At 59.9% G+C, this 44,162-nt stretch carries 45 protein-coding genes and 1 pseudogene (1 of these 46 only partly in view); 26 read left to right on the forward strand and 20 right to left on the reverse strand.

From position 1 onward, the window contains the following. The 3 genes from Q7W83_RS04195 to tldD form a co-directional block, all read left to right on the forward strand. On the forward strand, positions 1-1,392 hold the end of the coding sequence (locus tag Q7W83_RS04195) for a YhdP family protein (protein ID WP_473655711.1). Its footprint begins 2,412 nt before the window's first position; only the last 1,392 of its 3,804 coding nucleotides appear in the window; the start codon falls outside the window, past its left edge; its stop codon occupies positions 1,390-1,392. Positions 1,393-1,462: 70 nt separating this feature from the next. After that, positions 1,463-2,311, forward strand: a complete 849-nt coding sequence (locus Q7W83_RS04200; protein WP_150633244.1) for a carbon-nitrogen hydrolase family protein — start codon at positions 1,463-1,465, stop codon at positions 2,309-2,311. A gap of 18 nt (positions 2,312-2,329) precedes the next feature. Continuing rightward, positions 2,330-3,772 (forward strand): metalloprotease TldD, encoded by a 1,443-nt coding sequence (gene tldD, locus Q7W83_RS04205; RefSeq protein ID WP_150633245.1) that lies wholly within the window; start codon positions 2,330-2,332, stop codon positions 3,770-3,772. 48 nt (positions 3,773-3,820) lie between these two features. On the opposite strand, the gene yjgA is transcribed toward tldD, so the two are convergent. After that, positions 3,821-4,345, reverse strand: coding sequence for a ribosome biogenesis factor YjgA (gene yjgA / locus Q7W83_RS04210; protein ID WP_007901505.1), 525 nt, complete (start codon positions 4,343-4,345; stop codon positions 3,821-3,823). 108 nt (positions 4,346-4,453) lie between these two features. On the opposite strand from yjgA, the pseudogene pmbA reads away from it, so the two are divergent. The 6 genes and pseudogenes from pmbA to Q7W83_RS04240 all read left to right on the forward strand — a co-directional run bounded on the left by pmbA (position 4,454) and on the right by Q7W83_RS04240 (position 9,971). Beyond that, a pseudogene (gene pmbA, locus Q7W83_RS04215) lies at positions 4,454-5,801 on the forward strand (metalloprotease PmbA). 243 nt (positions 5,802-6,044) lie between these two features. Further along, the gene (locus Q7W83_RS04220) at positions 6,045-6,440 is read left to right on the forward strand and encodes a FagA protein (RefSeq protein ID WP_150633247.1); all 396 of its coding nucleotides are present in this window, start codon (positions 6,045-6,047) and stop codon (positions 6,438-6,440) included. A gap of 152 nt (positions 6,441-6,592) precedes the next feature. Continuing rightward, positions 6,593-7,975 carry a class II fumarate hydratase gene (locus Q7W83_RS04225; protein ID WP_150633248.1) on the forward strand — a complete coding sequence of 461 codons (1,383 nt, stop codon included), beginning with the start codon at positions 6,593-6,595 and terminating at the stop codon, positions 7,973-7,975. 27 nt (positions 7,976-8,002) lie between these two features. Further along, positions 8,003-8,434, forward strand: a complete 432-nt coding sequence (locus Q7W83_RS04230; protein ID WP_150633249.1) for a hypothetical protein — start codon at positions 8,003-8,005, stop codon at positions 8,432-8,434. A 1-nt stretch (position 8,435) separates the two neighbouring features. Next, positions 8,436-9,047, forward strand: a complete 612-nt coding sequence (locus Q7W83_RS04235) for a superoxide dismutase (RefSeq protein ID WP_150633250.1) — start codon at positions 8,436-8,438, stop codon at positions 9,045-9,047. 30 nt (positions 9,048-9,077) lie between these two features. Next, a complete protein-coding gene (locus tag Q7W83_RS04240) occupies positions 9,078-9,971 on the forward strand; it encodes a ZIP family metal transporter (protein WP_150633251.1) in 894 nt (297 codons plus the stop codon). Between the two features lie 7 nt (positions 9,972-9,978). Here Q7W83_RS04240 and Q7W83_RS04245 read toward each other — a convergent pair whose 3' ends face one another. From Q7W83_RS04245 to Q7W83_RS04290, 10 genes are all read right to left on the reverse strand, one after another. Continuing rightward, entirely contained in the window at positions 9,979-10,254 is a 276-nt protein-coding gene (locus tag Q7W83_RS04245; RefSeq protein ID WP_150633252.1) for an HPr family phosphocarrier protein, read from the reverse strand. Positions 10,255-10,269: 15 nt separating this feature from the next. Continuing rightward, positions 10,270-11,127: an RNase adapter RapZ gene (rapZ, locus tag Q7W83_RS04250; protein WP_150633253.1), complete on the reverse strand. Its 858-nt coding sequence runs from the start codon at positions 11,125-11,127 to the stop codon at positions 10,270-10,272. 2 nt (positions 11,128-11,129) lie between these two features. Then, positions 11,130-11,594 carry a PTS IIA-like nitrogen regulatory protein PtsN gene (gene ptsN, locus Q7W83_RS04255; protein ID WP_473655712.1) on the reverse strand — a complete coding sequence of 155 codons (465 nt, stop codon included), beginning with the start codon at positions 11,592-11,594 and terminating at the stop codon, positions 11,130-11,132. A 12-nt stretch (positions 11,595-11,606) separates the two neighbouring features. After that, positions 11,607-11,915 (reverse strand): ribosome hibernation-promoting factor, HPF/YfiA family, encoded by a 309-nt coding sequence (hpf, locus tag Q7W83_RS04260; protein ID WP_007941242.1) that lies wholly within the window; start codon positions 11,913-11,915, stop codon positions 11,607-11,609. A gap of 74 nt (positions 11,916-11,989) precedes the next feature. Further along, complete coding sequence (locus Q7W83_RS04265) at positions 11,990-13,483, reverse strand: RNA polymerase factor sigma-54 (RefSeq protein WP_150639286.1); 1,494 nt, start codon at positions 13,481-13,483, stop codon at positions 11,990-11,992. 184 nt (positions 13,484-13,667) lie between these two features. Then, positions 13,668-14,393 (reverse strand): LPS export ABC transporter ATP-binding protein, encoded by a 726-nt coding sequence (lptB, locus tag Q7W83_RS04270; RefSeq protein WP_017336541.1) that lies wholly within the window; start codon positions 14,391-14,393, stop codon positions 13,668-13,670. Next, a complete protein-coding gene (lptA, locus tag Q7W83_RS04275) occupies positions 14,393-14,941 on the reverse strand; it encodes a lipopolysaccharide transport periplasmic protein LptA (RefSeq protein ID WP_150633256.1) in 549 nt (182 codons plus the stop codon). Before lptA ends, lptB begins: the two co-directional genes overlap by 1 nt. Continuing rightward, entirely contained in the window at positions 14,928-15,500 is a 573-nt protein-coding gene (gene lptC, locus Q7W83_RS04280) for an LPS export ABC transporter periplasmic protein LptC (protein WP_150633257.1), read from the reverse strand. Before lptC ends, lptA begins: the two co-directional genes overlap by 14 nt. Before the next feature lie 7 nt (positions 15,501-15,507). Beyond that, positions 15,508-16,032 carry a KdsC family phosphatase gene (locus tag Q7W83_RS04285; protein WP_150633258.1) on the reverse strand — a complete coding sequence of 175 codons (525 nt, stop codon included), beginning with the start codon at positions 16,030-16,032 and terminating at the stop codon, positions 15,508-15,510. After that, on the reverse strand, positions 16,032-17,006 hold the full coding sequence (locus Q7W83_RS04290) for a KpsF/GutQ family sugar-phosphate isomerase (protein WP_150633259.1): 975 nt from the start codon (positions 17,004-17,006) through the stop codon (positions 16,032-16,034). Before Q7W83_RS04290 ends, Q7W83_RS04285 begins: the two co-directional genes overlap by 1 nt. 275 nt (positions 17,007-17,281) lie before the next feature. Between Q7W83_RS04290 and Q7W83_RS04295 the strand changes: the two genes are divergently transcribed. The 10 genes from Q7W83_RS04295 (at position 17,282) to hisC (ending at position 25,232) form a co-directional block, all read left to right on the forward strand. After that, positions 17,282-18,091: an ATP-binding cassette domain-containing protein gene (locus tag Q7W83_RS04295; protein ID WP_150633260.1), complete on the forward strand. Its 810-nt coding sequence runs from the start codon at positions 17,282-17,284 to the stop codon at positions 18,089-18,091. Further along, a complete protein-coding gene (gene mlaE / locus Q7W83_RS04300) occupies positions 18,091-18,888 on the forward strand; it encodes a lipid asymmetry maintenance ABC transporter permease subunit MlaE (protein ID WP_150639285.1) in 798 nt (265 codons plus the stop codon). Before Q7W83_RS04295 ends, mlaE begins: the two co-directional genes overlap by 1 nt. Continuing rightward, entirely contained in the window at positions 18,888-19,355 is a 468-nt protein-coding gene (gene mlaD / locus Q7W83_RS04305) for an outer membrane lipid asymmetry maintenance protein MlaD (protein ID WP_010463308.1), read from the forward strand. The genes mlaE and mlaD overlap by 1 nt, the downstream gene beginning before the upstream one ends. Before the next feature lie 11 nt (positions 19,356-19,366). Continuing rightward, positions 19,367-20,008, forward strand: coding sequence for an MlaC/ttg2D family ABC transporter substrate-binding protein (locus Q7W83_RS04310; RefSeq protein WP_150633262.1), 642 nt, complete (start codon positions 19,367-19,369; stop codon positions 20,006-20,008). Further along, entirely contained in the window at positions 20,005-20,310 is a 306-nt protein-coding gene (locus tag Q7W83_RS04315) for an STAS domain-containing protein (RefSeq protein WP_150633263.1), read from the forward strand. Before Q7W83_RS04310 ends, Q7W83_RS04315 begins: the two co-directional genes overlap by 4 nt. Positions 20,311-20,423: 113 nt before the next feature. Next, a complete protein-coding gene (locus tag Q7W83_RS04320) occupies positions 20,424-20,663 on the forward strand; it encodes a BolA family protein (protein ID WP_008070578.1) in 240 nt (79 codons plus the stop codon). A gap of 22 nt (positions 20,664-20,685) precedes the next feature. Further along, positions 20,686-21,951 carry a UDP-N-acetylglucosamine 1-carboxyvinyltransferase gene (gene murA / locus Q7W83_RS04325; protein ID WP_150633264.1) on the forward strand — a complete coding sequence of 422 codons (1,266 nt, stop codon included), beginning with the start codon at positions 20,686-20,688 and terminating at the stop codon, positions 21,949-21,951. A gap of 128 nt (positions 21,952-22,079) precedes the next feature. After that, positions 22,080-22,715, forward strand: coding sequence for an ATP phosphoribosyltransferase (gene hisG, locus Q7W83_RS04330; protein ID WP_007901570.1), 636 nt, complete (start codon positions 22,080-22,082; stop codon positions 22,713-22,715). Positions 22,716-22,839: 124 nt separating this feature from the next. Then, positions 22,840-24,177, forward strand: coding sequence for a histidinol dehydrogenase (gene hisD / locus Q7W83_RS04335; protein WP_150633265.1), 1,338 nt, complete (start codon positions 22,840-22,842; stop codon positions 24,175-24,177). 2 nt (positions 24,178-24,179) lie between these two features. Further along, positions 24,180-25,232, forward strand: coding sequence for a histidinol-phosphate transaminase (hisC, locus tag Q7W83_RS04340; protein ID WP_473655713.1), 1,053 nt, complete (start codon positions 24,180-24,182; stop codon positions 25,230-25,232). Between the two features lie 122 nt (positions 25,233-25,354). On the opposite strand, the gene Q7W83_RS04345 is transcribed toward hisC, so the two are convergent. From Q7W83_RS04345 to algW, 3 genes are all read right to left on the reverse strand, one after another. Next, entirely contained in the window at positions 25,355-26,074 is a 720-nt protein-coding gene (locus tag Q7W83_RS04345) for a DUF4198 domain-containing protein (RefSeq protein ID WP_150633267.1), read from the reverse strand. 12 nt (positions 26,075-26,086) lie between these two features. After that, on the reverse strand, positions 26,087-28,192 hold the full coding sequence (locus tag Q7W83_RS04350) for a TonB-dependent siderophore receptor (protein ID WP_473655714.1): 2,106 nt from the start codon (positions 28,190-28,192) through the stop codon (positions 26,087-26,089). 89 nt (positions 28,193-28,281) lie between these two features. After that, a complete protein-coding gene (gene algW, locus Q7W83_RS04355; protein WP_150633269.1) occupies positions 28,282-29,442 on the reverse strand; it encodes a Do family serine endopeptidase AlgW in 1,161 nt (386 codons plus the stop codon). 102 nt (positions 29,443-29,544) lie between these two features. Between algW and Q7W83_RS04360 the strand changes: the two genes are divergently transcribed. From Q7W83_RS04360 to cysN, 3 genes are all read left to right on the forward strand, one after another. Further along, positions 29,545-30,303: a Nif3-like dinuclear metal center hexameric protein gene (locus tag Q7W83_RS04360; protein ID WP_458377913.1), complete on the forward strand. Its 759-nt coding sequence runs from the start codon at positions 29,545-29,547 to the stop codon at positions 30,301-30,303. Positions 30,304-30,554: 251 nt separating this feature from the next. Next, positions 30,555-31,472, forward strand: a complete 918-nt coding sequence (cysD, locus tag Q7W83_RS04365) for a sulfate adenylyltransferase subunit CysD (protein WP_010463281.1) — start codon at positions 30,555-30,557, stop codon at positions 31,470-31,472. Positions 31,473-31,481: 9 nt separating this feature from the next. Next, positions 31,482-33,380 carry a sulfate adenylyltransferase subunit CysN gene (cysN, locus tag Q7W83_RS04370; protein WP_458377912.1) on the forward strand — a complete coding sequence of 633 codons (1,899 nt, stop codon included), beginning with the start codon at positions 31,482-31,484 and terminating at the stop codon, positions 33,378-33,380. A gap of 171 nt (positions 33,381-33,551) precedes the next feature. On the opposite strand, the gene Q7W83_RS04375 is transcribed toward cysN, so the two are convergent. The 3 genes from Q7W83_RS04375 to Q7W83_RS04385 are packed head-to-tail and all read right to left on the reverse strand — an operon-like array spanning position 33,552 to position 36,956. After that, complete coding sequence (locus Q7W83_RS04375; RefSeq protein ID WP_150639280.1) at positions 33,552-34,457, reverse strand: acyltransferase; 906 nt, start codon at positions 34,455-34,457, stop codon at positions 33,552-33,554. Then, the gene (gene pta / locus Q7W83_RS04380; RefSeq protein WP_150633273.1) at positions 34,458-36,557 is read right to left on the reverse strand and encodes a phosphate acetyltransferase; all 2,100 of its coding nucleotides are present in this window, start codon (positions 36,555-36,557) and stop codon (positions 34,458-34,460) included. 60 nt (positions 36,558-36,617) lie between these two features. Then, positions 36,618-36,956, reverse strand: a complete 339-nt coding sequence (locus tag Q7W83_RS04385) for a DUF3565 domain-containing protein (protein WP_473655715.1) — start codon at positions 36,954-36,956, stop codon at positions 36,618-36,620. Between Q7W83_RS04385 and Q7W83_RS04390 the strand changes: the two genes are divergently transcribed. The 3 genes from Q7W83_RS04390 (at position 36,925) to Q7W83_RS04400 (ending at position 39,262) form a co-directional block, all read left to right on the forward strand. Continuing rightward, on the forward strand, positions 36,925-37,410 hold the full coding sequence (locus Q7W83_RS04390) for an FKBP-type peptidyl-prolyl cis-trans isomerase (protein ID WP_007901600.1): 486 nt from the start codon (positions 36,925-36,927) through the stop codon (positions 37,408-37,410). The two genes, Q7W83_RS04385 and Q7W83_RS04390, sit on opposite strands and share 32 nt — an antisense overlap. A 122-nt stretch (positions 37,411-37,532) precedes the next feature. Beyond that, positions 37,533-38,015, forward strand: a complete 483-nt coding sequence (locus Q7W83_RS04395) for a glutathione peroxidase (protein WP_150633275.1) — start codon at positions 37,533-37,535, stop codon at positions 38,013-38,015. A gap of 143 nt (positions 38,016-38,158) precedes the next feature. Then, on the forward strand, positions 38,159-39,262 hold the full coding sequence (locus tag Q7W83_RS04400; protein ID WP_150639277.1) for an NADH:flavin oxidoreductase: 1,104 nt from the start codon (positions 38,159-38,161) through the stop codon (positions 39,260-39,262). 117 nt (positions 39,263-39,379) lie between these two features. Here the strand turns inward: Q7W83_RS04400 and Q7W83_RS04405 are convergent, their stop codons facing one another. Together Q7W83_RS04405 and cysZ are read right to left on the reverse strand one after the other, a co-directional pair. After that, entirely contained in the window at positions 39,380-40,579 is a 1,200-nt protein-coding gene (locus Q7W83_RS04405) for a glycosyltransferase family 4 protein (protein WP_473655716.1), read from the reverse strand. Positions 40,580-40,619: 40 nt separating this feature from the next. Beyond that, on the reverse strand, positions 40,620-41,372 hold the full coding sequence (cysZ, locus tag Q7W83_RS04410) for a sulfate transporter CysZ (protein ID WP_150633278.1): 753 nt from the start codon (positions 41,370-41,372) through the stop codon (positions 40,620-40,622). Between the two features lie 315 nt (positions 41,373-41,687). Between cysZ and trxB the strand changes: the two genes are divergently transcribed. Then, on the forward strand, positions 41,688-42,650 hold the full coding sequence (gene trxB, locus Q7W83_RS04415; RefSeq protein ID WP_150639274.1) for a thioredoxin-disulfide reductase: 963 nt from the start codon (positions 41,688-41,690) through the stop codon (positions 42,648-42,650). A 122-nt stretch (positions 42,651-42,772) separates the two neighbouring features. Here trxB and Q7W83_RS04420 read toward each other — a convergent pair whose 3' ends face one another. Then, the gene (locus tag Q7W83_RS04420; protein WP_150654416.1) at positions 42,773-44,023 is read right to left on the reverse strand and encodes a 2-aminoadipate transaminase; all 1,251 of its coding nucleotides are present in this window, start codon (positions 44,021-44,023) and stop codon (positions 42,773-42,775) included. Positions 44,024-44,162 lie beyond the last annotated feature (139 nt).

The following is a 44,162-nucleotide window of genomic DNA, read 5'->3' on the forward strand; positions in this document are numbered from 1 at the left end:
GCCGTGGACTTGCCGGCGCCGTTCGGCATGACGGCCGACGTCGGGCGCGACACGACGTTCCGCATGACCCTGCAGGGGCAGGAGCGGCGTTACTGGGTCAAATACGGCGAGTTGGCGAGCTTCACGTTTGCAGCACCGCCGGGCAATTTTGCCGACGGTCGCGGCGAACTGTTCCTCGGCGGCGGCGAAGCCGTGTTACCCGGCGCCAAAGGTCTGCGGGTGCGCGGGGTGCTGTCGGAACTGGATGTCGGCCCGTGGAAGGATCTGGTCGACAAGTATGCCGGCCAGGATCCGGGCGGCAGCGCCAAGCAGTTGCTCAGCAGCGCGGATTTCAAGGTTGGCAAGCTCAGCGGCATCGGTACCACGCTGGATCAGGCCTCGGTGCAGTTGAACCGCAAGCCGACCGCGTGGGCCTTGCAGCTCGACAGCCAGCAGGTCAAGGGCACCGCCGTTATCCCCGATGCGAAAGCCGCTCCGATTGCGATCAATCTGCAATACGTGCGTTTGCCGGCGCCGGATCCGACTGTACTGGCCGATGAAAACTCGCCGGATCCGTTGGTGACCGTGGACCCGACAAAGATCCCGGCACTGGATATCACCATCAATCAACTGTTCCAGGGGCAGGATTTGGTCGGGGGCTGGTCGCTGAAAGTGCGCCCGACCGCCAAGGGCATCGCGCTCAATACGCTGGATCTGGGCCTCAAGGGCATTCTCTTGCAGGGCAGCGGCGGCTGGGAAGGTGTGCCCGGCTCCTCCACCAGTTGGTACAAAGGTCGAATCAGCGGCAAGAATCTGGCTGACGTTTTGAAAGGCTGGGGCTTTGCGCCCAGTGTCACCAGCGAAGAGTTTCATATGGATGTCGACGGCCGCTGGCCCGGTTCGCCGGCCTGGCTGGCGACCAAGCGTTTCTCCGGGACGCTGGATGCGTCGCTGAATAGAGGCCAGTTCGTTGAAGTCGAGGGTGGTGCTCAGGCGTTGCGGGTGTTTGGCCTGCTCAACTTCAACTCCATCGGCCGACGCTTGCGGCTGGATTTTTCCGATCTGTTTGGCAAAGGCTTGAGTTACGACCGGGTCAAGGGCCTGCTGGTCGGGACCAACGGCGTTTACGTGACCCGTGAGCCGATTCTGTTGACCGGCCCGTCGAGTAATATCGAGCTCAATGGCACGCTGGATCTGGTGGGTGATCAGGTCGATGCGAAACTGCTGGTGACCTTGCCGGTCACCAACAACCTGCCGATTGCCGCGCTGATCGTCGGCGCACCGGCTATCGGCGGGGCGCTGTTCCTGATCGACAAGCTTATCGGCGACCGCGTGGCGCGTTTCGCCAGCGTGAAGTACACCGTCAAAGGCCCGTGGAAAGAGCCGAAAATCACCTTCGACAAACCTTTTTGACGCGCTTTTTCAGAACCCACACGCCAAGCCTATGGAGTAGCATGGACGCCTGTCTATTCAGGAGCGCGCCATGTCTGTAGCGGTAATTCAAATGGTCAGCCAGAGCGACGTGCTGGCCAATCTGGCCCAGGCCCGGCGCCTGCTTGAGCAGGCGGCAGCCGCTGGCGCGGTACTGGCCGTGCTGCCGGAAAACTTTGCCGCCATGGGCCGTCATGACATCGCCGACATCGGTCGCGCCGAGGCATTGGGCGACGGTCCGATCCTGCCATGGTTGAAACAGACCGCCCGCGACCTCAAGTTATGGATAGTGGCCGGCACATTGCCGTTGCCGCCGGTGGATCAGCCGACGGCGAAAGTGCATGCCTGCTCACTGCTGGTCAATGATCAGGGCGAGACGGTGGCACGCTACGACAAGCTCCATTTGTTCGATGTGGACGTGGCGGACAATCGCGGGCGTTATCGGGAGTCCGACGACTATGCTTATGGCAGTGGCGTGGTGGTCGCGGACACGCCCGTCGGTCGCGTCGGCCTGACCGTGTGCTACGACCTGCGCTTCCCCGAGCTGTACAGCGAATTGCGCGCTGCCGGTGCGGAGTTGATTACCGCGCCGTCGGCCTTTACTGCGGTGACTGGCGCGGCGCATTGGGATGTACTGATTCGCGCGCGGGCCATCGAGACCCAGTGTTATGTGCTCGCGGCTGCCCAGGGTGGCACGCATCCGGGACCGCGAGAAACGTATGGCCATGCTGCAATTGTCGACCCATGGGGTCGGGTGCTGGCGCAACAGGATCAAGGCGAGGCCGTGCTGCTGGCCGAACGCGATAGCAGCGAACAGGCGTCCATCAGGGCGCGGATGCCGGTGTCGAGTCACCGGCGCTTTTTCTCGCAGGGCGCCCGGCGACCTGCCTCAGAACGATGAATTTAAGGCGTAAAGCATATGAGCGAGTTGTTGTCCTCAGTCAGTGAACACCTCCTGGCGCCCGGCGGCGTCACCATCGAGAGTCTGCAAGGTGTGCTCGGCGATCTGGCCGGCCCGGGCATCGATGCCGCCGACCTGTATTTCCAGGGGCAGATTTCCGAGTCCTGGGCGCTGGAAGACGGCATCGTCAAGGAAGGCAGCTTCAACCTCGATCAGGGTGTTGGCGTGCGGGCGCAATCGGGTGAGAAAACCGGATTTGCCTACAGCAATGCAATCACCCTCGAAGCCTTGGGCGCGGCGGCCCGTGCGGCGCGCTCGATCTCCCGCGCCGGACAGAACGGCACGGTGCAGGCCTTCACCACTCAGGACGTCGCCCAGTTATACGGACCGGACAACCCGCTGGAAGTGCTGACCCGTGCCGAAAAAGTCGAATTGCTCAAACGCATCGACGTCGCCACCCGCGCCCTCGACCCGCGTATTCAGCAAGTCACGGTCAGCATGGCCGGCGTCTGGGAGCGCATTCTTGTCGCTTCGACCGACGGCAGCCTGGCGGCGGATGTGCGGCCGCTGGTGCGCTTCAATGTCAGCGTGATCGTCGAGCAGAACGGTCGCCGCGAGCGCGGTGGTCATGGCGGTGGCGGTCGGACCGATTACCGTTATTTCCTCGCCGAAGACCGTGCCATGGGCTACGCCCGTGAGGCGCTGCGTCAGGCATTGGTCAACCTTGAAGCCATCCCTGCGCCGGCCGGTACCTTGCCGGTTGTATTGGGGTCGGGCTGGTCCGGCGTGCTGCTGCACGAAGCGGTCGGCCATGGTCTGGAAGGCGATTTCAACCGCAAGGGCAGCTCGGCTTACAGTGGCCGTATGGGCGAGATGGTTGCGTCCAAGCTTTGCACCATCGTCGATGATGGCACGTTGGCCGGTCGTCGCGGTTCGCTGAGTGTCGACGACGAAGGCACGCCGACCGAATGCACCACACTGATCGAAAACGGCGTACTCAAAGGTTACATGCAGGACAAGCTCAACGCGCGCCTGATGGGCGTGGCCCGCACGGGTAACGGTCGTCGCGAATCCTACGCGCACCTGCCGATGCCGCGCATGACCAACACTTACATGCTCGCGGGTGAAAGTGATCCGGCAGAAATCATCGCCTCGGTGAAGCGCGGGATTTACTGCGCCAACCTCGGCGGCGGTCAGGTGGACATCACCAGCGGCAAGTTCGTGTTCTCTACCAGCGAAGCGTATTTGATCGAAGACGGCAAGATTACTGCCCCGGTCAAAGGCGCGACGTTGATCGGCAACGGGCCGGAAGCCATGAGCAAGGTGTCGATGGTCGGAAACGATCTGGCGCTGGACAGCGGCGTGGGGACGTGTGGCAAGGATGGGCAGTCGGTGCCGGTGGGTGTCGGCCAGCCAACGCTGAAAATCGATGCGATCACTGTGGGTGGCACAGGATCGTAAGGGATGGAGCGTCGGGTGAGCCGCGTGACGACTCACCCGAGAAGGGACTTAACGCAAGCCGCGTTGAGTCTCGTCCAGCTCACGGATGTACTTGAAGATTTTACGGCTCGATGCTGGAGGCTTATTGGTCGCCAGTTCGTGCTGGGCCTGACGGATCAGGGAGCGCAACTGCTGACGATCAGCTTCCGGGTAGTCGAGCACGAACTTCTCCAGGACTGCATCGTCGCCCGCGATCAAGCGATCGCGCCAGCGTTCCAGACCATGGAAACGTTCGTTGTACTGCCGTGTGGAGGCATCGAGTTGATCGAGCAAAGTCAGAATGGCGTCAGTGTCCTGATCGCGCATCAGTTTGCCGATGAACATGAGATGCCGTTTACGCGCGATATTCGCGGTGTGCTTGGGCGCATCGGCCAGGGCCCGGCGCATAGCGTCGGTCAATGGCAGTTTTGCCAGCAAGTCAGGCTTGAGCGTTGTAAGGCGCTCGCCGAGGTCAACCAGAGCATGCAGCTCGCGTTTAACCTGGGATTTGCTTTTTTCTCCCGTATCGAGGGAGTCGTCGTAAGAATCAACCATGGTGGCCGTCCGCAAAGAAACGCCGCCATGATAACCAGTCGGGGGCCGCTTGTCCGGCCCGGTCGCTCGAAGGCCTTTACCGAAAGCAGAATTTGAGTGGAGAACAGCATGAGTGCAGTTGAAAGCGTCGGCCCACAAGCGTTGCCGGCACTGCAGGAACAAGTCGAGCAGATCATTGCTGAAGCCAAGCGCCAGGGCGCCAGTGCCTGTGAAGTGGCGGTGTCCCTGGAGCAGGGACTGTCCACATCGGTGCGCCAGCGTGAGGTCGAAACCGTCGAATTCAACCGCGATCAGGGCTTTGGCATCACGTTGTACGTCGGGCAGCGCAAGGGTTCGGCCAGCACGTCGGCCAGCGGTCCTGAAGCGATTCGTGAAACCGTCGCTGCAGCGCTGGCCATTGCCAAGCACACCTCCGAAGACGAAGCGTCGGGCCTGGCGGACGCCGCGCTGATGGCCAAGGATCTGCAGGATTTCGACTTGTTCCACCAATGGGACATCACGCCGGAGCAAGCCATCGAGATGGCCCTGAGCTGTGAGGCCGCGGCATTTGCCGCCGACAGTCGCATCAAGAATGCCGATGGCACCACCCTCAGCACGCATCAGGGCTGTCGCGTATACGGCAACAGCCACGGTTTTATCGGCGGTTATGCATCGACTCGTCACAGCCTGAGCTGCGTCATGATCGCCGAAGCCGATGGCCAGATGCAGCGCGATTACTGGTACGACGTGAATCGCCAGGGCAGCTTGCTGGCCGACCCGGCGAGCATCGGCCAGCGTGCCGCGCAAAGGGCGGCGAGCCGTCTGGGCGCGCGTCCGGTGCCGACCTGTGAAGTGCCGGTGCTGTTCTCCGCTGAACTGGCGGGTGGCTTGTTCGGCAGTTTCCTCTCGGCGATTTCCGGCGGCAGCCTGTATCGCAAATCGTCGTTCCTTGAAGGCACGCTGGGTCAGAAGCTGTTCCCGGAATGGCTGACCATCGATGAACGCCCCGCATTTGATGCGCGCCATGGGCAGTTCGGCGTTCGATGGCGATGGTCTGGCGACCTACGCCAAACCGTTCGTCGAAAAAGGTGAGCTGGTGTCCTACATCCTCGGCACCTATTCCGGTCGCAAGCTCGGCATGCCGAGCACGGCCAACGCGGGCGGCGTGCACAACCTGTTCGTCACCCATGGCGATGAAGATCAAGCGGCCTTGCTCCGCCGTATGGGCCGTGGCTTGCTGGTCACCGAGCTCATGGGCCAGGGCCTGAACATGGTCACGGGTGATTACTCCCGCGGCGCGGCGGGTTACTGGGTCGAGAACGGCGAAATCCAGTTTGCGGTCCAGGAAGTCACCATCGCCGGCAACATGCGCGACATGTTCAAGCAGATCGTCGCCGTGGGTAATGACCTGGAATTGCGCAGTAACATTCGCACGGGTTCGGTGTTGATCGAGCGGATGACTGTCGCCGGTAGCTAAACACTTACGGCAACACAAAAGGCGCGCCACCCATTGGGTGGCGCGCCTTTTTTATTGGGGTCGTGCAGACCTTGTGGGTGTGGGCTTGCCCGCGATGGCGGTGTGTCAGGCGCCCGGTATGTTGGATGTACTGGCCTCCTCGCGGGCAAGCCCGCTCCCACAATGTACTCAGAGTGTCTCTGGGCTTGTGTTGGTTATCATTATCATCTAATAATAAATCTCATTACCGAATGAGCCCGGATCATGAGTTCTGCCTTGCACGAGCAGCCTTACCTCGAAAGCTGGCGCTGGATGAGTCGCCAGATCCGTTGCGGGATGGACCCTGACGAGCCTCGCCTGATCGAACACTACTTGGCCGAAGGCCGGTATCTGGCGTGTTGTACCGCGACGTCCCCTTGGACCATCGCCGAAACCTCTTTCCGATTGCTGCTCGACACTGCTGCCGATGTCGCGCTGCCCTGGCACTGGCGAACCTATTGCCTGGACCAGGCGTGGCGCCCGCTGCGCGAACTTGAACGCCTCTCCCTCTGCAAGTGCCGCCTCAAGCGCTGGCAAAGCTACACCTGGCAACTGGCGACCTGCGAGTTGCAGCCCTCGATACCTCTCATAGAACTGGTGCAAGGATTTTCTGATGAGTAGGGTCTGCCATCCGTTATTTCCTATGCCGCGCCGGGCCCGCTGTGGTGCAGGGCCAGACTGCGTTGCAGTCCTTGGCAAGGGAACAACCATTACCAGCGGACTGCGCCTTGCCTGGCCCGCTTTCATACGCAACGCGACATAGGAAATAACGGATGGCAGACCCTAAGACTCGTATTGAGCGCGACAGCATGGGCGAACTCCAGGTCCCGTTGGACGCCCTCTACAGCGCACAAACCCAGCGTGCGGTGAACAATTTCCCGATCAGTGGCAAGCCGATGCCGATGCAGTTCATCCGCGCACTGATCCTGGCCAAGGCCGCCGCCGCGCGAGCCAACGTCGAACTCAGGCAGATCAGCGAATCCCAGGGCAACGCCATCGTTGAGGCATCACTGGGCTTGCTTCAGGACGATTTCATGCAGCACTTCCCGGTGGATATTTTCCAGACCGGTTCCGGCACCAGTTCCAACATGAATGCCAACGAAGTGATTGCGACCCTGGCCAGCCGTCTGCTTGGCGAGCCGGTGAACCCCAATGATCACGTCAATTGCGGCCAGAGCAGCAACGACATCATCCCGACCACCATTCACGTCAGCGCTGCGCTGGCGTTGCATGAACAATTGCTGCCGGCACTGGTGCGTCTGGTGCAGGTGATCGAGCACAAGGCCGAAGAGGTTCATCACCACGTCAAAACCGGTCGCACTCACTTGATGGATGCGATGCCAGTGCGCATGAGCCAGGTGCTCAACGGTTGGGCGCAACAACTGAAGGCCAACATCGGCCATCTGCAGGATCTGCTGCCGAGCCTGCAGTCCCTGGCTCAGGGCGGTACGGCGGTGGGCACCGGTATCAATGCGCATCCAGAATTCGCCAGACTTTTCAGCCAGCAGCTGACCAGATTGACTCAGGTGCAATTCACGCCGGGCACCGATTTGTTCGCTCTGATCGGCTCTCAGGACACCGCCGTTGCGGTCTCCGGGCAGCTGAAAACCACCGCTGTATCGCTGATGAAAATCGCCAACGACCTGCGCTGGATGAACTCCGGTCCACTGGCCGGCCTCGGCGAAATCGAACTTGAAGCCTTGCAGCCGGGCTCGTCGATCATGCCCGGCAAGGTCAATCCGGTGATCCCGGAGGCCACCGCGATGGTCGCCGCCCAAGTGATCGGCAATGACACGGTGATCACCATCGCCGGCCAGTCGGGCAATTTCGAGCTGAACGTGATGCTGCCGATCATCGCCCAGAACCTGCTGAGCAGCATTGAATTGCTGGCCAACTCCAGCCACTTGTTGGGTGAAAAGGCTATCGCCAGCTTCAAGGTCAACGAAGCCAGGCTCAAGGAAGCGCTGTCGCGCAACCCGATTCTGGTCACGGCACTCAACCCGATCATTGGTTACCAAAACGCTGCGGAGATCGCCAAGAAGGCTTATCAGCAGGGCCGGCCGGTGATCGATGTCGCTCTGGAACACACTGACCTGTCGCGCAGCCAACTGGAAGAGTTGCTCAATCCGGAAAAGCTCACCGCAGGCGGCGTGTAATCACCGCAACCGCTTTGGAGGCTCACCATGGAGCACTGGAAACGCACGATCGAAAGAGCAAACCGCTGTTTCATGCTGGGCGAATACGTCGATGCTCGCGAGGCTTACTTGCAAGCATTGGCCCTGGCCCAGGTGTTGTTCGAGCGCTGGGCGGATGCCGACGAAGCGGTGGCGGCCTGCGTGATTTCCCACCACAACCTGGCGGACCTGCATTTGCGTCTGAACCAGCCGGAGGAGAGCGCCGAATACCTGTGCGCCATCCACCAACGGTTGTTGAAGACTATGCAGGACCCGCGACTGGCGCCGGCATTGCGTGAAGCCGCGCTGCGTCAGAGCAGCAAAACCTACGTCGAACTGTTGAATTTCATCAGCGAGCACGGCGAATACCCGCGCACTCATCGTTTACTGCACATCGATGCCGCGTCGTCCCCTGCGCCTCTACACCATGGAGTCCACTGAAATGGCTTTTAGCTTGCCTGTCTTGCCGTACGCCTACGATGCCCTGGAACCGCATATCGATGCGCAGACCATGGAAATCCACTACACCAAGCATCACCAGACCTACATCAATAACCTTAACGCTGCCGTCGAAGGCACCGAGTTTGCCGAGTGGCCGGTGGAAAAACTGGTGGCTGCCGTTCAGCAACTGCCGGAAAAACTCCGCGCGGCGGTGATCAATCAGGGTGGCGGTCATGCCAACCATTCGCTGTTCTGGGAAGTCATGGTGCCCAACGGCGGCGGTCAGCCGGTCGGCGAATTGGCCAAGGCCATCGAGGAGCAGTTGGGCGGCCTCGACCGTTTCAAGGAAGCGTTCACCAAAGCCGCGCTGACCCGTTTCGGCAGCGGCTGGGCCTGGCTGAGTGTGACGCCGCAAAAGAGGCTGGTCGTTGAAAGCAGCGGCAACCAGGACAGCCCCTTGATGAACGGCAATACGCCGATTCTGGGGTTGGATGTCTGGGAGCATGCCTATTACCTGCAGTATCAAAACCGCCGTCCCGAATACATCAACGCGTTTTACAACGTGATCAATTGGCCCGAAGTCGCTGCGCGCTATCAGGCTGCACTGGTTTAAGTCTTCTAGAAAAACAATCCTGGGCTGACTATGGGCACTGAAACACTGGCGATCGGAAGTGGGCGGATGTTTCGTTACGCGTTTGGGTCGCTGTTACTGCTGGCGGGCATGAGCTTGTTGGTCGCGCATGGGCTCGCGTGGCTGGATCTCGAGCCGAAACTGCTGCGCGCGTTGCAAGGCGGGGCGATTTGCGCCTTGGGCACGGCCTTGGGCGCGGTGCCGGTGCTGGTGATTCGACGCATGCCTCAGGCGGTCAGCGATTCGCTACTCGGCTTTGGCGCCGGGGTTATGCTCGCCGCAACGGCATTTTCGCTGATTGTTCCGGGCATTGCCGCCGCTGAAAGCCTGGGACTGACACCTTGGACGGCCAGCGGGCTGATCAGTTTCGGCATCATGCTTGGCGCGTTCGGGCTGTATCTGGTGGATCGAAAGGTTTCCGGTGCTTCGCCGGAAATGCTCGTCGGCACGCTGGAGCGGCCGGTTATTCCGCCACGGATCTGGTTGTTCGTGTTTGCCATCATTGCCCACAACATTCCTGAAGGCATGGCGGTCGGTGTCTCGGCGGGTGGCGGCATGCCCGACGCCGACAGCCTGGCGATGGGCATTGCCTTGCAGGATGTGCCGGAAGGATTGGTGATTGCGTTGGTGTTGGCCGGGGCAGGGATGTCGCGGGTCAAGGCGTTCCTGATCGGCGCGGCATCAGGGTTGGTCGAACCGGTCTTTGCGCTGTTGTGCGCCTGGCTGGTGAGCCTTGCCGAGTTGCTCTTGCCGTTGGGGCTGGCGCTGGCGGCTGGGGCCATGCTGCTGGTGGTCACGCATGAAGTCATTCCCGAGTCGCGCCGCAATGGTCACGACAAGCTTGCCAGCCTTGGGCTGCTGATCGGGTTTTGTCTGATGATGGTGATGGATACAGCGCTCGCCTAGGCGAGCGTTATTCGCCTTCGTCGAAGAAGTTGTTGATCAGCGCGACCAGCGCGTCCAGCGCTTCCTGTTCCTGCTCGCCTTCCGTGCTCAGATGGATTTTGGTGCCTTTGCCTGCAGCCAGCATCATCATGGCCATGATGCTTTTGCCGTCGACCGTGGACTGCGGCGTGCGTCCTACCCTGATCGTGCAATCCTTGAACTGACCGGCCACGCCGACGAACTTGGCGGAAGCGCGGGCATGCAGGCCCAGCTTGTTGATGATTTCGATTTCCAGAGCAGGCATCGCGATGTGAATCCTTTAGCTGAGGTCGCGGTGGCGGACCTGGACGTTCTTCAGGGATTTTTGCAGGACCTGGCCCAGACGTTCGGTCAGGTAGACGGAGCGGTGATGCCCGCCGGTGCAGCCAATGGCAATGGTGACATAAGCGCGGTTGCTGGCGGCAAAGCGGGGCAGCCATTTGAGCAGGTACGTGGAAATGTCCTGGAACATCTCCTCGACGTCCGGCTGGGCCGCCAGGTACTCGGCAACCGGTTGATCAAGCCCGGACTGCTCGCGCAGCTCCGGCTTCCAATAGGGGTTGGGCAGGCAACGCACATCGAACACCAGATCGGCGTCCACCGGCATGCCGCGTTTGAATCCGAACGACTCCACCAAAAACGCAGTACCGGGTTCCGGTTGGTTCAGCAGGCGCAACTTGATGGTATCGCGCAACTGATACAGGTTCAGGTTGGTGGTATTGACCTTGAGATCGGCGAGGTCGGCAATCGGCCCGAGCAGGTTGGTTTCATCGTTGATCGCCTCGGCCAGCGAGCGGTTGGCGCTGCTCAACGGGTGACGACGGCGAGTTTCCGAAAAACGCTTCAGCAAGGTTTCTTCGTCGGCGTCCAGGTACAGGACATCGCATTGGATATGTCGGCTGCGAACTTCTTCGAGCAGTTCCGGAAACCGGCTCAAGTGGCTCGGCAAGTTGCGCGCGTCAATGGAGACGGCCACCAGCGGCTGCGCAAGTTCGGTGTGGATCAGCGCGCGCTCGGCCAGTTCCGGCAACAACCCGGCAGGCAGGTTGTCGATGCAGTAATAGCCGTTGTCTTCGAGAACATCGAGCGCGGTGCTTTTACCTGAGCCGGAGCGGCCACTGACGATGATCAAACGCATGATTACTGCCCGTTTTGCTCGTTCAGGACAACCTGATACAAGGCTTCATTGCTCGGAGCGCTGCGCAGTTTTTCGCGCACTTCCTTGCGATCGAGCATGCTGGCGATCTGGCGCAGTAGCTCCAGGTGCGCATCGGTAGCGGCTACCGGGACCAGCAGAACGAACAGCAGGTCAACCGGGGCGCCATCGATGGCGTCGAAATCGATGGGAGCGTCCAGGTGCATCAAGGCACTGATGGGCGAGATACAGCCTTTGAGGCGGCAGTGAGGAATGGCGATGCCGTTGCCAAAACCGGTCGAGCCGAGTTTTTCACGGGCAATCAACGCCTCGAAGACAACTTGCATCTCCAGATCCGGCACTTCCCGGGCGATCAGGTTGGCAATTTGCTCGAGGGCTTTCTTTTTGCTGCCGCCCGGCACGTTCACGAGGGAACGGCCGGGGGTCAGGATGCTTTCAAGTCGGATCATGGGTTGGGAGTGTTAACGACCGGTCGCGCCCTGGAGGAGGCTCTGGGTCTTTTCCTTATGCTTTTTGAGTTGTTTATCCAGCTTGTCGGTCAATGCGTCGATCGCCGCGTACATATCGGTATGTTCCGCGTTGGCGACCACTTCATTGCCGGGAATATGCAGCGTGGCTTCGATTTTCTGCTTCAGCTTTTCGACCGTCATCGTGACCTGCACGTTGGTGATCTTGTCGAAATGCCTCTCTAACCGTTCGAGTTTTTCGCCGATGTAGGTGCGAAGAGGTTCGGTCACTTCCAGTTGGTGTCCACTGATGTTGACTTGCATACAGCTTCTCCTTCGTTGCCAGTGCATAAAGCGGTAGACCAGATGATCTACCACTGGAACGCTGTGGCGTGGCTCTACATCAACCGCTTGCGTTCGCTCGAAGGCGCGATCCCGAGGGATTCGCGGTACTTGGCGACGGTGCGGCGAGCCACCTGAATGCCTTGTGCCTCCAGTAAACCAGCGATCTTGCTGTCACTCAACGGCTTTTTCTGATTTTCAGCGGCAACCAGTTTTTTGATGATCGCGCGGATCGCTGTGGACGAGCATTCACCGCCTTCGGACGTGCTGACGTGGCTGGAGAAAAAGTACTTCAGCTCATATATGCCCCGAGGGGTATGCATGAATTTTTGTGTGGTCACCCGCGAAATCGTCGATTCGTGCATGCCCACCGCTTCGGCGATGTCATGCAGTACCAACGGCTTCATCGCTTCGTCGCCGTATTCCAGAAAACCGCGCTGATGCTCGACGATCTGGGTGGCAACTTTCATCAGGGTTTCGTTGCGGCTTTGCAGGCTCTTGATGAACCAGCGGGCCTCTTGCAACTGATTGCGCATGAAGGTGTTGTCGGCGCTGGTGTCGGCGCGGCGCACAAAACCGGCATATTGGGCATTGACCCGCAGCCGTGGCACCGACTCCTGATTCAGTTCGACCAGCCAGCGCTCGTTGTCTTTGCGCACGATCACGTCGGGTACGACGTACTCGGCTTCACTGGATTCGATCTGCGAGCCAGGGCGCGGGTTGAGGCTCTGGACCAGTTCGATCACCTGGCGCAGTTCATCTTCCTTGAGCTTCATGCGGCGCATCAGCTGGCTGTAGTCACGGCTGCCGAGCAAATCAATGTAATCGCTGACCAGGCGCTTGGCCTCGGCCAGCCAAGGTGTCTTGGCCGGCAGCTGGCGCAATTGCAGCAGCAGACATTCACCCAGGTTGCGGGCTCCGATGCCGGCAGGTTCGAATTGCTGGATGCGATGCAGGACGGCTTCGATCTCGTCCAGTTCGATGTCGAGTTCAGGGTCGAAGGCTTCGAGGATTTCCTCGAGGGTTTCGTCCAGGTAACCCTGGTTGTTGATGCAATCGATCAGGGTTACGGCGATCAGGCGATCGGTGTCGGACATCGGCGCCAGGTTCAGCTGCCACAGCAGGTGGCTTTGCAGGCTCTCACCGGCGGATGTACGGGTAGTGAAGTCCCACTCGTCGTCATCGTTGCTCGGCAGGCTGCTGGCGCTGGTTTGGTAGACATCTTCCCAGGCGGTGTCGACGGGCAGCTCGTTGGGAATGCGCTCGTTCCAGTCACCTTCCTCGAGGTTGTCCACCGTCGGGGCGGTTTCCTGGTAGGAGGGTTCCGAGACGTCGGCATTGGGTTGCTGTTCGGCTTTGTCGGCCAAGGGGTCGGCGTTATCGAAGTCGTCGCCTTCTTCCTGGCGTTCGAGCATCGGATTGGACTCCAGGGCCTCCTGGATTTCCTGTTGCAGGTCCAGGGTCGACAATTGGAGCAGGCGGATGGCCTGTTGCAGCTGCGGTGTCATCGTCAGCTGCTGGCCCATTCTCAAGACTAGCGATGGTTTCATGGCAGGGGCTAAACACCTTATTCGCCGGCGCGCATGCGCCATCCACTACAGGGCGCCGAAGCGCCAAACATAAGCAAATTATATGCCCGAAACCGTAGCGTTTGCCTAGAGCGCTGTAACAATAAAAAACTATTGATTTTTTATCGAGACAAGCGCACGGACAACCAGCCAGACACCTCAGCGCTTACAGACGGAACTCGTGGCCCAGATAGACTTCTTTCACGAGGTCGTTGGCCAGGATGGTGGCCGAGTCACCTTCGGCGATCAGTTGGCCATCGTTGACGATGTAGGCGGTTTCGCAGATATCCAGGGTTTCACGGACGTTGTGGTCAGTGATCAGCACGCCAATGCCCTTGGCCTTGAGGTGGTAGATGATCTGTTTGATGTCGCCCACCGAAATCGGGTCCACACCGGCGAACGGTTCGTCGAGGAGGATGAATTTCGGGTTGGTCGCCAGTGCCCGGGCGATTTCCACGCGGCGGCGTTCGCCACCGGACAGGCTCATGCCGAGGTTGTCGCGGATGTGGCTGATGTGGAATTCCTGCAGCAGGCTTTCCAGCTCTTTGCGACGATCGGCCTTGTCGAGTTCCTTGCGGGTCTCGAGGATCGCCATGATGTTGTCGGCGACCGAGAGTTTGCGGAAGATCGACGCTTCTTGCGGAAGATAGCCGATACCGGCCTTTGCACGACCGTGCATCGGCTGGTGGCTGACGTCCAGATCATCGATCAGGACGCGGCCCTGATCGGCCTGAACCAGGCCGACAATCATGTAGAAGCAGGTGGTTTTACCGGCGCCGTTAGGGCCAAGCAGGCCGACGATCTGACCGCTGTCGATGGACAGGCTGACGTCGCGCACGACCTGACGGCTCTTGTAGCTCTTGGCCAGATGCTGAGCTTTCAGAGTTGCCATTACGGGGCCTTTTGCTCTTCGGTTTTCTTTTTCGGCTGGATCACCATGTCGATGCGCGGACGCGATTCGGTCACATTGGTCCCTGTGGCACGACCGGCGCTGGCAAGCTTTTTATTGGTGTCGTAGACGATTTTCTCGCCTTGGGTGACGTTGCCGTCTTTATCGACAACTTTGGCGCGATCGATCAGCACGACGCGGTCTTGCGAGGCGTGGTACTGGATGGTGACCCCCCAGCCCTGAACGGGCTTGGTGTCGCCTGCCGTTTGCAGTTGTTCGAAGTAGGCGAGGTTGCCCACCGAAGTCACCACGTCGATGTCGCCCGCAGGGGTGCGGGTCATGGTCACAGTATTGCCCTTAACGATCATCGAGCCTTGGGTGATGATCACGTCACCTTTATAGGTGGCAATGCCGTTCTTGTCGTCCAGTTGGGCGTCGTCGGCCTGAATACGGATAGGCTGCTGTTGATCGTTCGGCAGAGCCCAGGCGCTCACGCTTCCCAGTGCTGCGCCCAGACCGAGCAAAATAGGGAGAGTTTTAACGAGCCTCATACTGTCCTCTTACGTTCGATAGCAGGTGTATCCTGCTTTCTTTCAAATACGCTTTCATTCCCTTGCCAGTCGATACACCGCCAGCGCCGTCGATTCTAACGGGTTGCTCGGTCTGCGCATATTGCTGTTGCGGGAACACGGTCATGCGGGTGGAGGTAATCAGGGTCTTGCGGTTTTTCTCGTCGAAGCGCGTGATGCGCACCGAGTCGATCAGTTCGACCTGAGTGCCGTCCGGGTTGACTTCGCCGTGTTCGCTCTGGACGTGCCAAGGGAACTGGGTGCCGCGGAACAGGTTCAGGTCCGGGTTGGTCAACAGCGTCACTTCGGTCGCTTTCAGATGTTCAACCTTGTCGGACGTCATCTCGTACTGCAGTTTGCCATCCGGCAGGTACTGCACGCTGTGCGCGTTGATCGCGTAGTAGTCGATTTCGCTCTCATTGACTGTAGCCACTGGCTTGTCGAGGAAGCGTTCCGGGCTGATGTTCCAGTAGCCGACCGCAGCAAAAATCGCTGCGATGCAACCGAACACCAGGATGTTACGAAATTTCTTGCTCAGCATAGTTGGCTCACAGGTACGCGGCGTTGGCCGCATCGAGGCGGCCCTGGGCGCGCAGGATCAATTCGCAGAATTCGCGAGCGGCACCCTCGCCACCACGGGCCTGGGTGATGCCGTGGGCGTGTTCACGCACGAAGCTGGCGGCATTGGCCACCGCCATGCCCAGGCCGACGCGGCGAATCACCGGCAGGTCTGGCAGGTCGTCGCCGAGGTAGGCGACTTGTTCATAGCTTAGATTGAGCTGGGCGAGAAGCTCGTCGAGCACCACCAGTTTATCTTCGCGGCCCTGATAAAGGTGGGGAATACCGAGGTTCTTCGCCCGTCGCTCGACCACCGGGGTCTTGCGGCCGCTGATGATAGCCGTCTGCACGCCCGCTGCCATCAACATCTTGATGCCCTGGCCGTCGAGTGTGTTGAATGTCTTGAATTCGCTGCCGTCTTCAAGGAAATACAGGCGTCCGTCGGTCAGGACGCCGTCGACGTCGAATACCGCGAGTTTTATCTGTTTGCCGCGTTGCAGCAGGTCCGCACTCATTACATTACTCCCGCACGCAGCAAGTCGTGCATGTTCAAGGCGCCGACCGGGCGGTCTTCGCTATCGACCACGACCAGCGCGTTGATTTTATGGTCTTCCATGATTTTGAGTGCCTCGGCCGCGAGCATCTCGGCGCGAGCAGTCTTGCCGTGGGCGGTCATGACCTGGTCGATCGTCGCGCTATGGATATCGATGCTGCGATCCAGGGTGCGGCGCAAATCGCCGTCGGTGAAGATCCCGGCGAGTTTGCCGTCGGCTTCGAGGATCACGGTCATGCCCAGGCCTTTGCGGGTCATTTCCATCAGCGCGTCCTTGAGCAGAGTGCCGCGCTGGACTTGCGGCAGCTCTTGCCCGGCGTGCATGACGTTTTCCACTTTCAACAACAGGCGTCGGCCCAGCGCACCACCGGGATGGGAAAACGCGAAGTCTTCAGCGGTGAAACCGCGGGCTTCGAGCAGCGCAACGGCCAGAGCATCGCCCATGACCAGCGCCGCGGTGGTCGACGACGTCGGTGCCAGGTTCAGCGGGCAGGCTTCATGCTCCACGTGCACGTTGAGGTTGACCTCGGCAGCCTTGGCCAGCGGTGAGTCGGGGTTGCCGGTCACGCTGATCAGTTTGATGCCCAGGCGCTTGATCAGCGGCAGCAGGGTGACGATTTCGTTGGTGGAGCCGGAGTTCGACAGGGCCAGGATGATGTCGTCGCGGGTGATCATGCCCATGTCGCCGTGGCTGGCTTCAGCCGGATGTACGAAGAAAGCCGTGGTGCCGGTGCTGGCCAGGGTGGCCGCGATCTTGTTGCCGATGTGCCCTGATTTGCCCATGCCGACCACGACCACGCGGCCTTTGCTGGCCAGAATCATCTCGCAAGCGCGTACGAAATCTGCGTCGATATGGGGCAGCAAGCCTTGTACGGCTTCCAGTTCGAGGCGGATGGTGCGTTGTGCTGATTGAATCAGGTCGCTGGATTGGCTCATGTCAGAAATCGTATAGCCTGATGAAAAGGCGGCGATTATAGCGGTAATGATCAAAACCCTCACGCAAGTTCGTCGCGCTTTGACATTCCCTTCTTCCGAAACCCTCTAAATGCTGCTTTTTGCCTGTCATGCTACTGAATATGGCCCGGCTTGGAGCTTGGGCGCTTGGCCTTTGCAGTGATATAGTTCGCCGCCAGTTCGGCCTGCCCGGGATGTATGTGCTTTCGCCAGAAAGTCAGGCGTCCGAGTGAGAGGCTGCATCGCAAGGAGTTTAGATGAGTGCCGATAACGCCTACGCGGTCGAGCTGAAGGGACTGACCTTCAAGCGCGGTTCGCGCAGCATTTTCAATAACGTCGATATCCGTATTCCACGCGGCAAGGTCACCGGCATCATGGGGCCTTCCGGGTGTGGCAAGACCACATTGCTGCGTTTGATGGGCGCACAACTGCGTCCTACCAAGGGCGAAGTCTGGGTCAACGGTCAAAACCTGCCGAAGCTTTCGCGCAGCGATTTGTTCGACGCGCGCAAGCACATGGGTGTGCTGTTCCAAAGTGGCGCACTGTTTACCGACCTCGATGTGTTCGAGAACGTCGCCTTTCCGCTACGCGTTCATACCGAGCTTCCGGAAGAAATGATCCGGGACATTGTCCTGCTCAAATTACAGGCCGTTGGCCTGCGTGGCGCCATCGACCTGATGCCTGACGAGCTGTCCGGCGGCATGAAGCGCCGTGTCGCGCTGGCGCGGGCGATTGCCCTGGATCCGCAGATTCTCATGTATGACGAACCCTTTGTCGGCCAGGACCCTATCGCAATGGGCGTGTTGGTGCGCCTGATCCGTTTGCTTAACGATGCGCTGGGTATCACCAGTATCGTGGTTTCCCACGATCTGGCCGAGACGGCCAGCATCGCCGATTACATTTATGTAGTGGGCGACGGGCAAGTGTTGGGGCAGGGCACTCCCGAGGAGCTGATGAATTCGCAGGAGCCTCGAATTCGTCAATTCATGACCGGCGATCCCGACGGTCCGGTCGCATACCACTTTCCAGCGACGGATTACCGCGCAGATCTTCTGGGGAAGCGTTGATGCGCAAGATTTCACTATTAGAACGCGTACGTCGTTTCGGTCACGGCGGCATTGATGTGATGGCGGTGTTCGGCCGTTCGGCGATCTTCCTGTTCCATGCCTTGCTCGGCCGTGGCGGCATCGGTGGCGGGTTCGGGCTGCTGATCAAGCAATTGCATTCGGTGGGCGTGATGTCCCTGGTGATCATCGTGGTCTCCGGGGTGTTCATCGGCATGGTGCTGGCGCTGCAGGGGTTCAACATCCTGTCCAGCTATGGTTCGGAACAGGCGGTCGGGCAGATGGTTGCGCTGACGTTGTTGCGTGAGTTGGGTCCTGTGGTCACGGCGTTGTTGTTCGCCGGGCGCGCCGGTTCGGCCCTGACGGCTGAAATCGGCAACATGAAGTCCACCGAGCAGTTGTCCAGTCTCGAAATGATTGGTGTCGACCCGCTCAAATACATCATTGCCCCGCGCCTCTGGGCCGGCTTCATTTCCCTGCCGGTGCTGGCGATGATTTTCAGCGTGGTGGGTATCTGGGGCGGTTCGTGGGTGGCCGTCGACTGGCTGGGTGTCTATGAAGGTTCCTACTGGTCGAACATGCAAAACAGCGTGACCTTTGCGGACGATGTGCTGAACGGCATTATCAAAAGCATAGTCTTCGCTTTTGTCGTGACCTGGATCGCCGTATTCCAAGGCTATGACTGCGAGCCCACATCCGAGGGGATCAGTCGTGCCACTACCAAGACCGTTGTGTATGCCTCGTTGGCTGTACTCGGCCTGGACTTTATTCTGACCGCCTTGATGTTTGGAGATTTCTGATGCAAAACCGCACCCTGGAAATCGGTGTCGGCCTTTTCTTGCTGGCTGGCATCCTGGCTTTGCTGTTGCTGGCGTTGCGGGTGAGTGGCCTGTCCCCGAGCGCAACCACCGATACGTATAAACTGTATGCCTATTTCGACAATATCGCCGGTTTGACGGTCAGAGCTAAAGTGACCATGGCCGGTGTGACCATCGGCAAGGTCACGGCGATCGATCTGGACCGCGACAGTTTCACCGGTCGAGTGACGATGCAACTGGAAAAGCGCGTAGATAACCTGCCGACTGACTCCACTGCATCTATCCTGACGGCTGGCCTGTTGGGCGAGAAATACATCGGTATCAGCGTGGGCGGCGAAGAAGGCTTGCTCAAGGATGGTGGAACCATCCACGACACCCAGTCGTCGCTGGTGCTCGAGGACCTGATCGGTAAATTCCTGCTCAATACCGTTAGCAAAGACGCCAAATGAGGAGCTTTTGAATGATCTCTACCTTGCGACGTGGCCTGTTGGTATTACTCGCGGCTCTGCCGTTGATGGCTAACGCCGTGGCGGCGCCTTCCGCGCACGAACTGGTTCAAGACACCACGACCCGCTTGCTGGCGGATCTGTCGGCCAACAAAGAGAAGTACAAGCAGGACCCGCAGGACTTTTACACAGCGCTGAACACCATCGTCGGCCCTGTCGTGGATGCCGAGGGCATTTCCAAGAGCATCATGACGGTCAAATATTCGCGCAAGGCCACGCCTGCGCAAATGAAGACCTTCGAAGAAAACTTCAAAAAGGGCCTGTTCCAGTTCTATGGCAACGCCCTGCTGGAGTACAACAACCAGGGCATCGTCGTCGACCCTGCCAAGGATGAGTCGGGAGACCGCACCAGCGTTGGCATGACGGTCAAGGGCAGCAACGGCGCGATCTATCCTGTGTCCTACACACTGGAAAAGATCAACGGCGAGTGGAAGTTGCGTAACGTGATCATCAACGGCATCAACATCGGCAAGCTGTTCCGCGATCAGTTCGCTGATGCGATGCAGCGCAATGGCAACGACCTGGACAAGACCATCAATGGTTGGGCCGGTGAAGTCGCCAAAGCCAAGGAAGCCAGCGAGAAGCAGACCCAATGAGTGTATCGGCCATTCGCATGAGCGAATCCGGTGAGCTGATGCTCAGCGGCATGCTGGATTACCGTACCGGCCCCGGCCTGCGCAAGCAGGGCCAGGCGCTGATCAAGGCCAGCAAGGCCCCCGCACTGGTGGTGGATTGCTCGGCGGTACTGAAATCCAGCAGTGTCGGCTTGTCGCTGCTGCTGTGTTTCATTCGGGATGCGCAGGAGGCCGGCAAGCCGCTGAGCATCCGCGCGATGCCCGAAGACATGCGCGAAATTGCTCAGGTCAGCGAATTGACCGAGCTGTTGGCGCATCCCTAACCGCATCGACAGAGAAGCCCCCCGTCAGAGTCCTGCTTCGCGGGGTTCGCAGGCGCGGGGCTTTTTTGTATGATGTCCGACCCGCGCGCACAGGGCGCCGATTGAGGTTGAGCATGCAGGCCGTAGAAGTGAAGAGCTTCCTTGAAGGAAAGCTGCCAGGAATCCAGGTGGAAGTTGAAGGCGAAGGCTGCAACTTTCAGCTGAACGTGATTAGCGATGAACTGGCGGCACTGAGCCCGGTCAAGCGTCAGCAAAGCATCTATGCCCATTTGAACCCATGGATCGCCGATGGCAGCATCCATGCGGTCACTATGAAATTTTTCAGCAGCGCGGCCTGGGCCGAGCGCACCTGAGCCCAAGGGCGTCGAGATTCTTATGGATAAATTGATTATTACCGGTGGCGCTCGTCTTGATGGCGAGATCCGCATTTCCGGGGCAAAGAACTCTGCCCTGCCGATCCTGGCTGCAACCCTGCTGTGCGATGGCCCGGTGACGGTTGCCAACCTGCCGCACCTGCACGACATCACCACCATGATCGAGCTGTTCGGTCGCATGGGCATCGAGCCGGTGATCGACGAGAAACTCAGCGTCGAAATCGACCCGCGCACCATCAAGACCCTGATTGCTCCGTACGAACTGGTTAAAACCATGCGTGCGTCGATCCTGGTGCTGGGCCCGATGGTTGCCCGCTTCGGTGAAGCCGAAGTCGCACTGCCTGGCGGTTGCGCCATCGGTTCGCGTCCGGTGGACCTGCACATCCGTGGTCTTGAAGCCATGGGTGCGGTCATCGACGTCGAAGGCGGCTACATCAAGGCCAAGGCGCCTGAAGGTGGCTTGCGCGGCGCGCACTTCTTCTTCGATACCGTCAGTGTGACCGGTACCGAAAACATCATGATGGCCGCTGCTCTGGCCAAGGGTCGCAGCGTGCTGGCCAACGCCGCCCGCGAGCCGGAAGTCATCGACCTGGCGAACTTCCTGATCGCCATGGGTGCCAAGATCACTGGCGCTGGCACTGACACCATCACCATCGATGGCGTCGAGCGTCTGCATCCGACCACTTACAAAGTGATGCCGGACCGTATCGAAACCGGGACGTACCTGGTCGCTGCCGCTGTGACCGGCGGTCGTGTGAAGGTCAAGGACACCGATCCGACGATCCTCGAAGCCGTTCTGGAAAAACTCCGTGAAGCCGGCGCCGAAATCACTTCGGGCGAAGACTGGATCGAGCTGAACATGCACGGCAAGCGGCCAAAAGCCGTCAACGTGCGAACCGCTCCGTACCCGGCGTTCCCGACCGACATGCAAGCGCAGTTCATCTCGCTCAACGCCATTGCCGAAGGCACCGGTGCCGTGATCGAGACGATCTTCGAAAACCGCTTCATGCACGTTTACGAACTGCACCGCATGGGCGCCAAGATCCAGGTCGAAGGCAACACCGCCATCGTCACCGGTACCGAGAAGCTGAAAGGCGCGCCAGTCATGGCCACCGACCTGCGCGCCTCGGCCAGCCTGGTGATCTCGGCGTTGATCGCTGAAGGTGACACCCTGATCGACCGCATCTACCACATCGACCGTGGTTACGAGTGCATCGAAGAGAAACTGCAAATGCTCGGCGCCAAGATCCGCCGCGTACCGGGCTAGTTTTTTTGCTGCATGGGCATAAGGATGTGCCCGTTGAATTCGTTTCAAGTCGAGGGTAATTCACTCTCGATGTGTGCCCGGCACCGCTTGTGACCGGGCACGTACCTTGATAAGGACTGACGTTTCCCATGTTGACCATCGCACTGTCCAAGGGCCGCATCCTTGACGACACCCTGCCGCTTCTGGCTGAAGCGGGCATCGTGCCGACCGAGAATCCGGACAAGAGCCGCAAGCTGATCATCCCCACGACCCAGGCCGATGTGCGTCTGCTGATCGTGCGCGCCACCGACGTGCCGACGTATGTCGAGCATGGTGCCGCTGACCTGGGCGTCGCCGGTAAAGATGTGTTGATGGAATATGGCGGCCAGGGTCTGTACGAACCCCTGGACCTGCGCATTGCCCTGTGCAAGCTGATGACCGCTGGCCGTGTCGGCGATGTCGAGCCAAAGGGCCGTTTGCGGGTGGCGACCAAGTTCGTCAACGTTGCCAAGCGCTACTATGCCGAACAAGGCCGTCAGGTCGACATCATCAAGCTGTACGGCTCGATGGAACTGGCGCCGTTGATCGGTCTGGCGGACAAGATCATCGACGTGGTCGACACCGGCAACACCTTGCGCGCCAATGGCCTGGAACCCCAGGATTTCATTGCCGACATCAGTTCCCGGCTGATCGTCAACAAAGCTTCGATGAAAATGCAGCACGCCCGTATCCAGGCGTTGATCGACACCCTGCGCAAGGCAGTGGAGTCTCGACACCGCGGCTGATTCACCTGCGCGGCCTTGAGTCGCGCCGTCTATCCGCCTCATAGCCAGAATTCTCAGGTGCCCAAGCGGATCGAATGTTAGCTTCGGGCGCCTGAGTTTTTGCCATTCCTATGAGGCTCTCGCTATGACCGCACCGACTGCAATTCGCCGACTCAACGCTGCTGACCCGGATTTCGCACATCATCTGGATCATCTGCTGAGCTGGGAAAGTGTGTCTGACGACTCGGTCAATCAGCGGGTGCTGGACATCATCAAAGCCGTGCGCGAGCGTGGTGATGCGGCGCTGGTGGAATTCACCCAGAAATTCGACGGCCTGCAAGTCGCTTCGATGGCCGACCTGATCCTGCCGCGTGAACGCCTGGAACTGGCGCTGACCCGGATCACCGTGCCGCAGCGTGAAGCGCTGGAAAAAGCCGCGGCCCGCGTGCGCAGTTACCACGAAAAGCAGAAACAGGATTCCTGGAGCTACACCGAGGCCGATGGCACCGTGCTGGGCCAGAAGGTCACGCCGCTGGATCGCGCCGGTCTTTATGTCCCGGGCGGTAAGGCGTCGTATCCGTCGTCCGTACTGATGAACGCGATCCCGGCCAAAGTGGCGGGCGTGACCGAAGTGGTCATGGTGGTGCCGACCCCGCGTGGTGAAATCAACGAACTGGTGTTGGCCGCAGCCTGCATCGCCGGCGTTGACCGTGTCTTCACCATCGGTGGCGCACAAGCCGTTGCCGCGTTGGCTTATGGCACCGAAAGCGTGCCGAAGGTCGATAAAGTGGTCGGCCCGGGCAACATCTATGTCGCCACCGCCAAGCGCCACGTGTTCGGCCAGGTCGGCATCGACATGATCGCCGGCCCGTCGGAAATCCTCGTCGTCTGCGACGGCCAGACCGATCCGGACTGGATCGCGATGGACTTGTTCTCTCAGGCCGAGCATGACGAAGATGCCCAGGCGATTCTGGTCAGCCCGGACGCCGGGTTCCTCGACAAGGTCGCCGCCAGCATCGCCAAACTGTTGCCGACCATGGAGCGCGCCGAGATCATTGAAACCTCGATCAATGGCCGTGGTGCGCTGATTCAGGTGCGCGATATGGAACAAGCCATCGAAGTGGCCAACCGCATCGCACCGGAGCACCTGGAGTTGTCGGTCGCCGATCCGCAAGCGTGGTTGCCGCAGATCCGCCACGCTGGCGCAATCTTCATGGGCCGTCACACGTCCGAGGCCTTGGGCGATTACTGCGCCGGCCCGAACCACGTATTGCCGACTTCCGGCACCGCGCGATTCTCCTCGCCGCTGGGTGTTTATGACTTCCAGAAACGCTCGTCGATCATCTTCTGCTCCGAGCAGGGGGCATCCGACCTGGGCAAGACCGCTTCCGTGCTGGCCCGTGGCGAGTCGCTGACCGCGCACGCTCGCAGCGCCGAATACCGCATCGTTGACGAAGATTTTCCACAAGGGCAGGGAAACTGAACATGAGTAAATTCTGGAGCCCCTTCGTCAAGAATCTGGTGCCTTACGTGCCGGGCGAGCAGCCGAAGCTGACGAAACTGGTGAAGCTCAACACCAATGAAAACCCGTACGGCCCGTCGCCCAAAGCCTTGGCGGCGATGCAGGCCGAACTGAATGACAACCTGCGTCTGTACCCGGACCCGAACAGTGATGTGCTCAAGCAAGCGGTGGCCAGGTATTACGGCGTGCAGGGCAATCAGGTGTTCCTCGGCAACGGTTCCGATGAAGTCCTGGCGCACATCTTTCACGGTTTGCTGCAACACGATAAACCGTTGCTGTTCCCGGACATCAGCTACAGCTTCTACCCGGTCTACTGCGGGCTGTATGGCATCACGTTCGACGCGGTGCCGCTGGACGAACAGTTCCAGATCAACCCGACTGATTACGCCAAGCCGAACGGCGGGATCATCTTCCCGAACCCGAACGCCCCGACCGGTTGCCTGCTGGCGCTGGACGCAGTCGAGCAACTCCTCAAGGCCAGCCCGGATTCGGTGGTCGTGGTGGATGAGGCTTACATCGACTTTGGAGGCGAGACGGCGATCAGTCTGGTGGACCGATATCCGAATTTGCTGGTGACCCAGACCTTGTCCAAGTCCCGTTCGCTGGCCGGTCTGCGGGTCGGTCTGGCAGTGGGGCATCCGGACCTGATCGAGGCGCTGGAGCGGATCAAGAACAGCTTCAACTCCTATCCCCTGGATCGCATGGCAAATGTCGGTGCTGCGGCAGCGTTCGATGATCGTGAGTACTTCGACAAGACCTGCCGTCTGGTGATCGAAAACCGTGAATGGGTGATCACGCAATTGCAGGCGAAAGGCTTTGAAGTGCTGCCGTCGGCGGCGAACTTCATTTTCGCCCGTCACCCGCAGCACGATGCGGCGGGGCTGGCGGCGAAGCTGCGCGAGCAGGGCGTTATCGTTCGGCACTTCAAGCAAGAGCGGATTGCGCAGTTCCTGCGGATTTCCATCGGCACGCCTGAGCAGAACCAGGCACTGATCGACGGGCTCGGCGACCTGTAAAACGCTTTCGCTGGCAAGCCACCAGCGCCTACAGAGAATTGTGTCGTCCACAACGGCCGTGATCGACACAAATCCTGTAGGCGCCGGCTTGCCGACGAACGATTCACCGCAGAATCGGTGTCCTACTCGTGATGTGGCTCGCCCAGGAACGTCAGCGAACTGAACAATCCCCGACTACTCACGTCAGCACTGTCCTTCACCGGGACTTCCACCTGCGCCGCAATCACATTCAACCCTTCATTACGCACCAACACCTGAGCCCGCCCCTGCGCGTCGGTTTCCGTGCTCAACGTATTCGGCGCGCTGCGGTAGTCGCCCGTCAACTTCACCCCCGCCACGGGCTTGCCATCCAGTAGCACGCGAACCGGCAACGATTTGCCCGCCCCGACCGTCAACGGATCAACCTCCGGCAAAATCAGCAGTTTCATCTGATCAAGTGACGGCAATCTCGCCCCCGGTTGGTAGATCGCCAGGCTGTACTTGAACGTCTGGATCGACTCGATTGCGCCCGGTACTTTACTGCGTCCTTCGTTGATCCACTTTTTATCGGCAGTCTGCGACCACATTCCATTGTTTAGCGCCACGGCCATAACGGCCGGCGGTTTCAGCGGTTGCAGGCGTGCGTGGTCAGCGAGGCGTTGCACGGTCACCGGGATCATTTTGCCGCTGACGTCATAGGCCCAGGCGCCGCTGATCTTTTCCGGTTTGAAGGCGTTGTCCTCGGCGCCGTGGCCGTAAACCACTTCGATGTTGCCGCGGCGTTGTTCGGTCCACAGGCCATGGGCCGAGACTTCAGTGGCGAAGAGCAAGCCGAGTAGTGCCAAGGGTTTGAGAGGGTGCATGGTGACTTCCTTTTACAGTTTGAGTGTCAGGCTGACGGTGAAATTGCGCGGTTCGCCGGGATTGACCCAGTAGTTGCTGTAAGAGCGCTCGAAGTATTTCTCGTCGAAAAGGTTGTTCAGGTTCAGGCCCACGGTGACGTTTTGGGTGGCCTTGTAATGGGCCAGCAGGTCAACGGTGTGGTAAGCCGGCAGTTCAAAATCAGTGCCGGTTTCACCCGAGCGATCGCCGACATAAGTGAATGCCGCACCGAGGTCTGACCCGCGCAAACGGCCCTCCTGAAATTCATAAACCCCCAGCAGGCTGCCGCTGCGCCTGGCCACGCCGAGGATGCGGCTACCGGCCGGCGTGACCTTGTCGCCCTTGGTAACTTCGGCGTCGATGTAGGCAAACGCACCGATCACCCGCACGGCGTCGCTCACTTGTCCGGTGACTTGCAGATCAAAACCCTGGCTACGCGCCTTGCCCATGGCGCGACTGGAGTCGGTGCCCGGATCGAGGGCCAGCACGTTTTCCTTGTCGATCTGAAAAGCGGCGAGGGTACTGCTCAGGCGATTGTCGAACAGCTCGCTCTTGATCCCGATTTCATAGCCCACACCTTCTTCCGGATCGAAGGATTTGCCGGCTGCGTCCAGGCCGTTGTTCGGTTTGAACGAGGTGGAAGCGTTGGCGAACACACCGACTTCAGGCGTCAGTTGGTAGAGCAAGCCGGCCCGTTGAGTCAGCGCGTCGTGCCTCTTGCGACTGGTCGCTCCGCGCGTGTGATCGTCGATGCTTTGTTGGAAATGTTCGACGCGCGCACCGAGCAGGCCGCGTAGTTTGTCGGTGAAGACAATCTGGTCCTGCACGTTCAGCGCCTGGCTTTCGACATGCTCGAAAAAGTCCGTGCCTGAGCGAGCGCCGTTGGGCTTCGGTTGGCCGTAGACCGGCTGATAAATGTCGATGGCGTAGGCACCGCCGGCAATCGTGGTCACCCGTTCGTTCTTGCGGTAGTTCTCGTATTCGCTGCCGATCAGCAGTTCGTGCTGCCAGCTCCCGAGGTCGAACAGACCCCGCAATTCGAGCTGGGTGATGCTGTCGTGCCAATCATTGTCACGCTCGCGGTAGCGTCGATTGACCGTGTGCCCGTTGGCATTCAGCGGCCGCGTCTCGGAGGCGAAGCCCCAGAGTTTGCCTTCTTTGTAATGGCTGGCCAGACGCAGCTTCCAACCATCGTTGAGGTGATGTTCAAGAGCGGCCTGCAGACTGTTGTTGTGGTTGTCGATGTCGTCGTCATTGGGTTCGCCGAGGAAGGTTGAGCGCGAAACGCCGCTCCATGAGTTGTTCGGGGCGACGATGCCACGGTCGAACGTCGAGCGGTGACGGACGAGTTCGCTCTCCACCAGCAAATGCGTGTCAGGGTTCAGTTGCCAACTGAAGGAGGGCGCGATGAACACGCGCTGGCTCTCAACATGATCGCGAAAACTGTGGTTGTCCTCGACCGCCAGGTTGACGCGGGACAGCACATTGCCGTCGTCATCCAGCGGTGTATTGACGTCCAGCGCGGTGCGATAACGATCCCGACTGCCGGCGCTGGTCTGCAACGTGGTGAAGGTTTCTGGCTGCGGTTTCTTGGTGACGATGTTTACTGTACCGCCCGGATCACCACGGCCATAAAGACTGGCGGCCGGACCTTTGAGCACTTCGATGCGCTCGATGTTGGCCACGTCCGGTGTGCTGGGGTAACCACGATTGGCACTGAACCCGTCCTTGTAGAACTCGGAGGTGGTGAAGCCACGCACGCTGTATTCGTAAAGCGTCAGGCCGCCGAAGTTGTTCTGCTTCGATACGCCGCCGGCAAAATCCAATGCGCGCTCGACGTTGTTGCTGCCGAGGTCCTTGAGCACGCTGGCGGGAATCACACTGATCGATTGCGGGGTGTCGCGAAGGGCCGTGTCGGTTTTAGTCGCGCTGGAGGAGCGAGTGGCGCGGTAGCCTTTGACCGGGCCGGTGGGTGATTCGTAGTCGGAGGTGACGCTGATGGCGTCCAGCTCGAGCGGGCTGGAGTCTTCGGCGAAGACCGGATCTGCGAGCAGGCCAAAGGCAAGACTTGCCACAGAAACCATTGTTCGAGACGACATGTTATGTTGTTCCAATAGTGATATTGAAACAATATAACATGTCTAATGAGAATGTCTGCTGTTAGCCCGCATGGCTCGGGCTAGCGCTTTTATTCCTCTTCTTTTTCCTTCGCGGGCGCGGGTGGCGGGCGCAAGCCAATTTCAGCGGTGAGCTTCAGTTCTTTGCCGTTGCGCATTACCTGAATCGTGACTTTGTCGGTCGGCTTGATCCGTGCGACCTGGTTCATCGAGCGACGACCATCACCGGCCGGTTCGCCGTCGATGGCGAGAATCACGTCGCCCAATTGCAAACCGGCCTTCTGCGCCGGACCGTCACGGAATATCCCCGCGACCACAATGCCCGGACGTCCCGACAAACCGAACGATTCGGCCAGTTCCTGGGTCAACGGCTGCACTTCGATACCGAGCCAGCCGCGAATCACCTGGCCGTGTTCGATGATCGACTTCATCACTTCCATCGCCAATTTGACCGGGATCGCGAAACCGATGCCTTGCGAGCCGCCGGACTTGGAGAAGATCGCGGTGTTGATCCCGGTCAGGTTGCCATTGGCGTCCACCAGCGCGCCGCCGGAGTTGCCGGGGTTGATCGCGGCGTCGGTCTGGATGAAATCTTCGTAGTTGTTCAGGCCCAGCTGATTACGGCCTGTGGCGCTGATGATGCCCATGGTCACGGTCTGGCCGACGCCGAACGGGTTGCCGATGGCCAGCGCGACGTCGCCGATGCGGATGTTGTCCGAACGGCCGACGGTGATCGACGGCAGGTTTTTCAGATCGATCTTCAGGACGGCGAGGTCGGTTTCCGGGTCGCTGCCGATCACGCGGGCCAGGGTTTCACGGCCGTCCTTCAAGGCGACGACAATCTGGTCGGCGCCGCTGGTCACGTGGTTGTTGGTCAGCAGGTAACCTTCCGGGCTCATGATCACCCCGGAGCCGAGGCTCGATTCCATGCGCTTCTGCTTGGGCGAGTTGTCGCCGAAGAAGCGGCGGAACTGCGGGTCTTCGAACAACGGATGGTTTGGCTTGTTGATGACTTTGGTGGTGTACAGGTTCACCACCGACGGTGCTGCCGTGGTCACCGCGTCGGCATAGGACACCGGACCCTGTTGCATGGTGGTGGTTTGCGGGGCTTGCTGCAGGTTGACGTCGAGGCTCGGGAGCCCGACCCACTGCGGGTAACGCTGGATGATCAACAGAGCGATAAGCACGCCGGCCAACAGCGGCCAGCCGGAAAAACGCAGCGCCTTGAGCATTAAGCACGTCCTGAGAGGTTGCAGGCGGTTAGAGACCGCCCATAATGTCGCGCATTATACGAGGCCGCGCGCGCCTCTGAACGGGATATTTAGGAGTCTTTTATGGCCGTCGCCCTGAGCACCCTGGTCGAAGAAGCCGACCGTTACCTGAACAGTGCAAAGATTGCCGATTATTGTCCCAACGGGTTACAGGTCGAAGGTCGGCCGCAGGTGATGCGCATCGTCAGTGGCGTCACCGCCAGCCAGGCGTTGCTGGACGCGGCCGTCGAAGCCCAGGCCGATCTGGTGCTGGTGCATCACGGTTATTTCTGGAAGGGCGAGAACCCGTGCATCACCGGTATGAAGCAGCGTCGGTTGAAAACCCTGCTCAAGCACGACATCAGCCTGCTGTCTTACCATCTGCCACTGGATCTGCATCCGGAAGTCGGCAACAACGTGCAGCTCGCACGTCAACTGGACATCACCGTCGAAGGCCCGCTCGATCCGGAGAACCTTAAAATTGTCGGTCTGGTGGGCTCTCTGAACGAACCGGTGACGCCGCGTGATTTCGCTCGCCGCGTGCAGGAAGTCATGGGGCGCGAGCCATTGTTGATTGAAGGCGGCGAGATGATTCGTCGGGTCGGCTGGTGCACCGGTGGTGGTCAGGGTTACATCGATCAGGCGGTTTTGGCGGGCGTCGATCTGTACCTCAGCGGTGAAGCGTCCGAGCAAACCTTCCACAGCGCCCGGGAAAACGACATCAGCTTCATCGCCGCCGGTCACCACGCCACCGAGCGCTACGGTGTGCAGGCACTGGGGGATTACCTGGCACGACGGTTTGCCCTGGAGCACATCTTCATCGATTGCCCGAATCCGATTTGATTAACACCATACATAAAATGTGCGAGCGAGCCTGTTCGCGATGACTGCATCACAAGCGACATTGATGTGACAGATACACCGCAATCGCGAGCAGGCTCGCTCCCACAGGGGCCTGACCGCCCTAACGAGGGGGTATATTCATATACCCTTTCGATCTAGCTCGCGTCCTGATTAGAAGAGGACGCTGTGCTAGGATTCCTCGCTCGAACACGGCCCGCTGGCCGTCCATAAGATCGTTTTCGTGAGTAGCCATGGTCGACAAACTGACGCATCTGAAACAGCTGGAGGCCGAAAGCATCCACATCATCCGCGAGGTCGCCGCCGAGTTCGATAACCCGGTGATGCTGTACTCCGTCGGTAAAGACTCCGCCGTGATGCTGCACCTTGCGCGCAAGGCATTCTTCCCGGGCAAGTTGCCGTTCCCGGTGATGCACGTCGACACCCGGTGGAAGTTCAAGGAAATGTACGCGTTCCGCGACCGCATGGTCGAAGAACTCGGCCTGGACCTGCTGGTGCACGTGAACCCCGATGGCGTCGCGCAGGGCATCAACCCGCTGACCCACGGCAGTGCCAAGCACACCGACATCATGAAAACCGAAGGCCTGAAACAGGCTCTCGACAAGTACGGTTTCGATGCCGCTTTCGGTGGCGCTCGTCGCGATGAAGAAAAATCCCGTGCCAAAGAGCGCGTGTATTCCTTCCGCGACACCAAGCACCGCTGGGACCCGAAAAACCAGCGTCCAGAGTTGTGGAACGTCTACAACGGCAACGTCAACAAGGGTGAGTCGATCCGCGTTTTCCCGTTGTCGAACTGGACCGAACTGGACATCTGGCAGTACATCTATCTCGAAGGCATCCCGATTGTGCCGCTGTATTTCGCCGCCGAGCGCGACGTCATCGAGATGAATGGCACCTGGATCATGATCGACGACGAACGCCTGCTCAATCACCTGAGCGACGAAGACAAGGCGCGCATCGTCAAGAAGAAGGTCCGTTTCCGTACGCTCGGCGACTACCCGCTGACCGGTGCGGTCGAGTCCGAGGCCACCAGCCTGACCGACATCATTCAGGAAATGCTCCTGACGCGAACTTCCGAACGCCAGGGCCGGGTCATCGACCACGATGGCGCAGGCTCGATGGAAGAAAAGAAACGTCAGGGTTATTTCTAAGGGGTTGTCATGTCGCACGTATCTGATTTGATCAGCGAGGACATCCTCGCCTACCTGGGCCAGCACGAACGCAAGGAAATGCTGCGTTTCCTGACCTGTGGCAACGTCGACGACGGCAAGAGCACCCTGATCGGGCGCCTGCTGCACGACTCCAAGATGATCTACGAAGATCACCTGGAAGCCATTACCCGCGACTCGAAAAAAGTCGGCACCACCGGCGAAGACATCGACCTGGCATTGCTGGTCGACGGCCTGCAGGCCGAGCGTGAGCAGGGCATCACCATTGATGTTGCCTACCGCTATTTCTCCACCGCCAAACGCAAATTCATCATCGCCGACACCCCTGGCCATGAGCAGTACACCCGCAACATGGCCACCGGTGCGTCCACCTGTGACCTGGCGATCATCCTGGTCGACGCCCGTTACGGCGTGCAGACCCAGACCCGTCGCCACAGCTTCATCGCCTCGTTGCTCGGCATCAAGCACATCGTGGTCGCCATCAACAAAATGGACCTCAACGGTTTCGACGAAACAGTGTTCGAGTCGATCAAGGCCGATTACCTGAAGTTCGCCGAAGGCATCGCCTTCAAACCGACCACCATGGCCTTCGTGCCGATGTCGGCGCTGAAGGGCGACAACGTGGTGAACAAGTCCGAGCGCTCGCCGTGGTACACCGGCCAGTCGCTGATGGAAATTCTCGAGACCGTCGAGATCGCCAGCGACCGCAACTACACCGACCTGCGTTTCCCGGTGCAGTACGTCAACCGTCCGAACTTGAACTTCCGTGGTTTCGCCGGCACCCTGGCCAGCGGCGTCGTGCACAAGGGCGACGAAGTCGTGGTGCTGCCGTCGGGCAAGAGCAGCCGCGTGAAATCCATCGTCACCTTCGAAGGTGAACTGGAACACGCAGGTCCGGGTCAGGCGGTAACGCTGACCATGGAAGACGAGATCGACATCTCCCGCGGCGACTTGCTGGTGCACGCCGACAACCTGCCGCAGGTGACTGACGCCTTCGACGCCATGCTGGTGTGGATGGCCGAAGAACCGATGTTGCCGGGCAAGAAATACGACATCAAACGCGCCACGACGTACGTGCCGGGTTCGATCACCAGCATCGTCAACCGCGTTGACGTGAACACTCTGGAAGAAGGTCCGGCCAGTTCGTTGAACCTCAACGAAATCGGTCGGGTCAAGGTCAGCCTCGACGCGGCCATCGCGCTGGACGGTTACGCGAGCAACCGCACCACTGGTTCGTTCATCGTCATCGACCGCTTGACCAACGGCACCGTTGCGGCCGGCATGATCATCGCTCAGCCGTTGGCGCATGGCAGCAGCACGCACCACGGCAAACTGGCTCACGTTGCCACCGAAGAGCGCGCTCAGCGTTTCGGCCAGCAGCCGGCTACCGTGTTGTTCAGCGGTTTGTCGGGCGCGGGCAAAAGCACCCTGGCTTATGCGGTTGAACGCAAGTTGTTCGACCTGGGCCGCGCGGTGTTTGTGCTCGATGGCCAGAACCTGCGTCATGACCTGAACAAAGGTCTGCCACAGGATCGCTCCGGGCGTACCGAGAACTGGCGCCGTGCCGCGCACGTTGCGCGTCAGTTCAACGAGGCCGGTCTGCTGACCCTCGCTGCGTTTGTTGCGCCGAGTGCTGAAGGTCGTGAGCAAGCCAGGGAACTGATCGGCAAAGAGCGTTTGCTGACGGTCTACGTCCAGGCCTCGCCGACGGTCTGCGCCGAGCGAGATCCGCAAGGTTTGTACGCGGCGGCCGGGGATAACATTCCTGGCGATTCCTTCCCGTACGACGTGCCACTGGACGCCGACCTCGTGGTCGACACCCAGTCGCTGTCGCTGGAAGAAAGCGTCAAGCAAGTGCTGGATCTGCTGCGTCAGCGTGGCGCGATCTAAGCGCTTTTAGCCGTTAATAAAAAACCCGCCGATGAGTGATCATCGGCGGGTTTTTTTGTGGGTCAACTCGGTCAACTGTGGGAGCTAGCCTGCTAGCGATTGCGGTGATTCAGGTAATAAATCTGCTGAATGTGAACCCGCTATCGCCAGCAGGCTGGCTCCCACAGTAGGTCAGTGTTTATCGGGATACTCCCGATGCATCTGCTCCAGCAACGCATCCTTGTCTTCCCAAAGCTGATTGATCCAGCCCTGAAACTGCAAGCGATACTCTCCATCCTGGTCGTAATTCTTGCCAATGAACTGCGGCGGAATCTTCAGCTCCTGAAAATGCACCACCACGTCCGCAACGTTTCCGCAGAGCAAATCCCAGTACCCCGGACGCCCGCCCGGGTAGTGAATGGTCACGTTGACGATCGACTCCAGCTGCTCACCCATCGCATCCAGCACAAACGCGATGCCACCGGCCTTGGGTTTGAGCAGATACTTGAACGGTGATTTCTGTTGCGCGTGCTTGCCCTCGGTGAAGCGTGTGCCTTCAACGAAATTGAAAATCCCCACCGGGTTATTGCGAAATTTTGCGCAGGTCCTGCGGGTGGTTTCCAGATCCTTGCCTTTCTTCTCCGGGTGTTTTTCCAGGTAGGCCTTGGAGTAGCGCTTCATGAACGGAAAGCCCAACGCCCACCACGCCAGACCAATCACCGGCACCCAGATCAGCTCTTGCTTGAGAAAGAACTTCAACGGCTGGATGCGCCGGTTGAGCACGTATTGCAACACCATGATGTCGACCCAGCTCTGGTGGTTGCTGGTGATCAGGTACGAGTGCTGGTAGTCCAGGCCTTCGAGGCCGCTGAGGTGCCAGCGCGTGCGGCAGACCAGGTTCATCCAGGCCTTGTTGTTGCTGATCCAGGCTTCATGGGTATGGCTCATCAACCAGCGCGTGAAACGCTGGGTGAGGGCAAACGGCAACACCTTGAAAATCGCCACGCAGAACAGAAACGAGCAGAGCAAAATTGTATTCAACGCCAGCAACAACGATGCAATCACGCCGCGCACGGCGGCAGGCAGGAAATCCAGCATTTAAAGATCCAGAGGTCGGTTGGCAGCTTGAATCGCGGTCAACGCGATGGTGTACACGATGTCATCGACTTGCGCGCCGCGCGGCAGGTCGTTCACCGGTTTGCGCAGGCCTTGCAGCATCGGCCCAAGGCTGACGCAATCGGCACTGCGCTGCACGGCTTTGTGCGTGGTGTTGCCGGTGTTCAGGTCGGGGAACACGAACACTGTGGCACGTCCGGCCACCTGACTGTTCGGCGCCAGTTGCCGGGCGACGGTTTCGTTGGCGGCGGCGTCGTATTGCAACGGGCCGTCGATCAGCAGTGAGTGCTGTTGTTCGTGGGCGAGCAAGGTCGCCTCGCGCACCTTCTCGACTTCTTCACCGCTGGCCGACTCACCACTGGAATAGCTGATCATCGCCACGCGCGGGGTAATGCCGAATGCGGCGGCCGAGTCGGCGCTTTGCAGGGCGATCTCGGCCAGTTCGCTGGCACTCGGGTGCGGGTTCATCACGCAGTCGCCGTAGACCAGCACCTCTTCGGGAAACAGCATGAAGAACACCGACGACACCAGGGTGCAGCCCGGCGCTGTTTTAATCAGCTGCAAGGCCGGGCGGATGGTGTTGGCGGTGGAGTGAATGACCCCGGACACCAGGCCGTCGACTTCATCCAGCGCCAGCATCATCGTGCCGATCACCACGGTGTCTTCCAGTTGCTGCTCGGCCATCGGCGCATTGAGGCTTTTGCTTTTGCGCAAGGCAACCATTGGCTCGACGTAGCGTTCGCGAATCAGGTCCGGATCGAGAATTTCCAGACCTGGCGGCAGCTCGATATCGTGGGCACGGGCCACGGCTTCGACGTCCGCCGGTTTCGCCAGCAACACGCAACGGGCAATGCCGCGCGCCTGACAGATCGCCGCCGCTTGTACGGTCAGCGGCTCGCTGCCTTCGGGTAACACGATGCGTTTGTTGGCGGCCTGGGCGCGCTGGATCAGTTGATAACGGAACACCGCCGGCGACAGGCGCATTTCCCGTGGCGTGCCGCAGCGCTGGTGCAGCCAGTTGGCATCGAGATGGCTGGCGACGAAGTCGGTAATGATCTCCGCACGCTCGCGGTCGTCGATCGGGATTTCCTTGTTCAACCCGTTCAACTGGTTGGCGGTCTCGTAGGAACCGGTGCTCACCGACAACACCGGCAAACCGGCCTGCAACGCGCCACGGCACAAGTCCATGATGCGCGGGTCGGGCAGGGTGTCGCTGGTCAACAACAGGCCGGCCAATGGCACGCCGTTCATGGCGGCGAGGCTGACGGCGAGGATGATGTCGTCGCGATCGCCGGGTGTCACCACGAGTACGCCGGGCTTGAGCAGCTCCACGGTGTTGCGCATGGTGCGGGCGCAGATGATGATTTTGGTCATGCGCCGGGTTTCGTAATCGCCGGCATTGAGGATTTGCGCGCCCATCAGGTCGGCCACGTCGCGGGTGCGCGGCGCGTTCAGTTCCGGCTGGAACGGGATGCAACCGAGCAAGCGGAAATCACCACTGCGCAGCAACGGCGAATGCTCCTTCAGGCGCGAGGCGAAGGCCTCCATGCTCTCGTCGGTCTTGACCTTGTTGAGGATCACGCCGAGGACTTTCGGATCTTTCGGACCGCCAAACAATTGCGCCTGCAATTCCACGCGGCCGGAGAGCTCGGTCAGCACTTCGTTTTCCGGCGCCGAGACCAGGATCACGTCGGCGTCGAGGCTCTTGGCCAAATGCAGATTGACCCGCGCGGCGTAACTGGCGCTGCGGGTCGGGACCATGCCTTCGACGATCAGCACGTCCTTGCCAATGGCCGCTTGCTGATAGAGCGTGATGATTTCTTCGAGCAACTCATCGAGCTGACCGTCGCCCAGCATGCGCTCTACATGGGCCAGGCCCAGCGGTTGAGGCGGTTTCAAGCCGTGGGTGCGCGCCACCAGTTCGGTGGAGCGCTCCGGCCCGGTGTCGCCCGGATGGGGCTGGGCGATCGGTTTGAAAAAGCCGACTTTGAGGCCGGCCCGCTCAAGTGTACGCACCAGCCCGAGGCTGATGGAGGTCAGACCCACACCAAAATCGGTGGGTGCGATAAAAAAAGTTTGCATGCGGATTCTCTAAGGGTGCATGGCAAAGGCGATCATCTATAACTGACGATCTACCGAAATTCAGTCGCCAAGGTTATCGCTAACCGAGCCTTGTGCGCACCACCCGCAATCAAAGGGTTGACCTATTTTTTCATGACGCCGCAGTGGGTCCATGACCCAGGCGCGTGATTGCCACGGCGGCTGGTGGCGCAGGTGTTGCGTGTGGCCGCAGGAAAGCTCGGCCACCCAATGCCCGTCCTCGTCCTGATGAAAACCGGTGACCGTTGAGCCTGGCGCTGCATTCCGTCTGTCCGGGTTGTGTTCGCTTTCGGACGATTGCTTCGCTAAACTTGGCCTTTCTAAATTCTTATGCAAAAGGTCTCGCCCCATGCTGATCGCCGCCAATAAGGCTGTCTCCATCGACTATACCCTGACCAACGACGCTGGTGAGGTCATCGACAGCTCCGCCGGCGGCGCGCCGCTGGTCTACCTGCAAGGTGCAGGCAACATCATCCCTGGCCTGGAAAAGGCTCTGGAAGGCAAAGCAGTCGGCGACGAGCTGACCGTAGCCGTTGAACCTGAAGATGCCTACGGCGAATACGCTGCTGAACTGGTCAGCACTTTGAGCCGCAGCATGTTCGAAGGCGTCGACGAACTGGAAGTGGGCATGCAGTTCCACGCTTCCGCGCCGGACGGCCAGATGCAGATCGTGACCATTCGCGACCTGGACGGCGACGATGTCACCGTCGACGGCAACCACCCGTTGGCCGGTCAGCGCCTGAACTTCCAGGTCAAGATCATCGACATCCGTGATGCCAGCCAGGAAGAAATCGCTCATGGTCACGTCCATGGCGAAGGTGGCCATCACCACTGATTTTCTGCGCTAAGCTCAGATAACTGGAGAGGCGCCCGAGGGCGCCTTTTTAGTCCGCGGCTGTCCCTGGCGGCGCCGCCAAGTGGCTGTTTCGAGAAGAACACGGGAATCTGGAGTTCGTCATGAGTGCTTTTCACGACCTTAAATTAACAGCCCTGGATGGTCAGGAGCTACCTCTGGCACCCTTCAAGGGGCACGTCGTGCTGGTGGTCAACGTCGCCTCCAAATGTGGCTTGACCCCACAATACGCGGCGCTGGAAAACCTCTACCAGCAATACAAAGGTAAAGGCTTCAGCGTGCTGGGCTTGCCGTGCAACCAGTTTGCCGGGCAAGAACCAGGCACCGAGCAGGAGATCCAGGAATTCTGCAGCCTCAACTATGGCGTGACCTTTCCGTTGTCCAGCAAGCTGGAAGTCAACGGTCATGAACGTCATCAGTTGTATCGCCTGCTGGCAGGCGAGGGTGCTGAGTTTCCGGGTGACATCACCTGGAACTTCGAAAAATTCCTGCTCGGCAAGGACGGCCGTGTATTGGCGCGATTCTCGCCGCGTACGGCGCCGGATGATCCGAGCGTCATTCAGGCGATCGAAAAAGCCCTGAGCTGATTCCCTATTGCAGGAGCCGGCTTGCTGGCTCCTGCAGTTTCGTGTGACTTTTAGATCTTAATCACTGCAATCAATAGTGCTGTTCATTGCGACGGACTCTCCATATTATCGCCGTCATAAAGTCTATTCCCGTGGAGCGTCCCATGCCTGTCAAAGCCCTGTTCAAACCGTTCCACCTCGGCACCCTCGAACTGCCTACCCGTGTCGTCATGGCGCCGATGACCCGCTCGTTCTCGCCGGGTGGCGTACCTAACTCCAAAGTGGTCGAGTACTACCGTCGTCGCGCCGCCGCCGGCGTTGGTTTGATCATCACCGAAGGCACCACCGTCGGTCACAAAGCCTCCAACGGCTACCCGAACGTGCCGCATTTCTACGGTGAAGACGCGCTGGCCGGCTGGAAGAAAGTCGTCGACGCGGTGCACGCCGAAGGCGGCAAGATCGTGCCGCAACTGTGGCATGTCGGCAGCGTGCGTCGCATCGGCACCGAGCCGGATGCCAGCGTGCCGGGTTACGGTCCGTCGGAAAAACTGAAGGACGGCCAGGTCGTGGTGCACGGCATGACCAAGCAGGATATCCAGGACGTGATCGCCGCGTTCGCCCAGGCCGCCAAGGATGCCCAGAGCATCGGCATGGACGGTGTGGAAATCCACGGCGCCCACGGCTACCTCGTGGATCAGTTCTTCTGGGAAGGCACCAACCAGCGCACCGATGAATACGGCGGCGACCTGGCCAATCGTTCGCGTTTTGCCATCGAACTGATCCAGGCCGTGCGTGCAGCCGTCGGCGAAGGTTTCCCGATCATCTTCCGTTTCTCCCAGTGGAAGCAGCAGGACTATACCGCGCGTCTGGTGCAAACCCCGGAGGCCTTGGGCGAATTCCTCAAGCCGTTGTCCGACGCCGGCGTGGACATTTTCCACTGCTCGACGCGCCGTTTCTGGGAGCCGGAGTTCGACGGTTCCGAACTGAACCTGGCCGGCTGGACCCGCAAGCTGACCGGCAAGCCGACCATCACCGTTGGCAGCGTCGGCCTGGATGGCGAGTTCCTGCAGTTCATGGTCAACACCGACAAGATCGCGCAGCCGGCCAGCCTGGAAAAACTGCTGGAGCGTTTGAACAACGACGAGTTCGATCTGGTGGCGGTAGGGCGTGCGCTGCTGGTGGACCCGGACTGGGCGCAGAAAGTGCGCGACGGTCGTGAAGAAGACATCCTGCCGTTCAGCCGTGAGGCGTTGATGACCTTGGTCTAAGCGGCGACTGGCAAGGCCCCATCGCCAGCAGGCTGGCTCCCACATCTTCTGTGTACAGCGCAGACCCCCTGTGGGAGCCAGCCTGCTGGCGATGAATGACTCAATGTCACCCTGGGCTCAGGGCAAGGTGGGTGCATTCGGCACCACCGCCTCCCCAACACAAGCCCCGCGCAATTGCCCCTCAAACTGCTCGATAATCGCGGCCCACCCCTGCCGACTTGCATGCTGGCGCGCATTGAGCCTTATGCAGCGCAAGGTTTCGCGCTCCTCCAGCAGCCACACTGCGGCATCGTTGAACGCTTCCTCATCCCCCGGCATCGCCAGCACGCCGTTGTAGCCATGGCGTATATGCTGAGCCGCCGCAGCCTGATCGTAGGCCACTACGCCCAACCCTGAAGCGAGCGCTTCAAGCACCACATTGCCGAACGTTTCGGTCATGCTCGGAAACAAAAACACATCCCCTGACGCATAGTGGCTGGCCAAGGCTTCGCCGCGCTGTGCGCCACAGAAAATCGCCTCGGGCAGTTCCTGCTCCAGAGCCACTCGTTGCGGACCGTCACCGACGATGATCAGTTTTAAGTTTCGCTGTGGATAAGTTGCTTTCAGCGTGTCGAAACAGCGTTTGAGCAAACCAAGATTCTTCTCCGGTGCCAGGCGTCCTACGTGGATGACAGCGATGTCCTTCTCACCCAGGCCCCATTGTTCACGCAACGATTGCAGGCGTTTGGTCGGGTGGAACAACTGACTGTCGACCCCACGGGAAAGCAATGCCAGCCGCTCGAAATGCCGCCGCTCGAGCTCCAGTCGCTGGCTGACACTTGGCACCAGGGTCAGGGTCGAACGATTGTGAAACCAGCGCAGGTAGTGGGTCAGCAGGCGCGTGAGCAAGCCGAGCCCGTACTGATTGGAGTATTGCTGGAAATTGGTGTGAAAGCCGCTGACCACCGAAATGCCCAGGCGCCGTGCTGCACGCAACGCGGACAATCCCAGTGGCCCTTCCGTGGCGATGTACAGCACGTCCGGGCGCTGGCGCTTCCAGCGTCGCAACAGCTTGTGCATCGACGACTGACCCCATTGCAAACCTGGATACCCTGGCAGCGGCCAGCCCCGACACAGCAGCAACCCATCGTCGCTGCCCAGCTGTTGATCGCAACCTTGCCGCGGCCGCACCAGTTCTACCTGATGGCCGCGCGCGCGCAAACCGTCGCACAAGCGGCCAAGGGTATTGGCCACGCCGTTGATTTCGGGAGGGAAGGTTTCGGTGATCAGGGTGATATGCAGAGCTGTCGTCATGACCTCAGTGTCGGCTGAGGCCATGTCGTCGTTGTGGCGTTTTGATGATGGATTTATGACCGGCTCAGCGTTGCGTCACCAGATTCTCTGCACCGCGCTCACGCACCCAGAACAACGTCGCTCCCGCCACGGCCGCCGGCATCATCAGAATGTTGACCACCGGAATCAGCAGCACCAGGTAAACACTGCCGCCAAAACTCATGCTCTGCCAGCGCTTCTCGCGCAGCCAGGCAAGCATTTCGTTCCAGCCCAGCTTGTGGTTGTCCGCCGGGTAGTCGATGTACTGGATCGCCATCATCCACACCCCGAACAGCAGCCACAGCGGCGCGGCGATGATGTTTACCACGGGGATGAACGAGAGGATGAACAGCCCGATCGCCCGCGGCAGGAAGTAGCCGAGCTTGCGCATCTCCCGAGCCAGGGTGCGCGGGACCATGGCGATCAGTTCGCCCCAACTGAACGCCGGGAAGTCATCGGTGCCACGCACCACCACTTCGACTTTCTCCGCGAGAAAGCCGTTGAACGGCGCGGCGATGATGTTGGCCAGCATGGTGAAGGTGAAGAACACCATCAACACCACCAGCACCACGAAAATCGGCCACAGGACATAACTGAGAAAACTCAGCCAGTCGGGCAGGGACGGCATCAGCGTATCGACCCACAGGCTGAATTGATGGCCGGCCAGATAGATCAATCCGACGAACAGCACCAGATTGATCGCCAGCGGCAGCAACACGAACAAACGCAGGCTGGGGCTGAGGACCAGCTTGAGGCCTTCGCGCAGGTATTGCGGGCCGGACAGAACAGGGGCGGGCATATCGTGCTCCGAGCAGAGGGGAAACGCGCCGACCTTACCGGCTTTGCCTGAAGGGCGAAAGCGCGGTCGCAGTATCGACATCAACTGTAACAAAGGCGCCTATATATAGGCTGCAATCGGATAGAGACCGCCTATGAGCTGGATTGTTAAACCGTATTTCCTTAATCTTCGCCCCCTCGATACGCTGCACCCAATCTTTTTACAGGACTGTCGAGTTCAAGCCTTCCCCAAGTGCTTTCAACAGTCCTTTTTTATTCCCGCCGGCAACCCGGCGTTCCGCGCCAGGTGTTTCGGGCCGGTCAACAGGAGCAGGTCATGTCTGAAGTCCGTCATTCGCGAGTGATTATTCTCGGTTCCGGCCCTGCCGGTTACAGCGCCGCGGTCTATGCCGCCCGTGCCAACCTCAAGCCTTTGCTGATTACCGGCATGCAAGCCGGCGGTCAACTGACCACCACCACCGAAGTCGATAACTGGCCGGGCGACGTCCACGGTCTGACCGGCCCGGCGTTGATGGAGCGGATGCGTGAGCACGCCGAGCGCTTTGAAACCGAGATCGTTTTCGATCACATCAATGCCGTGGACTTCGCTGCCAAGCCGTACACCCTGACCGGTGACAGCGCGACGTACACCTGCGACGCCCTGATCATCGCCACCGGCGCCAGCGCTCGCTACCTGGGCCTGCCATCGGAAGAAGCGTTCATGGGCAAAGGCGTTTCGGCCTGCGCGACCTGCGACGGTTTCTTCTATCGCAACAAGCCAGTGGCCGTGGTCGGTGGCGGTAACACCGCTGTCGAAGAAGCGCTGTACCTGGCCAACATCGCCAGCACCGTGACCCTGATCCACCGTCGCGAGACTTTCCGCGCCGAGAAGATCCTGATCGACAAGCTCAATGCCCGCGTTGCCGAAGGCAAGATCATCCTGAAACTGAACTCGAACCTGGACGAAGTCCTGGGCGACAACATGGGCGTGACCGGTGCTCGCCTGAAGAACAACGATGGCAGCTTCGACGAGCTGAAAGTCGACGGCGTGTTCATTGCCATCGGCCACACCCCGAACACCTCGTTGTTCGAAGGCCAGCTGACGTTGAAAGACGGCTATCTGGTTGTGCAGGGCGGCCGTGAAGGCAACGCTACCGCGACTAACATCGAAGGCATCTTCGCGGCCGGCGACGTGGCTGACCACGTTTACCGTCAGGCGATCACCTCGGCCGGTGCTGGCTGCATGGCTGCACTGGATGCCGAGCGTTATCTGGACGACCTGCAGAACGCCAAGTTCTGAGAGCGTTGAAATGAAAAAACCGGCTTCGGCCGGTTTTTTTGTGCCCACAGAAAGTGCGGCCAACACAAGCGCCTGTGGGAGCTAGCCTGCTAGCTCCCACAGGGACTGCATGGGCTTTAAGTTCAGACTAGTTTCTTCAGACACACCTCGAGGATGTCCAGACCTTCCTCCAGTACGGTGGCCTCGGTGGTCAATGGCGCCAGCAGCCGAATGATATGGCGCGACTTGCCGCTGGGCATCAGCAGCAATCCCGCCTCGCGTGCCAGGGCCAGCAGTTGGGTCAACTGCGCCGGGGCCGGTGTACCGTCGGCATGGGCCAGTTCGATGCCGCGCATGGCACCCACACCGGTCAGCCGTCCGAGAAAGGGTGAAATCCTGTTGGCGCGCCAGGCGTCGTAGCGACTGACAATCGCTTCTTCCTGTTGCACGCCCCACGCGTGCAGGTTGGCGTCGGTCATTTCATCCAGCGTCGCCAACGCAGCGGCGCAAGCGATCGGATTGCCCGAGTAAGTGCCGCCCAGTCCGCCCTTGGGCAAGGTGTCGAGCAGTGTCTTGCGCCCAACCACCGCACCCAGCGGTACGCCGCCGGCGATGCTTTTGGCCAGCAGGATCAGGTCGGGTTCGATACCCAGTCGCGAGAACGCAAACCGCTGGCCGGTGCGGCCGAAACCGGACTGGATTTCATCGGCGATCAGCAGGATGTTCTTTTCATCACAGAACTTGCGCAAGGCCTGTGCGAACGCCACGTCCATCGCCAGGAAGCCCGCTTCGCCCTGCACCGGTTCGACGATAAAACATGCCACGTCGTCGACATCGATCTCGACGCTGAACAGCCGATCCATCGCCTTCAACGCTTCGGCGCAGGTCACGCCGTTGTCCTTGCTCGGGTAGGGCAAGTGGAACACCGGACCGGGCAGCACGCCGACTTTCTGCTTGTAAGGCGCGACTTTGCCATTGAGGTTGAGGGTGGCAAGGGTGCGACCGTGGAAGGCGCCGTCGAAAGCGATGACGGCCGTGCGACCGGTCGCGCCACGGACGATCTTCAGGGCGTTTTCCGCCGCTTCCGCGCCGCTGTTGGTGAGCATGCCGCTGACCGGGTAATCCACCGGAATGAACGCGGTCAGTCGCTCCATGAGTTCGAGATAGGGCACATGCGGGGCGGCGTTGAACGCGTAGTGCGTCAGCCGGGTGGCTTGTTCGCGAATGGCCTCGACGATGCGCGGGTGGCAATGGCCAAGGTTCAGCACGCCGATGCCGCCGACAAAGTCGATGTAGCGTTTGCCCTCGGTGTCCCAGACCTCGGCATTTTTGCCATGGCTGAGAGTGACGGGGTGCACGATGTTGATCGACTGGCTGATGGTTTCGCTGCTCATGGATGACCGACTCTGAAGAAGGGATACTTCTTTTTATCTAAGCCGTGAGCAGTGGTGCCGGGCAAACGAAATAAAGTTGCCGGGTCAATCTTAAAAGTCGGGATGTGCTCTGAGCGTTGTGCAAAATACTTCGAAACAA

The sequence above is a fragment of the Pseudomonas sp. 300 genome, assembly GCF_055803035.1.

What these genes read in the sequence shown, in the direction of transcription:
- Q7W83_RS04200 (WP_150633244.1), top strand. Translation starts at nt 1,463, where the DNA reads ATGTCTGTAGCGGTAATTCAAATGGTCAGCCAGAGCGACGTGCTGGCC.
- tldD (WP_150633245.1), top strand. Translation starts at nt 2,330, where the DNA reads ATGAGCGAGTTGTTGTCCTCAGTCAGTGAACACCTCCTGGCGCCCGGC.
- yjgA (WP_007901505.1), bottom strand. Translation starts at nt 4,345, where the DNA reads ATGGTTGATTCTTACGACGACTCCCTCGATACGGGAGAAAAAAGCAAA.
- Q7W83_RS04220 (WP_150633247.1), top strand. Translation starts at nt 6,045, where the DNA reads ATGAGTTCTGCCTTGCACGAGCAGCCTTACCTCGAAAGCTGGCGCTGG.
- Q7W83_RS04225 (WP_150633248.1), top strand. Translation starts at nt 6,593, where the DNA reads ATGGCAGACCCTAAGACTCGTATTGAGCGCGACAGCATGGGCGAACTC.
- Q7W83_RS04230 (WP_150633249.1), top strand. Translation starts at nt 8,003, where the DNA reads ATGGAGCACTGGAAACGCACGATCGAAAGAGCAAACCGCTGTTTCATG.
- Q7W83_RS04235 (WP_150633250.1), top strand. Translation starts at nt 8,436, where the DNA reads ATGGCTTTTAGCTTGCCTGTCTTGCCGTACGCCTACGATGCCCTGGAA.
- Q7W83_RS04240 (WP_150633251.1), top strand. Translation starts at nt 9,078, where the DNA reads ATGGGCACTGAAACACTGGCGATCGGAAGTGGGCGGATGTTTCGTTAC.
- Q7W83_RS04245 (WP_150633252.1), bottom strand. Translation starts at nt 10,254, where the DNA reads ATGCCTGCTCTGGAAATCGAAATCATCAACAAGCTGGGCCTGCATGCC.
- rapZ (WP_150633253.1), bottom strand. Translation starts at nt 11,127, where the DNA reads ATGCGTTTGATCATCGTCAGTGGCCGCTCCGGCTCAGGTAAAAGCACC.
- ptsN (WP_473655712.1), bottom strand. Translation starts at nt 11,594, where the DNA reads ATGATCCGACTTGAAAGCATCCTGACCCCCGGCCGTTCCCTCGTGAAC.
- hpf (WP_007941242.1), bottom strand. Translation starts at nt 11,915, where the DNA reads ATGCAAGTCAACATCAGTGGACACCAACTGGAAGTGACCGAACCTCTT.
- Q7W83_RS04265 (WP_150639286.1), bottom strand. Translation starts at nt 13,483, where the DNA reads ATGAAACCATCGCTAGTCTTGAGAATGGGCCAGCAGCTGACGATGACA.
- lptB (WP_017336541.1), bottom strand. Translation starts at nt 14,393, where the DNA reads ATGGCAACTCTGAAAGCTCAGCATCTGGCCAAGAGCTACAAGAGCCGT.
- lptA (WP_150633256.1), bottom strand. Translation starts at nt 14,941, where the DNA reads ATGAGGCTCGTTAAAACTCTCCCTATTTTGCTCGGTCTGGGCGCAGCA.
- lptC (WP_150633257.1), bottom strand. Translation starts at nt 15,500, where the DNA reads ATGCTGAGCAAGAAATTTCGTAACATCCTGGTGTTCGGTTGCATCGCA.
- Q7W83_RS04285 (WP_150633258.1), bottom strand. Translation starts at nt 16,032, where the DNA reads ATGAGTGCGGACCTGCTGCAACGCGGCAAACAGATAAAACTCGCGGTA.
- Q7W83_RS04290 (WP_150633259.1), bottom strand. Translation starts at nt 17,006, where the DNA reads ATGAGCCAATCCAGCGACCTGATTCAATCAGCACAACGCACCATCCGC.
- Q7W83_RS04295 (WP_150633260.1), top strand. Translation starts at nt 17,282, where the DNA reads ATGAGTGCCGATAACGCCTACGCGGTCGAGCTGAAGGGACTGACCTTC.
- mlaE (WP_150639285.1), top strand. Translation starts at nt 18,091, where the DNA reads ATGCGCAAGATTTCACTATTAGAACGCGTACGTCGTTTCGGTCACGGC.
- mlaD (WP_010463308.1), top strand. Translation starts at nt 18,888, where the DNA reads ATGCAAAACCGCACCCTGGAAATCGGTGTCGGCCTTTTCTTGCTGGCT.
- Q7W83_RS04310 (WP_150633262.1), top strand. Translation starts at nt 19,367, where the DNA reads ATGATCTCTACCTTGCGACGTGGCCTGTTGGTATTACTCGCGGCTCTG.
- Q7W83_RS04315 (WP_150633263.1), top strand. Translation starts at nt 20,005, where the DNA reads ATGAGTGTATCGGCCATTCGCATGAGCGAATCCGGTGAGCTGATGCTC.
- Q7W83_RS04320 (WP_008070578.1), top strand. Translation starts at nt 20,424, where the DNA reads ATGCAGGCCGTAGAAGTGAAGAGCTTCCTTGAAGGAAAGCTGCCAGGA.
- murA (WP_150633264.1), top strand. Translation starts at nt 20,686, where the DNA reads ATGGATAAATTGATTATTACCGGTGGCGCTCGTCTTGATGGCGAGATC.
- hisG (WP_007901570.1), top strand. Translation starts at nt 22,080, where the DNA reads ATGTTGACCATCGCACTGTCCAAGGGCCGCATCCTTGACGACACCCTG.
- hisD (WP_150633265.1), top strand. Translation starts at nt 22,840, where the DNA reads ATGACCGCACCGACTGCAATTCGCCGACTCAACGCTGCTGACCCGGAT.
- hisC (WP_473655713.1), top strand. Translation starts at nt 24,180, where the DNA reads ATGAGTAAATTCTGGAGCCCCTTCGTCAAGAATCTGGTGCCTTACGTG.
- Q7W83_RS04345 (WP_150633267.1), bottom strand. Translation starts at nt 26,074, where the DNA reads ATGCACCCTCTCAAACCCTTGGCACTACTCGGCTTGCTCTTCGCCACT.
- Q7W83_RS04350 (WP_473655714.1), bottom strand. Translation starts at nt 28,192, where the DNA reads ATGTCGTCTCGAACAATGGTTTCTGTGGCAAGTCTTGCCTTTGGCCTG.
- algW (WP_150633269.1), bottom strand. Translation starts at nt 29,442, where the DNA reads ATGCTCAAGGCGCTGCGTTTTTCCGGCTGGCCGCTGTTGGCCGGCGTG.
- Q7W83_RS04360 (WP_458377913.1), top strand. Translation starts at nt 29,545, where the DNA reads ATGGCCGTCGCCCTGAGCACCCTGGTCGAAGAAGCCGACCGTTACCTG.
- cysD (WP_010463281.1), top strand. Translation starts at nt 30,555, where the DNA reads ATGGTCGACAAACTGACGCATCTGAAACAGCTGGAGGCCGAAAGCATC.
- cysN (WP_458377912.1), top strand. Translation starts at nt 31,482, where the DNA reads ATGTCGCACGTATCTGATTTGATCAGCGAGGACATCCTCGCCTACCTG.
- Q7W83_RS04375 (WP_150639280.1), bottom strand. Translation starts at nt 34,457, where the DNA reads ATGCTGGATTTCCTGCCTGCCGCCGTGCGCGGCGTGATTGCATCGTTG.
- pta (WP_150633273.1), bottom strand. Translation starts at nt 36,557, where the DNA reads ATGCAAACTTTTTTTATCGCACCCACCGATTTTGGTGTGGGTCTGACC.
- Q7W83_RS04390 (WP_007901600.1), top strand. Translation starts at nt 36,925, where the DNA reads ATGCTGATCGCCGCCAATAAGGCTGTCTCCATCGACTATACCCTGACC.
- Q7W83_RS04385 (WP_473655715.1), bottom strand. Translation starts at nt 36,956, where the DNA reads ATGGAGACAGCCTTATTGGCGGCGATCAGCATGGGGCGAGACCTTTTG.
- Q7W83_RS04395 (WP_150633275.1), top strand. Translation starts at nt 37,533, where the DNA reads ATGAGTGCTTTTCACGACCTTAAATTAACAGCCCTGGATGGTCAGGAG.
- Q7W83_RS04400 (WP_150639277.1), top strand. Translation starts at nt 38,159, where the DNA reads ATGCCTGTCAAAGCCCTGTTCAAACCGTTCCACCTCGGCACCCTCGAA.
- Q7W83_RS04405 (WP_473655716.1), bottom strand. Translation starts at nt 40,579, where the DNA reads ATGGCCTCAGCCGACACTGAGGTCATGACGACAGCTCTGCATATCACC.
- cysZ (WP_150633278.1), bottom strand. Translation starts at nt 41,372, where the DNA reads ATGCCCGCCCCTGTTCTGTCCGGCCCGCAATACCTGCGCGAAGGCCTC.
- trxB (WP_150639274.1), top strand. Translation starts at nt 41,688, where the DNA reads ATGTCTGAAGTCCGTCATTCGCGAGTGATTATTCTCGGTTCCGGCCCT.
- Q7W83_RS04420 (WP_150654416.1), bottom strand. Translation starts at nt 44,023, where the DNA reads ATGAGCAGCGAAACCATCAGCCAGTCGATCAACATCGTGCACCCCGTC.